The following is a 57671-nucleotide window of genomic DNA, read 5'->3' as shown; positions in this document are numbered from 1 at the left end:
GCGCACCGGCCAACCCGGCGGGCTGGCTGCTGGCCATCGCGAAACGGCGGGCGATCGACAGCTTCCGCCGCCGGGCGGCCCTCGACGAGCGGTACGCGATGATGGCCGGCCAACTCGGCGAGGGCGAGGCGGCCTCGGGCGGTGACGCGCCCCGGAGAGCGCCGGACGACCTGCCCTGGGACCCGGACCAGATCGACGACGACGTGCTCGCGCTGATCTTCATGTCCTGCCATCCGGTCCTCTCCCCCGAGGCGCGGGTGGCCCTGACCCTGCGCGCGGTCGGCGGCCTCACCAGCGAGGAGATCGCCCGCGCGTTCCTGGTGCCGGTGCCGACCGTCCAGGCCCGGATCACCCGGGCCAAGAAGACGATCGCGGCGGCCGGGGTGCCGTTCGAGCTGCCACCGGCCGGCGACCGCAAGCAGCGGCTCGGCGGCGTGCTCAGCGTGCTCTACGTGATCTTCACCGAGGGCTCGACCGCGACCAGCGGCGACGCCCTGCTGCGTACCGACCTGGCGGCCGAGGCGATCCGGCTGTGCCGGATGCTCTCCGCGCTGCTGCCCGCCGAGCCCGAGGTGTACGGCCTGCTCGCGCTCTGCGAGTTGACCGCCGCGCGGTTCCCGGCCCGCACCGGGCCGGACGGCGAGGCGGTGCTGCTGGAGGACCAGGACCGGCGCAAGTGGGACCGGTCGGCGATCCGGCGCGGGCTGGCCGCGATGGGTCAGGCCGGCGCGATCGGGCGCGGGTTCGGGCCGTACGGGCTCCAGGCGGCGATCGCGGCCTGCCACGCCTCGGCCCCCTCGGTGCCGGAGACCGACTGGGAGCGGATCGTGCTGCTGTACGAGGCGCTCGGCCGGGTGGCGCCGTCGCCGGTGGTCGAGCTCAACCGGGCGGTGGCGGTCGCGATGGCGAGCGGGCCGCTGGCGGGGCTGTCGATCGTGGACGAACTGGTCGCCACCGACCGGCTGGCCGGCTCGCACCTGCTGCCGAGCGTGCGTGGCGAGTTGCTGGCCCGGCTCGGCCGCAGCCGCGAGGCCCGGGCCGAACTGGAGCTGGCGGCCCGGCTCTGCGGCAACGTCAAGGAGCGATCGGTGCTGCTGCGGAAGGCGGCCGCGCTTCCGGAGTGACTCCCGGGGCGCGGGCCGCCGCCCGGGCCGCCCACACCGCCATGACCAGCACGATGCAGATCTCGCTGAACAGCAGCACGCGTTCGACCGCGCCCAGCGGGATCAACCGCCACCAGCGCACCCCGGTCCACGGCTGGATCAGGAACGCGCCCACGATCGGCGAGAAGGCCAGGAACGACATCACGCCGAGCAGCGACGTCCAGCGGGCATGCCCGCGCCAACGGTCGTGCCGGCGCCAGGCCCGGGCGGTCAGCAGCGCGGCGAACGGCAGGCTGAGGAACGCGAGCACGCTGGCCCACCGGTGCACGGTGCCGCTGTAGCTCGGGCCGACCGCCCAGTTGTGCTTGGGGAAATAGACGATGGCGGCCAGCGCGACACACCACAGCAACAGCGCGAACACCCCGCCGGACCGGGCCGGTGCCAGGCCGGCGCCGATCAGCGCCACCATGATCGCGACCGAGCCGGCGGCCAGCACCAGGACCGCCACGTTGAACACCGTGCCGTGGTCGGAGTGCGCGTACTCGCTGATGGTGCGCCGGTAGGGGCTGATGGCGGACGACGGCGGGATCACGTGCAGCGCGCCGATCAGCAGGACCGCGGCGGCCACCGCGACCATGCCGGTCAGCGCCAGCAGCCGGGGAATGCTCATCCCGGCCATGCTGCCACCGGAGTCTGGGTAAACCCTTACAACTTGCCATCCTCCCGTACGATCCGGCATGTCAAAGATTTTTGACTCAGATACGTGGTGGTGGTTGATGGGCCCCAAGCCCACTCGGGTGACCAATCAGATCCGGGCCCTGCGCGCGGAGGCCGGCAACATGACCCAGGCCGACCTGGCCCAGCGTCTCGGCGTCACCCGGCAGACGGTGATCGCGATCGAGCAGGGCCGCTACTCCCCCTCGCTGGAGATGGCGTTCCAGATCGCGCGGATCTTCGGACGGCCGCTCGACGACGTCTTCCACTACGACGACAGCCGCATGCAACCGATCCACCGTCCGGGCGCGACTAGCAGTTGACCAGGGCGCCTCAGGGGGAAACGGATGCGGGCGGAGCACGAGCGGGAGTACGTCGAGTACGTGACCGGGCGGCTGTCGCGGCTGCACCGGATGGCGTACCTGCTCTGCTCCAACCGCCACCAGGCCGACGACATCGTGCAGGCCACCCTCACCTCGCTCTACGTGCACTGGCGGCGCGCCTCGGCCGCCGACAACCTGGATGCGTACGTGCACCGGATTTTGATCCGTCGCTATCTCGACGAGAAACGCCGGCGCTGGTCCCGGGTGCTGCTCGGGGACGCGTTACCCGACCTGCCGGCGCCCGCGACCGGCGGCGTCGAGGACCGGGACACCCTGATGGCGGCGTTGCGGGCGCTGCCGAAGGGGCAGCGTGCCGTGATCGTGCTGCGGTTTCTCGAGGACCTGTCGGTGGAGGCGACGGCCGAGGCCCTGGGCTGTTCGGTGGGAAACGTCAAGAGCCAGACCTCGCGTGGGTTGGCCACCCTGCGCGCGGCCTGGGTCACGGAAGGAACGAGGAACGGTTCGTGAACGAGCAGGAACTGCGGGAGCGGTTCGCCACGGCGGAGGTGCCGCCGAGTCGCCTCGGGGTGGACTCGGTGCTCCGGGCCGGACGCCGGCGTGTGGTCCGCCGGCGCTCCGGTCAGGCCGCGGTGGGTGTCGCCCTGGCCGTGACGGTGCTGGTGGGGGTGCCCTCGGTGCTCACCCGGAACCGGGCGCAGCCGCCCGAGAAGCCGGTGCTGCCGGTGGCGCCGGCCACCCCGGTGGCTTGCCAGGCCAGCAAACTCCCGGCGCCTGCCGGGGTGGTGGGTGTCACGGTCGAGGGGGTGGATCCGACCGGCCGGTACGTAGTCGGCAACGGCACCGTGGGGCAGGACTTCCGCCCGATCCGGTGGGCCGACGGCAAGGCCGAGGCCATGCCGGTCGGCGGGTCGGCGTCGCGGCAGGCGACCGCGGTCAACGCCGAGGGCGTGGTGGTCGGGCTGATCTCCGATGGCAAGACGAGCGAAGTTTTCCGGTACGAGAACGGCGGGTACACGGCACTGCAACTCCCCGAGGGCGACATGCACCCGTTCCCGGAACCGGCGGTCAACGCCGGCGGCGACGTGGTCATCAACGTCAAGCCGAAGGGCGGCGGGGACAGTTACGCCGTCGTGTGGGAGAGCGGCTCGCCCTCGTCGACCCGGCTGCCGCTGCCCGAGGGCGCGCAGGTACACGACATCACCGATGACGGCACGGTCGTCGGCGCCATGTACGAGGACGGGCAGGCCGTCGCCGGGTACGCCTGGGACCAGCAGGGCAACGGCCGCAAGCTCGAGGTGCCGGACGGCCAGACCGCGGCCGCCTATGCCGCGCAGGACGACGTCGCCGTCGGCGGCCTCTGGCCGGACGAGGCCGCGACGCGGTGGGACATCCGGACCGGCAGGCTGATCACCCGGGTGGTGGACCGGGAGGCACTCGGTCCGGCCACCGCGACCAACGCGGACGGCTGGATCGTCGGCGAGGGGGCGGTCCACCGGGGCAGTGAGCGGCTCGTCCTGCCGGTGCCGAAGGGTGGCACCGCCAGCGCCCAGGCGGTCTCGGACACCGGGCTGGTGGCCGGTCACGTGACCGGAAAAGACGGAAAAAACCTGGGGCCGTACGTCTGGCAGTGCTGACCGGCGAACCAAGCCGCCTCTCCGGACGTACAGAGGAGTGCCGCCTCGGCACGGGGTCGTCCGGATAATTCCGTTTTCCGTGCCGAACGGTGGTCTCGCGTACCGCAAACGGACAGGCTTCTCCCGGGCAACTCTGAGAAAACGCTCCTACAGTCGAAGGATGCACACTGTGGCGGTCGTGCCGTGATCACGTCGCTCGGTGTGGAGGGTGACCAGGCACCGCCCCCCGCGCCGGACGAGCCGAAACGCCAGTGGTACACGCCTGAACTGCGTCGTCGTGTGCTGATCGGCGCCGTTGCGATCTGGGCCGTGGCGATCACCGCGGTCGTGGTCGTCCGCGACGGGGGCGGCGGGCAGTCACCCAGCGTCACCGCGGCCAAGCCATCACCGTCCGCATCGGACGGTCCGCTGAGCGTTGCCGAGGTCTACCAGACGCTGCTGCCCTCGGTCGTCCTGATCCAGACCAGCGGCGGCGGCTCGGCCAACGGTCGCTCGATGGCCGAGTCGGCGACCGGCACCGGCGTCATCGTGAACGCCGACGGCACCATCCTCACCGCGGCACACGTGGTCAGCGGCGCGAAATCGATCAGGGTGACCTACACCGACGGCACGTCCGCGGCCGCCCAGGTGGCCAGCGCCGACGCCAAACAGGACATCGCCACCCTCACCCCGGCGAAACTGCCCGAGACGCTGGTGCCCGCCACCCTCGGCGGCGGTGCCGGCATCGGCGACGACGTGGTGGCGATCGGCAACCCGCTCGGCCTCACCGCGAGCACCACCAGCGGTGTCGTCTCCGGGCTCAACCGGGTGATGTCCCGCGACGCCGGCGGCGACGTGACCGGGCTGATCCAGTTCGACGCGGCGGTCAACCCGGGCAGTTCCGGCGGGCCGCTGCTCAACGACCGGGCCGAGGTGATCGGCATCGTGATCGCCCTGGCCAACCCGACCGAGGCGGGCACCTTCATCGGCATCGGCTTCGCCGTCCCGATCGGGGCGGCCCTGGGCGCGGGCGAGGGCACCGGCCAGGCTCCCCCGCTGTAGATCATCGACACACCGAAGGACGGCTCATGAACTGGACCGACGCACCGCCCGCCTCCGCCGGCCCGATCGAAAAGGTGCTCTACGAGGTCAAAAAGACCATCGTGGGCCAGGACGTGCTGCTCGAACGCCTGGTGGTGGCGCTGCTCGCCCGGGGCCACATCCTGGTCGAGGGCGTGCCCGGCCTGGCCAAGACGCTCGCGGTGAAGTCGCTGGCCCAGGCCATCGGCGGCGACTTCCACCGGGTCCAGTTCACCCCCGACCTGGTGCCGGCCGACATCGTCGGCACCCGGGTCTACCACCAGCCGACCGGCGAGTTCCAGGTGCAGCTCGGGCCGGTCTTCACCAACCTGCTGCTGGCCGACGAGATCAACCGGGCGCCCGCCAAGGTGCAGAGCGCGCTGCTCGAGGTCATGCAGGAGCGGCAGGTCACCATCGGCCGCGAGACCCATCCGGTGCCCAACCCGTTCCTGGTGATGGCGACCCAGAACCCGATCGAGAACGAGGGCGTCTATCCGCTGCCCGAGGCGCAGGTCGACCGCTTCATGATGAAGGTCGTCATCGGCTACCCGAGCGTCACCGAGGAGTTCGTGGTGGTCGAGCGGGCGCTCGCGCCCGCCGCCGTGATCCAGCGCATCATCGACCCGCACACGCTGGTGGGGCTCCAGCAGGAGGCCGATCGGGTGTATGTCGACCCGTCGCTGATCGAGTTCGCGGTCAACCTGGCGCACGCCAGCCGGGAACCGGCCCGGGTCGGGCTGACCGACCTGGCCCGCTACGTCCAGTTCGGCGCGAGCCCGCGGTCGTCGATCAGCCTGGTGCTGGCCGGTCGCGCGCTCGCCTACCTGCGCGGCCGCGAGTACGTGGTGCCCGACGACCTCACCGACCTGGCCCTCGACGTGCTGCGGCACCGGCTGGTGCTGTCCTACGAGGCGCTCTCCGACGAGGTCACCCCCGACCTGATCCTCGCCAAGATCATGGCGAACCTGTCCATCCCGGAGCCGGCCGGACGGGGCCGCTGACCCATGACGGCTCCCGACCGGCTGCTGCGACGCCTCGAGTGGAAACTCGGGCGGCGCCTCGACGGGCGTCTCCAGGGCGCCTATCGCACGGTGTGGCACGGCACCGGGATCGACTTCACCGACCTGCGGGCGTACGTGCCGGAGGACGACGTCCGGCACATCGACTGGAACGTCACGGCCCGTCTCGACGAGCCGTACATCCGGCAGTACACCGAGGACCGCGAGATGACCGCCTGGCTGGTCGTCGACCGGTCCGCCTCGATGAGATTCGGCCAGGCGGCGGGCAAGGAGTCGACCGCCACCGAGCTCGCGGTCAGCCTGGCCCGGCTGGTCGGGCAGGGCGGCAACCGGGTCGGCGCCATCCTCTACGACAACCACCGCCAGCAGGTGATCCCGCCGCGCACCGGCCGCGACCAGACGCTGCGCATCGCCCGCGAGCTGATGCGTCCGCCGTCCCCCGGCCGCCAGGGCGCCACCACCGACCTGGCCGCCATGCTGCGGCTGGCCGCGGTCACCACGACGCGACGGCGCAGCCTGATCTTCCTCATGTCCGACTTCATCGGCGAAACCGACTGGGACCGCCCGCTGGCCATGCTCACCCACCGGCACGAGGTGGTGGTGATCCGGGTGGTCGACCCGGCCGAGCTCGACCTGCCCGATCTCGGCCTGATCCTGGTCGAGGACGCCGAGACCGGCGAGCAGTTGCTGGTCGACACCAGCGACCCGCTGCTGCGCGACCGGCTGGCCGGCCAGGTGAACGAGCGCGAGGCGGCACTCGCCGGTGCCATGCGCAAGGCCGGCGTCGACGCGCACCGGATCACCACCGACCAGGACCTGCTGTCCGCGCTCGTCGACATGGTCCGCCGCTCCGGACGGAGGCGCCGGTGAGCTTCCTCTACCCGCTCATCCTCGCGGTGGCCGCGCTGATCACGGCGGGCGCGATCGCGTTCTACGTGGCGCTCCAGAAACGGCGCAACGTCGCGCTGCGAGCGGCCGGCTTCGGCACCCTGGCCGGCGGCGGGTCCCGCCGGGCCGCGATCCGCCGCCACCTGCCGTACGCGCTGCTGCTGGCCGCCCTGCCGGTGCTGCTGGTCGGCCTGGCCCGGCCGCACGCCGAGGTGGCCGTGCCCCGGGTGGCCGGCACCGTGGTGCTCGCATTCGACATCTCGAACAGCATGTCGGCCGCCGACGTCACACCCAGCCGGCTGGCCGCCGCGCAGGCCGCCGCCACCGGATTCGTCGAGGAGCAACCCGATTCGGTCGACGTCGGCGTGATCGTCTTCGGTGACCAGGCCCTGATGACCCAGGCACCGACCGACGACCACCCGGCCGCGGTGGCCGCGATCAACCGGGCCAAGCCGGGCGGCGGCACTTCGCTGGGGCAGGCCATCCTGGTGGCCCTCGGCACCATCACCGGCAAGCCGGTCAGCTTGCCCGAGGAAGGTGAGCCGCCGGTCACCGACGAACTCGGGTACTGGCCGTCGGCGACGATCGTGGTCTTCTCGGACGGCGAGGAAACCGGCGGACCGGACGTCACGGCCGCCGCCGAGCTGGCCGCGGCCGCGGGCGTACGCATCCAGACCGTCGGCGTCGGCACGGCCAAGGGCGCCGCGGTCGAGGTCGACGGGTTCCAGCTGAGCACCGCGCTCAACGAGGAACTGCTGACCACGGTCGCGCAGACCACCGGCGGCACCTACCTGCAGGCCGGCGACGCCGCCACGCTCGCCGACACGACGAAGTCCATCGACCTGCGGCTGACCAGCAAGAAGGAGCCGGTCGAGCTGACCGCGCCGTTCGCCGGCGCCGCCCTGCTGCTGCTGGCGCTCGGCGCACTGCTGAGCACCCGCTGGCACGGAAGGATCGTCTGATGTCGCTCAGCTGGCCCTGGGCCCTCACCGCGCTGCTGGTCGTACCGCTGCTGCTGGCCGCACGCTGGTGGCTGAACCGGCGGCGCAAGCGATCGGCGGTCACCGTCTCGAGCGTCGCGCTGATCCGGGCCGCGCTGCCCGGCCGCACGTCCTGGCGCCGGCGCATCCCGGTCGCGCTCTTCCTGGCCGGGCTGGTGGTGCTGGCCGCCGCCCTGGCCCGCCCGCAGGCGACCGTCGCGGTGCCGTCCAACAACACGTCGATCCTGCTCGCCATCGACGTCTCCGGCTCGATGTGCAACACCGATGTGCCGCCGAACCGGCTCGCGGTCGCGGTCGACGCGGCCCGCAACTTCGTCGAGTCGCAGAACGACGGCACCCGGATCGGCCTGGTCGCGTTCTCCGGCATCGCCGGCCTGCTGGTGCCGCCCACCACCGACAAGGACGCCCTGCTCGACGCGATCGCCACCCTCAAGACGGCCCGCGGCACCGCGATCGGGCAGGCCATCCTCACCTCGATCGACGCGATCGCCGAGTCCAACCCGAACGTGGCCGCCACCGGCGTCGACCTCGGTGACGCGCCGCCCGAGGCGGGCGCCGGCTACGAACCGGACACCATCGTGGTGCTCACCGACGGCTCGAACACCACCGGCGTCGACCCGGCCGAGGCTGCCGAGCAGGCCGCGGCCCGCCGGCTGCGGGTGTTCACGATCGGCTTCGGCACCACCGAGCCGGGGCAGATGATTTGCACGCCGGACCAGGTCAGCGGCGACTCGGCGTTCGGCGGCGGCGGTTTCGGACGGCCGGGCGGCGGCCTCCGCGGCGGCGGCGGCAACCGCGAGATCGACGAGGCGGCGCTCAACCAGGTCGCCGACACCACCGGCGGCCGCTACTTCCGGGCCGAAGACGCCGACCAGCTGGCCGACGTGCTCGGCGACCTGCCCAAGGAGATCGGCCTGCACGAGGAGGAGGCCGAGGTCACGGTCTGGTTCGTGCTGGTCGCGGTGCTGCTGGCGTTCAGCGGGGTGGGCCTGAGCCTGTGGTGGAACCGTGGTCCGGCGCCCCGGCAGCGGCCGGCTCGCGGGTGAGAAGCAGCAGCGCCGGCCGGCGCCCGTAAGTCACCCACCGCAACACCCACTCCATCGGCCCGTACCGGAATCGCCGCATCCACAGTGCACTGACCACCAGCTGACCCCCGAACACCACCAGCACGAAGCCGAACAGCCCGAGCGGCGAAAACTCCCCGGCCAGCCCGAACCCGATCCCGGTGAACACGATCAGCCCGATCACCGACTGGCCCAGATAATTGGTTAGCGCCATCCGGCCGGCCGGGGCAAGCGGTTCCCGGACCACCGCCATTCGCAGCAGGGTGGCCACGTACGCGGCCGCCAGCAGCGGTGCCGTCGCGACGCTGGCCGCCACCGCGAGCGTGTTGCCGTTGCCGCCGCTCGCCGCGTACACGATGCCGCCGAGCAGCCCGACCGGAAAGCCGATCGCCTGGATCCGGCGCAGGACCGGCTCGTCGCCGCGCACCCCGGACAGCCATTGGCGGCGCCCGGCGACCATGCCGAGTAGGAACAGGGCCAGCGCGGTCGGGCCCTGCAGGGTCACCGCCTGGAGGATCAGCAGCGGCAGCCCGGCCAGGTGCTCGCCGATGTTCGCACTCCAGCCGCCGAGCAGCGCCTGGGTCGCGGCCGCGCCGTTGGCCAGCGCCTCCGCCTCACTGGGCAGGAACGCCGACCGGTCCACCAGCAGCCCGCTCGCGATCATGCTGAGCAGCACGACCGCGTACAGGGCCAGCGCGATCCGGATGGCGGTGCGGTCCCGCACGTTCCGCAGGAAGAACAGGGCAAGACCGGCGATCGCGTACGTGGTCAGGATGTCGCCGCCGTAGAGAAAGACCGTGTGCAGCGCGCCCAGCGCGAACAGGCCGCCGAGCCGGCGCAGCGTGCGCGCCGGGAAGGCCGCGCCCATCTGAAGCGTGAAGCTGTACCCGAACAGGAACGAGAACAGCACGTAGAACTTCATGTCGATGAGCACCGACGACAGCATGCGCACCGCGTGGTCGACCGCCGAGTCGAAGGCCGGGTCGGTCACCAGGTTGCCCGGATAGCCGGACGCCATGAAGGTCACGTTCACCGCGAAGATCCCGAATAACGCGAACCCGCGTACCGCGTCTACGTTCAGAACTCTCAACAGATCCTCCCCGTAACTATGTATCGCATACACTATACGAGATACAGAGTTTTTTGTAGCAAGGAGATTCCGCCGTGCCGGAAACCCCGTTACCTGCCGTGATAGCCCGCATGTGGGGCCGCGAGGAGCTCCCGAGACGCGGCCCGCGGCCCAGCCTGGACCTGCCCCGCATCGTCGAGGCCGCGATCCGGATCGCCGACCGGGACGGCCTCGACGGGGTGACCATGGCGAGCGTCGCGGCCGAGGTCGGGGTGGCCACCATGTCGCTCTACCGCTACGCCGGCAGCAAGGACGACCTGCTGATCGTCATGGCCGACGCCGCCGCACCGGAACCGCCACCGCTCGACGGGCGCGCCTGGCGCCCGTACCTGACCGACTGGACCACGGCGAACCGCAACTACCTGCTGAGCCGACCCTGGCTACTTTCCCTCGGGCAGCACTCCCCACCGGCCGGCCCACGATCACTGCGCTGGCTCGACCGCGCGCTGGCCGCCCTCGACGACACCGGTCTCGACCCCGGAGAGAAAATCAACATCGTGACAACCCTGACCGGGTACGCAGCCCAGCAGGCGACCCTGGCACACGCGCTGACCACCACCACCGCGTCCACCGGCGACGATCCGATGGCCGGGATGGCGGGCTACAGCGCCGTGCTGACCGAGGTGCTGGACCCGAACGGCTACCCGGCCCTGACCGCCGCGGTGCAAGCCAACGGTTTCGGCCGCAACGACCAGTGGATCGACGACGCCGACTTCACCTTCGGCCTAACCTTGCTGCTGGACGGCGTAGAGGCCCTGATCAGTCGCCAATAAGCCCGTTGCCACGACACCGGGGCCGGCCCACCTTCACCGATCTTGTCGAATTCCGGCAACGAGAGTCTTCTTCTTGGTGTGGTGGGGGCGCGATGTTCGGCGGGCTGCTGCATCACGGGACGACAAGGGCGGGATGGTGGTCCGTGCAAACCCCCGATCCACGCAGAAAGCCTCACGAGCGAGCACCAATCCCCACGATCGCCAACAAGGCTCACGCCGCGGGACAGCAAATCCACAAAGTCGGGACGAGTCGAAGCCGTTCGAGCCGATGCCGGGTGCGGGCATCGTGCAAAGTGGCAACGCGGAGAGTCGAACCCGCTTTTACCGCACGTGGGCGGCCAGCTCGTCGGCGGCCAGCCGCCACTGCGCCGGGTCCTCGCTCGTGATCTTGGCGAACAGGGCCGGGCCGTCGCCGAACCGGCTCATCCCGCCGGCGTATTTGATCAAGGTGGTGGCGGAGTGGTAGCGGACCAGGTAGGCGGTGTCGTTGACCGCCTCGGCCAGCGCGGTGACCAGGGCCGGCGAGGGCGGGAAGTTGGCCAGCGCGATGGCCGCGTCGAGCCGGACGAACTCCGAGTCGCCGTCGCGCAGCACCCGGACGATGTGGCCGGACCAGGACGGGTCGGCGGTCAGCACGTACAGCGCCTCGGCGATGCGGATCAGCAACTCACCGTCCGCCGGCACGGCCGCGCGGCGCAGCAGATCGACGGTGTCGGCCGGCGCCAGGCCCTCCTCGGCCAGCTGGGCGAACGCCTGCGCGGCCAGCGAATCCCCGGCGTCCAGGCCAGCCCGTAGCATCCGGGCCACGTGGGCGGGGTCATACCGGGCGGCCGCCAGCATGGCGGAGAAGTCCGGGCCGTCATGCCAGACCAGGTACGGGTCTCCGAAGATCTCCTGCCGCCACCGGCTCCAATCCGCGTCCACCCATGGATCATGCCGGATACGGAAGATCGGCGGGGACCCCAATTTTCCTGCAAGCGTCCACAGCGGGTCCCCCGTTGGCCGCACCGGACCCACCCCTGTGGACGGCGGCCGCCCCCATGACGACCGCCGCACCGACGATGCTCCGACATCGGGCCGGATCAGGGTTGCCTGCCGGCGCAGACCACTTGTCCGTCGGCGCACGCCGCACCGGTCGCTACCATGGGTTTCGTGGCTCCCCTGGTGCTGGATTCGACCACGGTCGCGCCCGCTGACCGGCTGGACCACACCCGGGAGGCGCTGGCTGCGCTGCCGGTGCCGCTCGAGTTCGAGCTGGCCGGTCCGTCCGCCCGGGTCCGCGCCAACCGGCTCGAGGCGGCCGTCCTCGGCGCGGTGTCGGTTGCGCAGGTCACCCACGTCGTCGACGGTGGCGCGCTGGTCGACCGCACCCCTCGGATGATCAAGCGGTCCGATCCGGAGATCTACCGCATCATGGTGCATCTCACCGGATCCGACCTGATGACCCAGGACGGCCGGGAGGCGGCGCTGGCCCGCCGGGGTCTCGCGGTCTTCGACAGCTCCCGGCCGTTCCGCGTGCACTACCTACCCGGCCGCATTCCCGGCCGCGAGAACGTGCACCGGTACGCGATGCTGACCTTTCCGCGCTCGCTGCTGAGCGTCGACCCGCGCATCATGCGGGCGGCCACCGGTGTGCGGCTGGACGGCACCAGCCCGCTCGGCTCGCTGGTGCACAGTTTCGCGACCCGGCTGGCCCGCGACGCCGAGCGCTACGGTCCGGCCGACGGCGCGCGGCTGGCCACCACCGTCCTCGACCTGCTGGCGGTCTGGCTGACCGGCGAGTTCGACGGTGCCGGGCTGCCGGCCGAGGCGCACGGCCAGGCGCTGCTCGCGCAGAGCCAGGCATTCATCAGCGAACATCTGGCCGACCCGATGCTGTCCCCGCACACCGTGGCCGGGGCGCATCACGTCTCGCTGCGCACCCTGCAGAGCCAGTTCGCCGCGCAGGGCCTCACCGTGACCGGCTGGATCCGGCAGCGCCGCCTCGAGGCCTGCCGCCGCGACCTCGCCAACCCGCGGCTGGCGGAGGTCGCGGTGGCCAGCATCGGCCGCCGGTGGGGTTTCGAGAGCGCGGCGCATTTCAGCCGTCTTTTCCGGCAGGCGTACGGGATGAGCCCGCGCGCCTTCCGAGCCCTCGCCGTCGAGGTCACTCGAAGAACTTGAGGCTGAACCCGGTGTCCGAGGTGGCACCCGGCACGTTGGCCCGGCGGTAGGTGGTGTTGCCCCACCAGCAGAAGGTGCCGGTGTACCAGAACCGGTTCGCCCACGAGTACGGCGTGCCCTTGGCCACCGCGTGGTACATCAGCGGGAACCGCGGCCCGGCCGGCGGACTGGTGGCGATGTCGCCGTGCAGCAGCACGAAGGTGTGGTGCCCCGGCCCGTTCGCGGCCAGCGTCGGATCCCAGCCGGCCATCATGGTCGCCCGGTTCGACCCGAACAGGCACCCGTTCGACTTGTACCAGTCCCAGACGTACGTGGGGTCCCCACCGGCCCGCAGCCGCAGGTCGGCGAGGCAGTACTGGTCGCTCCAACTGCCGTTCGCCGAGTACACGATGTGCAGTTGCCCGTTCGGGTCCCGGATCGGCTCGGGCCCCTCGTTGATGAACGGGTTGCCGACCACCCGCTCCCAGCTCTCCCGGGGCTGCGAGATGACGTAGCGCGGCCCGGTGGGCGTGGTCGGGTTGCTCATCCGCGCGAGGTAGATGTTCTGCTCGACGTTGGTGTCACCGGCCCACCCCGACCAGACGAACCACCGCTGCCCGCCGAACGTGAACAGCGTCCCGTCGATGGCCCACTTGTTGTCCGGAAGCGCCAGTTGCGTCTCGGCTGTGTACCCACTGTCCGCAACGGCCGAACTGATCACGAACATCCGATGCGCCGCCCCCACTCCCGCGGCGAAGTAGATGTAGTAACGCCCATCGTCCATCACAATCTCGGGCGCCCACACCTCTCCGCGCCCCCGGGTGTCCGACCAGACCTGCCGGGCGGCCGCACCCGCGAGCCCATCCGGCGACGAAGCCTGCCGGACGGCAAGCCCACCGTTCATCGACTGCACCGAGACGTAGGTGGCCCCGACCCGCAACACGCTGGGATCGGCGGCCCGCAGGCCGGTCTGTCCCGCGCCGGCCGCACCGGCAAACACGACGCCGAGACCACCGGCGATCACGAGGGCAAGCGCCCCCGCCACAAGGCTGAGCTTCTTCATGGTCACATTCCCACGTCTGCCCCCAACTTCGACGCCGGCGTACGGGGGATGGCGCCCGGCGGGACCACGCCGGAGGCGTCCTGGGGATGCGGCCCGACCGCCTGCCCAGCGTTTCCGCCCGCCAACCCGGGTGTCAATCGACGAACGTCGTTCACCCCACGCCCCTGCGCGATCGGGCAACGACGAGCGCGGGCGTGCGGCGAGCTGGCCGGATGAGGTCAGCCGACCAGCAAACCCAGGGCTGCGGCGTCGGACCGCAGGGAATCGATCAGGGTGGGCATGGTCAGGCGGGGTGGGGTGGGGCGGGTTTCGGCTGCTTCGGCTACCGCTCGGGCGGCCTGGCGGGTGGGTAGCGGCAGCAGCGGGTAGTGGCCGGCGACCACCCGGTCGAGGCGGCCGTTGCGGGCTGCGAAACTCGCCAGCGAGCGCCACTGGCGCAGCGTGGCGTGGACCCCGCCGTCGGTGCCGGGCGGCTCGGGGAGGACCGTCATGTCGTCGAAGGGTTCGCTGCCGGCCAGCCACCACTCGGCGCCGGTGAAGGCTCGCTCGGACGCCGACTCGCACCAGTACGGGATCAGGCGGCGGCGCAGGGAGCCGGACGGATCCAGCAGGCGGCCGCATTCGACCAGGCAGCCCTCGCCGCCGTCCAGGTAGGCGCGGAACGCGTCGGCCAGGCCGGCGCTGAACATCTCGGGGCTTTTGTAGAGGACGCGGTACGTGCGGCAGCCGGTTTGCTCGGCCAGGTCGCGCAGTTGCGGGTCCAGGGCCGGGTCGCCGGCCGTCTCGGCGTACTGGGATGGCGCGTCCCGGAACGAACCGGACCATTGGTCGGCGCCGAGGCCGTCCAGCAGGCGGCGGAACGCCGGGCGGTCCGGACCGTAGTCGTCGGCTGTCCAGCCGGTCGTGGGGCTGCCCACCTGGAAGCCGAAGTCGGGGCCGGCCTCCAGCACCGGCCAGGTGCGCATGTCCCGGAGCAGCAGCGACGTGCCGCCCGGCTGCAACCGGGTGCGCAGGAATTCCGCGTACGCGAAAGGCAGCACACGCCACCGCAAGCGCAAGGTGACGGTGGTCCCGCACAGCGGGCCGCGCCGGACCGGGTCGTGCACCTGGCGCACGCTGACCCCGGGGTTGCCGGCCGCGATCAGGCTCGCCAGCCCGGCGCCCCAGTCCATGGCGGCCGGCCAGTCCCCGGTCGAGCCGCCCGGCCAGCGCAGCGTGACCGGAAAGCCGGTGGGCAACCAGGCCGCACCCAGCGTGGCGGCCAGGTGGGCCGCGCCGCCGTGCGGTGAGCCGAGCACCACCGCGGCGTACTTGTCGTCGGGGTACTGCGCGGTGATCCACCTGGCCACCGCCCCGGCGTCGATCTTGTCGGCCGCCTCGGCCGGCACCGCCTCGGCGGCGGCCTCGTTCGCCAGCACCTGTCCGCGCAGGTAGGGCGGCAACTCACTGCGGCGTCCCAGCACTGGTACCCGGTGGCCGCTGGTGCCGTCACGGTCCGGGGCGGCCACTTCGAGGAAGGACCGGTCGAGGCTGTCCGGGCAGAACACTCGCGCGGCCGGGATCTTGCCCTGCCGCTGTTGCTGGCGGTTGAAGACGCTCATGTCCGCTCCCCCTGGGCTGGCGGACGCCTACCCAGCGGGAGCGCAACCTAATCATTTCCGGACGTCCGCATTTGACATGGCGCCAGATCCGCCAGAAGGGACGCAGACGGTGCGCAGTGGGGGAATGCCGTTGAAGCCGACCGATGAATACGTGGCCGTGTACGCGCCGGCGCCGTGGATCTGGATCACGTCGCCGGACTGGAGCGCCAGCGGCAGCGAGTATCGGGTGTGCTGGTAGAGGATGTCCACGCTGTCGCAGGTGGGTCCGGCCAGGATCACCGGCGCGGCGGGGGCGCCGTCGTGCGGTGTGCTGAGGCGGTATTGGATCGCCTCGTCCTCGGTCTCGGCCAGGCCGCCGAAGCGGCCCACGTCCAGATAGACCCAGCGGTGATCGTCGGCATAGGACTTGCGGGCGACCAGCACCACCTCGGTGTGCAGCACGCCGGCCGGTGCCGCTATGTAGCGGCCCGGCTCGATCATCATTTCCGGCCGGTCGGCGCCGAAGTGCCGGTCGACCGCGGCGTGCACGGCGAACGCGAAGTCTTCGATCGGGCGGGCCGCCACCCGGTAGTCGACCGGGAAGCCGCCACCCACGTTCAGGTACCGCAGCGGCAGGTCACCGGCTCGCCGGAACAGTTCGGCGGCGGTGGCGATGCTCGGTTCCCAGCGGTCCGGGTCGAGTTGCTGCGAGCCGACGTGGAAGCAGACGCCGGCCGGGTCGAGTTGCTGCGAACGGGCGTAGCCGAGCAGGTCGAGGGCCAGATCCGGGGCGCAGCCGAACTTGCGGCTCAACGGCCACCGGGCGCCCGTGCTGGAGGCGAGCAGCCGGCACAGCACCGTTGCTCCGGGCGCGTACCGGGCCAGCTTGTCCACTTCGCCCAGACTGTCAAAGGCAAAAAACCTGACACCACGGGCGTACGCGTACGCGATATCTCCTGCTTTTTTGATGGTGTTGCCGTAGGACAGCTGATCGGGCCTGGCACCGGCCGCCAGGCACAGGTCGATCTCGGCGGTGCTGGCTACGTCGAAGTGCGCGCCGGCTGCCACCAGTGCCCGGAGCAGCGGCGGCTCGGGGTTGGCCTTGACCGCGTAGTAGGCCCGGGTGCCGGCGAAGGCGCGGGCGATCCGTCGGTATTGTGCCGCGGCCACCGCGACGTCGACGACGAGATAGGGGGTCTGGTCCAGGGCATCCGACGGCGCCGGTCGGGGGGCTGCGGCGGCGGTCACTGTCATGGCTCGATGTCCTCGCGTAGTCGGCCGAGCACTCAGCGTACTTCCACCCTCAGTGGAACGGCTCCCCGAATGTCTCCCGGATGCGGTAGAGATCGCGCAGTCGCGGCTCGGTGGTGCCGGCCACCCAGCGGCTCACCGTCTTGGTCGACACGTCCAGCCGGCGGGCCGCGGCCTCCAGGGTGAGTCCCTCCTGGCGCAGCCGCGCCGCGAGCCAGTTCGAGAACGACTGCGGCACGGCCGGGCGGGGTGCGGGCGCCGGGACCGGATCGGCAGCCTTGGCGGCGGTCGCCGGGCGGATCGCCGGAACATCGGGCGCGAACAGCACGTCCACCTCGGCCGAGTCCGGAAAGATCCGCAGTGAGACCTGGATGGTGCCGGCCGCACCGGCGGCGTCCAGCAGCACGTCGGCCACCCGTTCACAGAGGACCCGCACGTCCTCGTCGGACACCGGAGTGCCGGTCAACTGGCGGCGGACGAAGTCGCGGACGTCGGGGAGCGCAGCCGGCCGCGCGGGGAAGGCCTGCGCAACCACCTCGAGCGGCAGGATCTCGATGTTCTCCGGCATGAGGTGAGCTTACGATTACCGACCGCACCCGATCGGGTGACGACCGTGCCAGCCCGCGGCCGATAGCATCGCATCGATCGACACGGCCGAACAAGCCGAGATCGGATGGAGACGACCGGTGAACGTCCCGCCCGCGGACGACGGTGAGCAGGTGCTGCACATCCTCTGGATGAACGGCGGGCTGAGCTGCGACGGTGAGTCGGTAGCACTCACCGCGGCCACCCAGCCGAGCATCGAGGAGATCGTCGCGGGCGCCCTGCCGGGTCTGCCCCCGATCGACCTGCACTGGCCCTACTTCGACTTCAACAGCGGCCCGGACCAGGGCGGGGACAGCTTCATCGAGTGGTGGCACCGGGCCGCCCGGGGCGAGCTCGACCCGTTCATCCTGATCGTCGAGGGCTCGGTGCCGGACGAGACCAACAAGCCGGCGGGCTACTGGAGCGGTTTCGGCAACGACCCCGCGACCGGGCAGCCGATCACCGCGACCGAGTGGCTCGACCGGTTGGCGCCCAAGGCCACCGCGATCATGGCGGTCGGCACCTGTGCGGCGTACGGCGGCGTGCACGCGATGGCCGGCAATCCGACCGGCGCCATGGGCGTACCGGATTATCTGGGGTGGGATTGGAAGTCCAAGGCCGGGCTGCCGATCGTCTGCGTGCCGGGCTGCCCCACCCACCCGGACAATCTGGCCGAGACCATCCTGCACCTGCTCTACCAGGTGTCCGGCCAGGCGCCGGAGATCGCGCTGGACGAGTCGCTACGGCCGCGCTGGCTGTTCGAGACGACCGTGCACTCCGGCTGCGACCGGGCCTCCTTCTATGACCAGAGCGACTTCGCGACCGGCTACGGCTCGACGAACTGCCTGGTCAAGGTGGGCTGCTGGGGCCAGGTGGTGCGCTGCAACGTGGCCAAGCGCGGCTGGATCAACGGGGTCGGCGGCTGTCCCAACGTGGGCGGCATCTGCATCGCGTGCACCATGCCCGGCTTCCCGGACAAGTTCATGCCGTTCATGGAGGAGCCGGCCGGGGCCGCGCCGGCCGACGCCGGGTACGCGCCGCTGATCCGCACCCTGCGCGGCTTCACGCTGCGGGTGACCTCCGAGTCGGCGCGATGACCAGCGCCGAGGAGACCGGCCGGCACATCGAGCGGCTGCTGACCGAGTTGCACGACAGCCCCGACCCGCGCGCCGCGGCGGCCGGCGAGGAACTCACCCGGCACCTGGTGCAGCTGTACGGGGACGGCCTGGCCCGGATCGCCGGGCTGCTCGGCACCGAACGGCTCACCGAGTTGTGCGCCGACCCGCTGGTGTCGAGCCTGCTGCTGGTGCACGACCTGCATCCGGTGCCGGCCGCCGACCGGATCCGCGCGGTGCTGGCCGGCACCGGGGTCGACCTGCTCGGCGTCGACGATGCCGGCCGGGTGCGGCTGCGCGCGACGGGTTCGCGGTGCGCGGTGCGCGACGTCGAGAGCCGGGTCCGCGCGGCCGCGCCCGAGGTGTCCAGCGTGGACGTGGCGACCGCGCCGCCGCTGCTGCGCATCTCGCTGCGTCCCGGGCTCGGTCACTCCGCCAGTTGACTGGTGCCCGTCGCCCGCAAGCTCTACCGAATCGCCCACGCACCGGACAGTTGTGTCCACTCACCCCCGCTGAACAGCACGTTTGCCACCCGCTCCAGGCTTTCCCGCCGACCACATGTGTGCGGACAGGCTTGGGGTCTGGTGCCGTCCGGAAGCCGTCATGCAGCCTGAGGTCCCCGGTCCCCACAACTCATCGAGGTGAACGGCCTTGCTCTGGCAACGATTCACAGCGCGGCGGACACTCACGGCCGAACCCATGGATAACCGATGGGGCGCCTCCGGTCGGCGCCACGTACCGCTGATCATCCGTGAGCCCGAGGCGAGTTGGTGGGCCGAGCAGGCGCGGACGACCGTGACGGTGGCCGCGATCCGCGAGGGCGACGCCGGCTGGCACCCCGAGCGGGTGGTGTCCCGCCTGGCCGCGGAGGCCGCCGACGACGAGTTGCTGGTGGTCTTCGGCTCGCACGGCCAGGCGCGGCAACACCCGCTGATGGCCGAACTGCGGCGCTGCCTGCCCGGGTGCGAAGTGGTCCCGGTGCCGGTCCGCCATCGCCACGGCCGGCTGCTGCGGGACGCCGCCACGGTGGAGCACCTGCTCGACGACGGTCACCTGCCGGTGGTGGTGACCCCGGCCAACGCGCTGCACGACGTCACCGCGGAGATCGCCAGTTACCTGCGGGCCGACCGGGTGCTGCGGGTGTTGCAGACCAGCGATGGCGCCGAACTGCACCAGGTGTGGCAGCGCGCACCAGAACCCAGCGTCAGCTGATGGCCAGCCAGTCGTACCAGGAGCCGAGGTTGTCCCCCCGGGTGGCGGAGACCGCCACCACCTCGGCCTTCGGGTTGACCGAGGCGACGTGCTCGCGGCAGGCGTCGAGGTCGAAATCGACGTACGGCAACAGATCCAGCTTGTTCACCACGATCAGATCGGCAGCAGCGAACATGTACGGGTATTTCAACGGCTTGTCGGTGCCCTCGGTGACCGAAAAGATCACCGCTTTGGCATCCTCCCCCAGGTCGAACAACGCCGGGCAGACCAGGTTCCCCACGTTTTCGACGAACAGCAGGCAGCCGTCGGCCGGGTCGAGCCGATCCAGCGCGGTCCGCAACATGGCCGCGTCCAAGTGGCAGCCGGCCCCCGTGTTGACCTGCACCACCGGGCAGCCGGTGCGGCGGATGCGCTCGGCGTCCAACCGGGTCTCCTGATCGCCCTCGACCACCGCGACCGGCCGGGCGTCACCGGCGTCGCGGATGGTGCGTTCGAGCAGTGTGGTCTTGCCCGCACCGGGCGAGCTCATCAGATTGACCGTACGAATCCTGCGCTCGGCGAGCCAGGCGCGGTTGGCCGCGGCCAGGTCGTCGTTCTTGGCGAGCACCTTCTGTTCGAGGGTGACCACCTCGTGATCATGGCCGCAGCCGCACGTACCGCACATTTGGTCAACCCACCTCCATCGAGACGATTTGGAGTTCGCGACCGGCGGTGACGGCCAGGTCGGCGCTGCCGCACGGGCACAGCAGGATGAGGTCGACCAGCGTGACCTCGGCCCCGCAGTCGCGGCAGCGCGCCCGGCCGGGCCGCTGCTCGATCGCCAGCGCGGCGCCGTCTGCCACCGTGCCCTCGACGGCCAGCTCGAAACAGAAATGCATGGCCTCGGGAACCACCGCGGTCAACGCTCCTATGCGGACGGTCACCCGGTGCACGGTGCGTCCCGCGGCCCGTTCGCAGACCGCGTCCACGATGCTCTCCGCGATCGCCAACTCGTGCATATCGGCCCCGTTCCGAGGGCGCAAGGCATGGTCGCCCGGTCAGGTAGGCATTAACCGAACGGATTGACATTGTTACACGCCGCAGGTCTAGTCTGTTACCTGCCTCACACGTACGGGCCGTACGTCGACCCCCTCCAGATGGGTCCGTCCATGCCGACAGAGACGTCAGAGCCGCTCATCCATGTGTTATGGATCAATGCCGGACTGAGCTGCGACGGTGACTCCGTCGCCCTCACCGCGGCCACCCAGCCGAGCGTCGAGGAAATCGCGCTCGGCGCCCTGCCCGGCCTGCCGCGGATCGCCATGCACTGGCCGCTGATCGACTTCGAGTGCGGGCCCACCGGCGGCGCGGACGACTTCCTGGAGTGGTTCTGGAAGGCCGACCGCGGCGAGCTGGAGCCGTTCGTGCTGGTCGTCGAGGGGTCGATCCCGAACGAGCTGCTGCACGACGGCGGGTACTGGTGCGGCTTCGGCAACAACCCGGCCACCGGGCAGCCGATGACCACCAGCGAGTGGCTGGACCGGCTGACCCCCAAGGCGACGGCCGTGGTCGCGGTCGGCACCTGCGCGACGTACGGCGGCATCCACGCGATGGCCGGCAACCCGACCGGTGCCATGGGCGTCCCGGACTACCTGGGCTGGGAGTGGACCTCGAAGGCCGGCATCCCGATCGTGTGCGTGCCGGGCTGCCCGATCCAGCCGGACAACCTCTCCGAGACGCTGACCTACCTGCTCTACCAAGCCACCGACCAGGCGCCGATGATCCCGCTGGACGACAAGCTGCGGCCCACCTGGCTGTTCGGCACGACCGTGCACGAGGGCTGTGACCGGGCCGGCTACTACGAGCAGGCCGACTTCGCGACCGCGTACGGCACCCCCGAATGCATCGTGAAACTGGGCTGCTGGGGTCCGGTGGTCAAGTGCAACGTGCCGAAACGCGGCTGGATCAACGGCGTAGGCGGCTGCCCCAACGTGGGCGGCATCTGCATCGGCTGCACCATGCCCGGCTTCCCGGACAAGTTCATGCCGTTCATGGACGAGCCGCCCGGCGGCCACCTGTCCACCACCGCGATCGGCTGGTACGGCAAGACCATCAAACGCCTGCGCGCCATCACCACGCACACCCTCGACCAGGAGCCCAAGTGGCGCCGGCCGGCGAAGGAGCTGTTGAGCCGATGACCACCGAACTCGTGGAGATGGCCTGGGACCCGATCACCCGGATCGTCGGGAGCCTCGGCATCTACACCAAGATTGACTTTGCCAACAAGACGGTGGCCGAGTGCCACAGCACCAGCTCGATCTTCCGCGGGTACTCGATCTTCATGAAGGGCAAGGACCCGCGGGACGCGCACTTCATCACGAGCCGGATCTGCGGCATCTGCGGCGACAACCACGCCACCTGTTCCTGTTACGCGCAGAACATGGCGTACGGGGTCAAGCCGCCGCACCTGGGCGAGTGGATCGTCAACCTCGGCGAGGCCGCCGAGTACATGTTCGACCACAACATCTTCCAGGAGAACCTGGTCGGGGTGGACTACTGCGAAAAGATGGTCGGCGAGACCAACCCCGGGGTGCTGGAGCAGGCCAACCGCACCGAGGCACCGCAGGCCGGTGCGCACGGTTACCGCACCATCGGCGACATCATGCGCTCGCTCAACCCGTTCACCGGCGAGTTCTACCGCGAGGCGCTGCAGGTCAGCCGGATGACCCGGGAGATGTTCTGCCTCATGGAGGGGCGCCACGTGCACCCGTCCACGCTCTATCCGGGCGGGGTCGGCACCGTCGCCACCATCCAGCTGATGACCGACTACCTGACCCGGCTGATGCGCTACGTGGAGTTCATGAAGAAGGTCGTGCCGATGCACGACGACCTGTTCGACTTCTTCTATCAGGCGCTTCCCGGCTACGAGCAGGTCGGCAACCGGCGCGTCCTGCTCGGCTGCTGGGGCTCCTTCCAGGACCCGGAGCACTGCAATTTCAAGTACGCGGACATGACCGACTGGGGCCGCCGGATGTATGTGACCCCGGGCATCGTGGTGGACGGCAAGCTGATCACCACCGACCTCGTCGAGATCAACCTCGGTATCCGCATCCTGCTCGGCTCGTCCTACTACGAGGACTGGACCGACCAGGAGATGTTCGTGACGCACGACCCGCTCGGCAACCCGGTCGACCGCCGGCACCCGTGGAACCAGCACACCAACCCGCGGCCGCAGAAGCGCGACCTGGACGGCCGGTACAGCTGGGTGATGTCGCCGCGCTGGTACGACGGCAAGGACTACCTGGCGCTGGACACCGGCGGCGGGCCGCTGGCCCGGCTCTGGTCGACCGCGCTGGCCGGCCTGGTCGACATCGGCTACGTGCAGTCCACCGGCAGCTCAGTCAAGATCAATCTGCCGAAGACCGCGCTCAAGGGCCCGGTCGAGCTGGAGTGGAAGATCCCGCGCTGGAGCAACACCATCGAGCGGAACCGGGCGCGCACCTACTTCCAGGCGTACGCCGCCGGTTGTGCTCTGCATTTCGCCGAGAAAGCACTGGCCGAGATCCGGGCCGGGCGCACCAAGACCTGGGAGCCGTTCGAGGTGCCGGACGAGGGCATCGGCTGCGGCTTCACCGAGGCGGTCCGCGGCGTCCTGTCGCACCACATGGTGATCCGGGACGGGAAGATCGCGAACTACCACCCGTACCCGCCGACGCCGTGGAACGCGAATCCCCGGGACAGCTACGGCACCCCGGGTCCGTATGAGGACGCCGTCCAGGGTCAGCCCATCTTCGAGGAGAACGACCGGGAGCACTTCAAAGGCATCGACATCATGCGTACGGTGCGCAGCTTCGACCCGTGCCTGCCGTGTGGCGTGCACATGTACCTGGGTGGCGGCAAGAAGCTTCAGTTGCTGCACTCCCCCACCCAGTCCGCCGGTGGCGAGTGATCCGTGGGCGACGACTGGCGGGCCGCGGGCGCCCGCATCGACGCGCTGATCGCCGCCGACCCGGCCGGCCGGGAGGATCTCGTCCGCGAGGTCACCGACCTGTACGGCGCCGGCCTGGAACGGCTGCTCGACGTGCTGCACGAGGCCGGCGCGCTCACCGACGAGGTGCTGGCCGCGGTGGCCGCCGACGAGCTGGTGTCGGCGTTGCTACTGGTGCACGGCCTGCACCCGGACGACGCCGGCACCCGGATAGCCGCGGCCCTGGCCCGCACCGGGGTCGAACTGGTCGAGGTGACCGACCGGGGCGTGTGCCGGCTGCGGGTCGCGCACGGGCAGCCGCCGGCCGGCCTCGAAGACCTCGTCACGGCGGCCGCACCCGAGATCACCGCGGTCGAGGTGTCCACCCGGCCGGCGCTGATCCCGGTGTCGGCCCTGTTCAGCCGGGTGGCCGAGCCGACATGACCGACTCGCCCCTGTCCACACTCCGACGGATCGCCCGCAGCCGCCCCGAGCCGCCGGCCGAGCGCTGCGACATGTGCGCCACGCCGCTGGCCTCGGGGGGATCGGACGGCGGCCACTCGCACCTGGTCGACCTCGAGACCCGGCGGCTGATGTGCGCCTGCCGGCCCTGCTACCTGTTGTTCACCGACGACGGCGCCCATCTGCGGTACCGAGCGGTCCCGGACCGGTACGTGGCCCTCACCGAGCCGGTGCTCGACGACCTCCCGATCCCGGTGGGTCTGGCGTTCCTGTTCCGCAACTCGGCGCTGGACCGGATCGTTGCCTGCTATCCCGGCCCGGCCGGGGCCACCGAGTCCGAACTGGACCTGCCCACGGCGGCCCACCCGGCGCTGGCCACGCTGCGCCCCGACGTCGAGGCGCTGCTCATCCGGCGCGGCGCACCGAGCTACCTGGTGCCGATCGACGTCTGCTACGAACTGGTCGGCCGGCTGCGCACGGTGTGGCGCGGCTTCGACGGCGGCCGCGAGGCGCACGAGGTGATCGACGCCTTCTTCGACCGGCTCCGGGAGCGCACGTCATGACCGCCTGCACCGAGCGGCACCCAGCCGCGCTTGCGGACGGCCTCGCAGGCGAGGGCCAGAAGGGCATGACTAAGGAGGCTCAGTCATGACCTCGTACGCCTTCTCCGTCCTTGATGTTGTCGCCGAGCCCTACGCGGTGGCCCCGCAGCTGACCGCGCGACTGCGGATCAAGGAGACCACCGGCCGCCGGGTGCACGCCATCGCGCTGCGCTGCCAGGTGCGGATCGAACCGCAGCGGCGCCGCTACGACGCCGGCGAGGAGGACGGGCTGCGCGGCCTGTTCGGCGAGCGGGCCCGCTGGGGCGACACGCTCAAGCCGTTCCAGTGGATGCAGGCCAACACGACCGTGCAGGGTTTCACCGGGGAAACCGAGACCGATCTCGCGCTGCCGTGCACGTACGACCTCGATGTGATCGGCACCCGCTATCTGCACGCGTTGGACGCCGGCGAAGTGCCGCTCGACTTCCTGTTCTCCGGCACCATCTTCACCCGCGGGACCAGCGGATTCGAGGTGGAACAGGTGCCGTGGGCCTGCGAGGCGCGACACCGGCTGCCGGTCACCGTGTGGCGCGAGATGATCGCCGCCTACTTCCCGAACTCCGGCTGGTTGCGGATCGGCTCGGACGTGCTGGCCGACCTGGCCGCGTTCCGGGCCCGGCACGACCTGATCAGCTGGGACGAGACGATGCAGCGGCTGCTGGCCGCCGCGGACCGGCCGCCGTCGTGAGCCTGGAGGCGGCCCGGCAGGTGGCCGACGCGGTGCTCTACGAGGGATACCTGCTGTATCCCTACCGGGCGAGCGCGGCCAAAAACCGGTCCCGCTGGCAGTTCGGCGTGCTGGGCCCGCCGGTGGCCGGCGAGGGCGCCTTCGCCGAGCCGCCCGACCTCTCGATGCAGTGCCTCGTGGCGCCCGGCACCAGCGCGGCGGTGACCGTTCACCTCCGATTTCTCCAGTTGCAGGCGCGCACCTCGGCGCTTTCCTGGGACGAGGCGGTGGAACACGAGATCACGGTTCCGCTGGTGCCGCTGACCGGTACGGCCGACTTCCCGGTCTCGGTGCCGGGCGGAGTCTCATCAGACATTTTCGATATTTCCAGCGGTGACGCGCAAATAGTGCGGCGGCGCTGGCCGCTCACCGCCGTCCTGCACACCGCGGCCGAGGCCGACGCTGACCTGGTGCGGCTCACCGTGGCGGTGACCAACGAGCACGCCGGGCCGGTGGCCAGCAAGGAGGAGGCGGTCCGGCACTCATTGCTCGGCGCGCACCTGCTGCTGGAGGCGCACGACGCCACCTTCGTCTCGGTGCAGGATCCGCCGGACCACGCCGTCGCCGCCGCCGCGCGGTGCCGGCAGCGCCGGTGCTGGCCGGTGCTGGCCGGGTCGGACACCGTGCTGCTCGGCGCGCCGATCATCCTGTACGACCACCCGCAGGTGGCAGCGGAGAGCCCCGGCGCGCTGTTCGACTCCACCGAGATCGACGAGATCCTGACGCTGCGCGTGATGACCATGACCGACGACGAGAAGGCCGAGGCCCGGGCCACCGATCCGCGCGCCGCCACGATCGTCGACCGCTGCGACAACCTCACGCCGGCCGACCTGGAGAGCCTGCACGGCACCTGGCGCGAGCCCGGCACCGAGCCCAGCACGGAGCCCGGCGCCGAGTCCGTGCTGATCAACGGGGTCCGGGTGGCCAAGGGCAGCCTGGTCCGCGTGCAGCCGACCCGGCGGGCCGACGCGCAGGACATCTTCTATGCCGGCCAGATCGCCCGGGTCACCGCGGTGCTGTCCGATCTGGACGGCGCCACCCACGTGGCCGTGGTCCTGGTCGACGACCCCGCCGCCGACCTGCACGACTGGTACGGCCGATACCTCTATTTCGCCCCCGAGGAGCTCGACCCATGCTGAAACTCATCGGTGCCGCCACCACCATCGCCGTTGCCGCCGCCACGGCCTACGCCGCCGCCCTGCTGATCGAGTCGATCCCGGACATCCAGCGCTACCTGAAGATCCGAGCAATGTGAACAAGACCCTGGTGGCCGGCATCGGCAACCTCTTCCTCGGCGACGACGGCTTCGGGCCGGAGGTGGTCCGGCACCTGGTGGCCGGGCCGGTGCCGCCCGGTGTTCGGGTGGTCGACTACGGGATCCGCGGCATGCACCTGGCCTACGACCTGCTCGACGGCTACGACCGCCTGATCCTGGTGGACGCCCTGCCCGGCGGCGAGGCGCCGGGCGAGATCGTGGTGCTCGAGATCGGACCGGACGACCTCGGTCCCGGCGAGTTCGACGCGCACGGCATGAACCCGGCCGCGGTCCTCGGCGGCCTTTCCCGCCTCGGCGGGACGCTGCCGCCGACCTACCTCGTGGGCTGCCGCGTCGCCACCGTCGCCGAAGGAATCGGGCTGAGCCCGCCGGTGGCCGCCGCCGTCCCTGCCGCGGTGGACGAGGTTCGCACGCTACTGATCACCGGGAGGTCCTGACCATGTGTCTCGGCATTCCCGGGCAGGTCGTGGAGATCGTCGACGGCTTTGCGGGGCAGCTTGCGCTCGTCGACGTCGAGGGAGCCCGGCGCCGGGTCAACGTCGGCATGCTGGACGCGCCGCCCGCGCCCGGTGCCTGGGTGCTCATTCACCTCGGGTTCGCCGTCGAGGTCATCGACGCGGTGCAGGCCGGGCGTGCCATGGAAGGTCTCGAGCTCGTCGGCCGGGCCCGCCGGCTGCGCCGCCGGTTCACCGTGTCGGGGCTGGTGCAGGGGGTCGGCTTTCGCCCGTTCGCGTACGCGACGGCGGCCGATCTCGCCCTGGCCGGGTCGGTGGCCAACACCGCGCGCGGGGTGACCATCGAGGTCGAGGGCGAGCCGGACGCGGTGCACGAGTACGGTCGGCGGCTGCGCGCCGACGCACCGCCGCTGGCCATGATCGCTGACGTCGGCGAGGAGGAGATCCCGGTCCAGGGCGGCACCGGCTTCACCATCGAGGCGTCCCGGGACGACGTCCCCGGCCGTACCCTCGCCTCCCCGGACGTGGCCAGCTGCGCCGACTGCCTGCGCGAGTTGCGCGACCCGGGCGACCGCCGCTACGGGCACCCGTTCGTCACCTGCACCAACTGCGGCCCGCGCTTCACCATCATCACGGCATTGCCGTACGACCGGGACGCCACCACGATGGCCGGCTTCCCGATGTGCGCGGCCTGCCGCCGCGAGTACGAGGACCCAGCCGACCGCCGCTTCCACGCCCAGCCGATCGCCTGCCCGGACTGCGGACCGCGGCTCGAACTCGTCGACGCCACCGGTACCCCGATCGGCGCCGACGATCCGATGCGGGCCTGCCGCCGGCTGCTCGCGGCCGGCGAGATCGTCGCGATCAAGGGCCTCGGCGGCTATCACCTGGCCTGCGACGCCCGCAACCCGGCAGCCGTGGCCGAACTACGCCGCCGCAAGCAGCGCGGCGGTAAGCCGTTCGCGATCATGGTGGCCGACCTCGACGTGGCCCGGCGCCTGGTCACCCTCACCGAAGGTGAGGAACGGCTGCTGGCCGGCACCCGCCGGCCCATCGTGCTGCTGCCCCGCCGGGACGACGCCCGCCTGGCACCCGAGGTGGCGCCGGACAATCCCGACCTCGGGCTGATGCTGCCCTACACCCCGCTGCACGTGCTGCTGTTCGGCCTGCCCGGCGACCCGGCCGGACCGGACGCGCTGGTACTGACCTCGGGCAACCTGGCCGGCGAACCGATCGTCACCGACGACGCCGAGGCACTCACCCGGCTCGGGCCGCTGGCCGGCGCGTGGCTGCGGCACGACCGGCCGATCCGGGTGCCCGCCGACGACTCGGTGAGCCGGTACGTGGCCGGCGCCGAACTGCCGGTGCGGCGCTCCCGCGGGTACGCGCCGCTGCCGGTCGCGCTGCCCTTCGAGGTGGGCCCGATGCTGGCGGCCGGCGCCGACCTCAAGAACACGTGCGCGGTGGCCGACGGCCGGTACGCGTGGCTGAGCCAGCACATCGGCGACATGGACGACCTGGCCACCATCGACGCGCTCACCGCCACCGAGCGCCACCTCGAGGAACTGACCGGGGTGCGGCCCGCGGTCGTGGTGGCCGACCTGCACCCCGAGTACCGGTCCGGCCAGTGGGCCCGGCGGCACGCGGCGGGCCGGCCGGTGCGTCTGGTGCAGCACCACCACGCGCACGTGGCCGCGGTGATGGCCGAGCACGGTCTCGGCCCGGACGAGCAGGTCATCGGGTTCGCGTTCGACGGCACCGGGTACGGCCCGGACGGCGCGGTGTGGGGCGGCGAGGTGCTGATCGCCGACTACAAGAGCTACCGGCGCGCCGCCCGGCTCGGCTATGTGCCGCTGGCCGGTGGCGACGCGAGCGTGCGCCGCCCGTACCGGATGGCTCTGGCCCACCTCGCCGCCGCCTGCGTGCCCTGGCACCCGGATCTCCCGGCCGTGCGTGCCTGTCCGCCGGCCGAGCGCGACCTGCTCGCCCGGCAGTTCGGGACGGGTGCCGGCTGCGTGCCGACGTCGAGCATGGGCCGGCTGTTCGATGCGGTGTCGTCACTGGCCGGGGTGCGACACATGATCGAGTACGAGGCGGAGGCCGCGATCGTCCTCGAAGGACTCGCGCGCGGTGCACCGGCCGGCCGGGATCACCCGTACGGCTTCGAGGTGTGTCCCAGCCCCGACGGACCGGACGTCGCCGACGCCGGCCCGATGATCCGCCAGATCGCGAAGGACGTGCTCGGCGGCGTGCCGCCAGCCGTGGTGGCGGCGCGGTTCCACGCCGCGGTGACCACGCTGATCGCCGACCTCGCCGAGCACTGCCGCAGCCAGACCGGGCTCGACGTGGTGGCGCTGGCCGGCGGGGTTTTCCAGAACGCGCTGCTGGTCGCCGCGGCCGAGCGGCTGCTGACCGACCGCGGGTTCACCGTGCTGCGCCCACGCCTGCTGCCACCCAACGACGGCGGCATCGCGCTGGGTCAACTGGTGATCGGGGCCAGCATTTAGGAGGTACGGACGACATGTGTCTCGCGGTTCCCGGGCGCATTGTGCGCATCGCCGAGGTGGACGGCGTGCCGATGGCCGAGGTCGACTTCGGTGGCGTGCGCAAAAGCGTCTGCCTGCAATATCTGCCCGACGCCGAGGCCGGCGAATACGTGGTGGTGCACGTCGGGTTCGCCATTCAGCGGCTCGACGAGGAATCGGCCCGGCAGACATTGGCCAACTTCGAACGAATGGGCATTCTCGAGGAGGAGTTCGGTGAAGTACCTCGATGAGTTCAGCAATCCCGACCTGGCGCTGCGGCTGGTCGACCAGATCCACGAGGTGACCACCCGGCCCTGGGCCATGATGGAGGTCTGTGGCGGGCAGACCCACTCGATCATCCGGCACGGCATCGACCAGCTGCTGCCGTCCGGCGTCGAGATGATTCACGGGCCGGGCTGCCCGGTGTGCGTCACGCCGTTGGAGACCATTGACAAGGCGCTGGCTATCGCGGCCGAGCCCGGGGTCATCTTCTGCTCGTTCGGCGACATGCTGCGCGTACCGGGAAGCAGTAAGGATCTTTTCGCGGTCAAAAGCGCGGGCGCCGACGTGCGGGTGGTGTATTCGCCGCTGGACGCGCTGACCATCGCCCGGGAAAACCCGGACCGTCAGGTGGTGTTCTTCGGCATCGGCTTCGAGACCACGGCTCCCGCCAATGCGATGACCGTCTATCAGGCCGAGCGGCTCGGCGTCCGGAACTTCTCGCTGCTCGTTTCGCACGTGCTGGTACCGCCCGCGATCGCGGCCATCATGGAATCGCCGCGCTGCCGGGTGCAGGCATTCCTGGCGGCCGGGCATGTGTGCAGCGTGATGGGCACGGGCGAGTACCCTCCGCTGGCCGCGAAATACGGCGTGCCGATCGTGGTCACCGGTTTCGAACCGCTGGACATCCTGGAGGGCATCCGGCAGACCGTCGTGCAGTTGGAACAGGGCCGGCACGAATTGCAGAACGCGTATCCGCGGGCGGTCCGGGCCGAGGGCAATCCGGCGGCGCTGGCCATGCTGCGCGACGTCTTCGAGGTGACCGACCGCACCTGGCGGGGCATCGGCATGATTCCGGACAGCGGGTGGCGGCTGGCGGCCCGGTTCCGGGAATTCGATGCGGAGGCGCGCTTCGATGTCGGCGGCGTGCACACCGAGGAATCCTCGTTGTGCCGGTCCGGCGAGGTGTTGCAGGGACTGCTGAAACCGCACGAGTGCGCGGCATTCGGCAAGCAGTGCACGCCGCGGAATCCGTTGGGGGCGACGATGGTGTCGTCCGAGGGGGCGTGTGCGGCCTATTACGCGTACCGCCGGCTCGATCTGGTGCAGATCTCATGACCGACCTGGATTTCGAGAACTGGACCTGCCCGGTGCCGCTGCGCGACACCCCCGCCGTGGTGATGGGGCACGGCGGCGGCGGGGCGATGTCCGGCGAGTTGGTCCAGCACCTTTTTCTGCCCGCGTACGGGCCGATCGAGTTGACGGACAGCGCGGTGCTCCCGGTCGGGGCCGGCAGAATCGCGTTCTCGACCGACTCGTACGTGGTCAAGCCGATGTTTTTCCCGGGCGGCTCGATCGGTGACCTGGCGGTGAACGGAACGGTCAACGACTTGGCGATGTCCGGCGCGACGCCGCTGTATCTGTCGGTGGCATTCATCTTGGAGGAGGGGACGCTGCTCACCGAGGTGGGCCGGATAGCCAAGGCACTGGGCGCGGCGGCAGCGGCGGCCGGCGTTCGCCTGGTGACCGGCGACACCAAGGTGGTCGACAACGGCAGCGGCGACGGCGTCTACCTGAACACGTCCGGCATCGGCACGGTCCCCGACGGCGTGACGATCGCCCCGACCCGGGCCGCGGCTGGCGACGCGATCCTGATCAGCGGCGACATCGGCGTGCACGGGGTGGCGGTGCTGTCGGTCCGCCAGGGCTTGGAGTTCGAGACCACGGTCAGGAGCGACACGGCGCCGCTGGCCGGCCTGGTGTCGGCGATGCTGGCCACCGGCGCCGACGTCCACGTCCTGCGCGATCCGACCCGAGGCGGGGTGGCGGCGTCGCTGAACGAGATAGCCAGGACGGCGCAGGTGGGCATCGAGGTGACCGAACGAAGCCTGCCCATCCCGGCGGAGGTGGCCGACGCGTGCAGCCTGCTGGGCCTGGACCCGCTGCAGGTGGCGAACGAGGGCAAATTGCTGGCGTTCGTCCCCGCCGCCCAGGCCGACGAGGTCCTGGCCGCGATGCGAGCCCATCCAGCGGGCGCCGGAGCCCACCGGATAGGCACATGCGTCCCTGCCCACCCCGGGATGGTGGTGGCGCGGACGGCGTTGGGCGGCACCCGGGTCATAAACATGCCGATAGGCGAACAACTCCCCCGAATCTGCTGAGCCCCATGCTTCCGAGCCTCTTCTCCGCGGCCCGACCTCACTTCCGCCACCGGCCGGGCGGGACGGCCCAGCCTCCGGCGCCGCCCCTCTGCCACCGCCGGCCGGGCGGCGCGGTCCAGCCTCCGGCGCCGCCCCTCTGCCACCGCCAGCGCCGCCCGGCCCCGCCTCCCTCGCCGGGTGAGCGGCGCAAAACCGTAAGGTCGGGTTTGTGAGTGCGGCGGGGGCCCTCCTGTTTGCGCGGTATGCGTATCCGCCCAATGAGCTTGGGTACTGCGGGCCGGCGGGGGCGGGGGTTCTGCTGGACGGGTCCGAAGGGGAGATCGCCAGGCGGGCTCGGGGGTTTGAGGGGGCCTGGGCGTACCTGGAATTTCTTGCGGGGGTCGCGGGGACGGCCGATCCGTTGGATGAGGAGGTCGTGGAGGCGTACTGGATCGGGAATGCTCTCCTCGACCAGGCCGAGCCGGCGGAATTGACCGGATTTATCCGGCAGCGGTTTGCGGGGCAGGTGGGGGGCACCTGGGTTGACGCCGATTCGCGCGCGGTGGCGCACCACAGTTTTCATGTGTTCGAGGTGTATCCGTGGGCGGTGCTGCTGCATCGGACCGGCAACCCGGCGGCGGTGTCGGTGCTGGATCGGTGCCGGATACGGACCGGGGTGGTCCGGGAGGTGGGCGAGTCGACGGCGACGGTCACCGCGCGGCCTCTGGTCTGGCGGGAGGGGCGGCTCGCAGCCGGACCTTCGGCGGTCGAGCGGGTGACGTGGTCGGTCGGCGGGCGGTCGCTGCTGGCGGGGCTACATGTGGGCGATCAGGTTGCGCTGCACTGGGACTGGGTCTGCGACGTGCTGACGGCTGATCAGGTGCGCAAAATCATCGCGTACGAGGAAAGGCAGTTGACCTTGATCGCCGAAAAAATGTCGTAGCCCCGGTCTAACGTCTCCGCCATGACCACACTCACCGACCGCCCGAACGCGGCTCTCATAGTCATCGACGTGCAAAACAACATCGTTGCCGAGGCACACGACCGTGACCAGGTCGTCGCCAACATCGCCACGCTGGTCGACCGGGCGCGCGAGTCCGGTGTGCCGGTCGTCTGGGTGCAGCACAGCAGCGACGAGCATCTGCCCCGCGGCACCGAGGGCTGGCAGTTCGTCAAGGAGCTGGTGCAGCGCACCGCCGAGCCGGTCGTGCACAAGCGCTGGGCCGACTCGTTCGAGGAGACCGACCTCGAGCGGGTCCTGGCCGACCGCGGCATCGGCCACCTGTGGGTGACCGGCGCCCAGACCGACGAGTGCATCCGCAGCACGCTGCACGGAGCGATCGCCCGCGGCTACGACGCCACCCTGGTCTCCGACGCGCACACCACCGAAGACACCTCGGAATACGGCGCACCGACCCCCGACAAGGTGATCGCGCACACCAATCTGTACTGGCAATACCACCGAGCCCCCGGCCGCACAGCAGGCACGCAGCCCACCGCCGAGGTCAACTTCAAAATCGCCGGCTGACCGCGCATCGCCGACGTGCGGCCCGCCCGGGCGGCTCAAGGCGAGCCGGTGCGGGCCGCGCATTCGCCGCGGTCAGGATGGCCTGGCCGTGCCCGGCTGGGTGGCCGCGCCCGGATTGCCGAAGGCGCAGCCCGGGTCGGGTGCGTCCACGGCCAGCGGGCTGCCGGACGGCTGTGCGTACAGCACCTCGAGCACGAGCTCGCCGGACCCGAGGTTGCGGCCGATGTGCACGTTGTTCGAACCCCACTGCTCCAGCAGCGTGCCCCCCGCGGCATAGACCCCATCCGACTTGCACGAGGAGTCGAAGTGGCTGAGCGTGCCCTTGACGACCTTCGCCGCGACCGGCCCGCGGTGGTAGTGCCACCCCGTGCTGGTCCCGGCGGGCATCCGGATCCGCCGCAGCGTCAGGTCATTGCCCCAGACCTTCTTCTTCCAGACCAGCGTGCTGACAACCCCGGGATCCGGCGGCGTCGCCTGAGCCGAGGCCACGCCCGGCCCCACCACCAGCGCACCCGCCACTACCCCGGCACCACAGAGGCGCCCCAAAGACTTCCATGAAACCGACATGCTCCTTTTGTACGTTATAGCCCTAGTCTTCGGACCCGGAGCGCCCGAGGACGCTCCGATCAGGGGGCTCCCCGAGGGCGCCCACTTGCCGGTCATGCGGTCACTCTGCGTGCACGGCGGGAATTTAGAATTGGCATGATCCAAACTAAAGGAGTTCGCATTGGGGCGGGAAAATTGATACATGCGACAGCTGCAGTTGTTCCCCAGCGCCGAACTGTATAAAAGTGCGCGACCGCACTGCAGCACGCAACTATTCTCCCGAGCGCGACAAATTCCGCCGCGACCACGAGCGCCACCGCACCTGGGGCTCAAGCAGCGCCGCGCCGAACGCCAACGCCAGGTGCGCGACAAACGCGACGAGTGGCTACGGCCGACCATCCCCGCCGCCACCACTCGCCGCACCGACCGCATCGCGAGGGCGAGCGCGCCGGCCACCGCCGGAGGCCCCGGATCCTCGGCAGCGACAACGCCCAACCCAGCACCGCCGCCGCCGGACCCAGCATCACGACGTCGCCCAGCACCGCCGTCGCCGGCCCCAGCCCCAGCATCACGACGTCGCCCAGCACCGCGGGCCGCGCCATCCACACGGCCCGCGCCATCCACACGGCCCGCGCCATCCACACGGCCCGAGCCGACAGCCGCGCCGCCCCCAGCCCGCCCGCCAGCACCATCCCCACCACGACGGGTGCCGTCGGCAGCCTCGACCTCCCGCCAACGCTGCACACGCGGCCGGGGCTGGGCCTTTCCCCGCACTCGGCCGCACCGCGGGGTCCAGCGCCAGCGCCACACTCACCGCCAGGGGAGGCACTCGCGCCAAGATTGAGCTCACCGCCGCCTGGGCAAGCGTCATCAGGGAGGCCGACACGCTTCCCGCGCGTGGCCCCACCGCCAGCACCACCCACACCGAGAAGGCCAACGCACTTCCCGCGCGTGGCCCCACCGCCAGCACCATCCACACCGAGAAGGCCGACGCGCTTCTCCCGCATGGCCGCGCCGCCAGCGCTATCCACACCGCACTTTCCGGGCGTGGGCTCACCGCTGTCCGCACCGAGCAGGCGGGAATCCTCCAGACGCCTGCAAGGGCCAGTGTCCTCGCCGGGCGCGGCGTCGCTACCAGGGCGATCCGCGCCACGCGTTCCGGTGGGAGGCGTTGGCCGCCGGGCGGCCGGGACTGTGCCTCGAAGTCCGAGGTTGTTGCCGTCGCGGGCGCCGCCTTGCGTTGGGAATGCTACGCGCCGACATCTGGCAGCGGGGCGCCGCCGCGGGTGGCTCCGGCCGCGGGCTGCGTCTCGTCTGCTGGTTTGAAGCACTCGACAGCCGAGGAGCGATACAGCCGAGAAAAATCAGACCCGGCAGTCTGCGGTCGGTGACCGGCGCCTGCCAACAATTCGCGCCCGCGATATCGGCCGGGAATTTCTTGGGCGCCTTTCCTTCGATTTCTGCGTTCGATTTCTGCGCAGAAAGAGAGCCTGGGCTATGCGCACCATTCTGCGATGTGACGAGGGCGGTGCAGTGTGGTCTGGCACCACTGTGCGTGAGCGAACTGTGGCTCAGGGGGTCAACAGCTGGTGGATCGCTTGTAGTAGCTGGTCGTTTTGGAAAGGCTTGTGCAGCAGGGGGGCGTCGGGGGGCAACTCCTGGCCGCCGGGGGCCGGGCCGCTTGTGTAGCCGGACATGAACAGCACCGGCAGGCCGGGGCGGCCTCGGCGCAGCTCGGCCACCATTTGGGTGCCTGACATGCCGGGCATGATTACGTCGCTTACCAGGGCGTCTACGTGTAAGTCCGGGTCCAGGCACAGCTTCAGTGCAGAGTGAGGGTCGCCTGCTGCTCGTACCTCGTAGCCCGCCTTGGAGAGGATGCGACAGACTATGTCGCGTACGCCGTCTTCGTCCTCCACGACCAGGATGCACTGGCCGGTTCCGGCTGCTGAGGCTGGGCGGACCGCGGGGGCCGGAGCCGACGAGGCCTCGTGGCTGGCGGGTAGCCGGACCAGCACCGTGGTGCCCTGGCCGAGCTGGGACTCCAGAGCTATCGTGCCGCCGGCGTCCGTCACCACCCCGTACGCCGTGGCCAGTCCCAGGCCGGTGCCCTTGCCGCGGCCCTTCGTGGTGAAGAACGGCTCGAAGGCCCGTTTGATCACCTCGGGGGGCATGCCGCAGCCGGTGTCGGTGATGGTCAGGTGGACGAAGTCGGCTGCGAGGTCGGCTGCCGTGGCTATTGTCAGGCGGCCTCCGGAGGGCATTGCCGCTCGCGCGTTCATCACCGCGTTCATCAGCACCTGTTCGAGCTTGCTGCGGTCCATCGTGATCGGCGGCAGGTGGGGAGTCAGCACCGTGCTGAGCTCGATGTCCTCGCCCAGGGTCCGGCCCAGCAGGCGCTGCATGTCGGCGGCCACCACGTTCAGGTCGAGGGTTTCCGGGCGGGAGGGTTCCAGGCGGCTGAAGATCAGCAGTTGGCGGGTGAGGCCGCTGCCCCGGGCCGCCGCCTGCTCGATGGCCTGCACGTCGGGGCGGCACGAGTGGTCCTCCAGTTCGGCGCTCAGGAGCTCGGCGTAGCCGGAGATCACCGCCAGGATGTTGTTGAAGTCGTGGGCTATGCCGCCGGCCAGTTGACCCAGCGAGTCGAGGCGCTCGGACTGCCGCAGCCGCTGTTCCAGCTGTTCGGCCTGCACCCGCTCGGAGACGTCGCGCAGGATGCCCTCGACCGCCACGGTGCCGCCGTCCAGGCCGGTGATCGCGCTGGCCCGCTGCTCGATCCAGGCCGTTCCCCCGCCCCGGCGCCGGAAGCGGACCGTCAGCGTGCCCGGGTCCGACGACCGCCAGCAGCGGTCCAGCACCTCGCGGTCGTCGTCCTCGGCCACCCGGAAGATCAGGTCGGGCTCGGCGTAAAACTGGTCGGGGCGGTAGCCGGTTATCTCCTCGACCGCGGGGCTCAGGTATTCCATCCCGGCCGTGGGCCGCAGCCGGTACCGGAAGATGATGTCCCGGGCGTGCTCGGCGAGCAGCCGGAACCTTTCCTCGCTCGCCAGCAGCGCCGCCTCGGCCCGGCGCCGCTGCCGGCGTTCGGCCGCCTCGTGCAGTTCCCGCTGCACCGCGGGCGCCAGCCGGGTCAGCCGGTCCTTCAGCACGAAGTCGCGGGCGCCGGCCCGCATCATGGCGGCCGCGGTCTCCTCGCCCACCTGGCCACTGACCAGCAGCACCGGCACGTCGGCGTCGTACGCCCGCACCTGTTCGAGGGCCTCCTCGGCGCGGAACACCGGCATGTTGTAGTCGCAGATCACCACGTCCGGCAGCCGCTTGTCGAGGGCCGCCGCCACCCCAGCCGCGGTGTCCGCCCGCACGTGGTCGACCCGCAGCCCGGCGCGGGTGAGCTGCCGCGCGATCAGGATGGCGTCGTCGTCGTTGTCGTCCACCACCAGGACGTGCACGAAGTCGCTCATCAGCTCTCCCAACCCGCGGGAGCCGGCGCCAGGCTGAACACGAAGTCGCTCATCAGATCTCCCAACCCGCGGGAGCCGGCGCCAGGCTGAACCGGAACGTGGCGCCCTGACCGGGTGCGCCCTCGGCCCGGATCCGGCCGCCGTGCCGGGTGACGATCCGGTGCACGATGGCCAGGCCGATGCCGGTGCCCTCGAACTCGCCGGACGAGTGCAGCCGCTGGAACGGGTCGAACATCTTGCTCGCGTACCGCATGTCGAAGCCTGCCCCGTTGTCGTGCACCGCGAAGACGTCGATGCCCTGCTGCCGTCGGACGCTCATCCGGATCAGCGGGTCGGCGGTGTACGCGGTGAACTTCCACGCGTTGCCGAGCAGGTTGACCAGGGCCAGCCGGATCAGCTGCGGGTCGCCGCGGGCCACCAGGCCGTCCGGGATGGCCAGCAGGATCCGCCGGCCCGGGTCGGCGGCGGCCAGTTCGGCCAGCACGTCCCGGGCCAGCGCGCTGATGTCGGTGCGTTCCGTCCGCAGCTGGGAGCGGGTGGCCCGGGACAGGTGCAGCAGGTCGTCGATCATCTGCGCCATCCGGCCCACGTTCACCCGGATCCGGCGCAGGTACTGCTGGGCCTCCTCGGCCAGGTCGCCGCTGTAGTCCTCGAGCAGCGCCTGGCTGAAACCTTCCAGCGAGCGCAGCGGAGCACGCAGGTCATGCGAGATCGAGTACGCGAAGGCGTCCAGCTCCCGGGTCGACGCCTCGAGTTCGGCGGTGCGCTGCCGGACCCGCAGCTCCAACTCGTCGTTGAGCCGGCGCACCTCCTCCTCGGCCCGCTTGCGCTCGGTGATGTCGGTGGAGATACCGCAGACCGCGTACGCCGCTCCGGCCGCGTCGGTGAGCGGGAACTTCACCGTGACGTACGTGTGCAGGCCGTCGTCGGCCGGCGCCTGCTCCTCGAACTGCACCGGCACCCCGCGCGCGATGGCCTGCAGGTCGTTGGCCCGGAAGTCGTCGGCGATCGGGCGCGGGAACAGGTCGTGGTCGGTGAGCCCCACGATGTCCGCCCGGTGCAGGTCGAACAGCCGCTCGTACTCCCGGTTGACCAGCAGGTAGCGCCCGGCGACGTCGCGCATGTAGATGACCGCCGACGTGTGATCGAGCAGCGCCATGAGCTGCTCCTGGCCGATCGCCACGGTGTTCACGCAACGTCACCCCACCCGTGCGATCGAGACCGTTGCGGCCGACCGTACCCCTCTCACCTGCTCATTTTCCGCCGATTCGGGAGTAAAGACGGCGTTTCGCAACGGTGCCAGCGGGTGTTCCTGCCGGGCACGGGTGATCCGTTCCAGGAAAGTCTCGTTCATCCCGGTGGTGCCGGCCCGGTTCGACACCAGGTGCTGGTCGCCCTCGCCGCTGAGATCGCGCCGCCGCTGCGGCTTGAACAGGTACTTCTTGCTCAGCATGAGATGTGCGCCGGAGGCCCGGGCATGCGCGCTGAGCAGCCGGTACCAGTCCATCAGCGCCGGGTGATGCCCGACCAGCCGGCGCAGTTCGGTCCCGGCGCTGGCCCGCAGGCCGTCCGGGTCGAGGCCGAGCCCGGCCAGCAACTGCTCCGGCAGGGCCGGGCGGCCCATCAGCCGGTCGATCACCTCGCGCTCGCCGTCCAGCAGGGCCGGAAACAGCCGCCGTACGTGCTGGTCGTAGCCGGACAGGCCGATGCCGAGCAGGAAGTCGCGCTTGAGCGCCTCCGGGTCGAGCGCCCCGCTGGGCGGGATGTCGCCGGCCGTCCAGTGCACCGCGAACTGCCGGAACACGTCCATGAAGTGCTCGGCCGGCAGGGCCCGTTCGGGCGGCAGGGCGGCGAAGTCGAGGAACAGCCGGCGCATCGCCTCGATCAGCTCGGTGGCCAGCCGGACCCGCTCGACCGCGTCCGCCGAGAGCAGCCCGGCCTCCTCCCGGCTCAGCGGCTCGAGCAGCTCGTTGGCCGCCAGTTCGACCGCCTCGCTGCGCTTGACTAGCAGGAAGAACTCCTCCTCGCCGGCCGTGCCGGTGTAGCTGCGGATGCGGCCGTCGTCGAAGACCCCGGGCAGGGTGGTCATCACCTCCGGGCCGCGGCGCACCTCCAGCGTGCCGACGTTCCAGCGCACCAGGGAGGCGTACGTGTCCCGGCCGTAATGTCCCTGCCCGGTCCGGTCGGCGAGCGCACCGAAGTAGTCCAGGAAGGGCACGTCGCCCACCGTGAGACCGTCGAACGCGCGTTCCGGATCGGCCTTGGCATTGGGGTGCCACTCCTGGAAGTGGCGGGCCACCGAGGCGCCGGCGAACCCGAGCCGCACCACCAGGCGCTGCGCCTGCTCGACATCGAGCCGGTGTACTTCGGGCAGGTGCGGCAGCAGCATCTCGCGAACCTGCTCGGCGAGCCGGCCGGGCGGCACGTCGCCCCGCAGGATCGCTCGGTTGAGCCGGGGAAGCTCCTCATCGACCCAGGCGCCCAACTGTCGGAACACCATACTTGTCCGTTCGGCCAGTCCGACGTATCCCTTAACGCGTGGAGCTCAAGGGGCTGCGGGACCGCGTCGCCGATCTGGTCGACGACCTGCGCGACCAGGCGGCCACGGCAGCCGGCCTGCGGGCCGGGTACGCCGCGGAGCCGACGGCCGCCACCTTCGAGACCTGGCTGGACGAGGTGCTCGACCAGGCCGCGGTGGCCTGGGTGCTGGGCTGCGTCTTCGTCCGGTTCTGCGGCGACAACGGCTGGATACCGGCGCGTCTGCCGGTCGAGGCGGGCACCGACCGTGACCGGCTGCTCGCGCTGTTCGGCCACCTGGCCCGGCTGCCGGCCACCGCGCGCCTGTTCGACGAGCACAACCCGGTGTGGCGCTTCACCATCTCGGAGCGGGCCGCCGCGCGCCTGGTCGCGCACTTCCACCGCGAGCGGGAGCGGCTCGGCCCGGGCACCCGGTTCCTGGGCGACCTCTATCAGGGTCTCTCGGCGCACGCCCGGCGCACCTACGGGCTGGTGCAAACCCCCGACTTCGTCGAAAACTTCATTCTTGACCGTACGCTCGAGCCCGCTCGCCGTGAGTTCGGCCTGCCCGGCGTCCGGGTCGTCGATCCCGCCTGCGGTGCCGGCCACTTCCTGGTCGGCGCGTTCGACCGGCTGCTGCGTGGCTGGCGCGCCGCCGAGCCGGGCACCGCCGTACGGGTGCTGGTCGAGCGGGCGCTGCGCCAGGTGACCGGGATGGACCTCGACCCGTTCGCGGTGGCGATCGCGCACTTCCGGCTCTCGGTGGCGGCGATGTCCGCGTGCGGCGTCACGACCCTGGACGGCGGGGCCGCGTTCGAGCCTCGCCTGCTGGTCGGCGACGCGCTGCTGGCCGGCGACGACCAGTTGCCGGCCGGCGCCTTCACCGTGGTGGTCGGCAACCCGCCGTACCAGACCGTGAAGGACCGGGACCGCGACCGCGAGTACCGCCGGCGCTATCCGGCCTGCTCCCGCAAGTACGCGCTGACCGTGCCGTTCACCCAGCTGTTCTTCCGGCTGGCCCGCCCGGCCGCACCGGACGGCACCGGCGCCGGGGTGGTCGGCCAGATCACCGCGAACTCGTTCATGCGCCGCGAGTTCGGCCGCAAGCTGGTCACCGCGTTCCTGGCCACCGAGGTCGAGCTCACCGAGGTGATCGACACGTCCGGCGCGTACCTGCCCGGCTACGGCACGCCCACGGTCATCCTGATCGGCCGGAACCGGCCGGTCGACCAGCGCTGGAGCGGCCCGATCCGCACCGTGCTGGGCGTGCGCGGCGAACCGGGCCAGCCACCCGACCCGGCCCGCGGACACGTCTGGTCGGCGATCGCCGGGCAGATCGACCGGCCGGGTTCGAGTTCCGCGTGGGTCTCCGTGGTGGATGCCGACCGCGATCGGCTGGCCCGGCACCCGTGGAGCCTGTCCGGCGGCGGCGCCGACCTGCTCACGGCCGAGCTCGAGGCGCATCCGCTGCGGTTGCGCGACCGGACCGCGCGGATCGGCGTCTTCGGCATGACCAACGCCGACGACGTGCTGCTCGCCGACCGCCGCACCTGGTTGCGCCGGGTCGGCACGCTGGCCATGAACCGCCGGGTGGTGGTGGGTGACGAGCTGCGGGATTGGTCCTGCGAGGACGGGGTCTGGGCATTTTTCCCGTACGACGAGAGCCTGCACCTGCGCGAGCTGACCGACCCGGCCTATCAGCGCTGGTTGTGGCCGGTCCGGACGGTGCTCGGCAACCGCGCGACGTTCCGCGGGCGCACCTACTTCGCCGAGGGCCGCCCGTGGTACGGCTGGCACCAGGTCACCGCCGACCCGGACGCGCATCCGTGGTGGATCGCGTACGCGTTCATGGCCACCCACAACCACTTCGTGCTGGACCGCGGCGGCCGGGTCTTCAAGCAGTCGGCCCCGGTCCTCAAGCTGCCGGCCACCGCCACCGAGGACGACCACCTGGGCCTGCTCGGCCTGCTGAACAGCTCGATCGCGTGCTTCTGGCTCAAGCAGGTCAGCCACAACAAGGGCAGTACGGTCGACCGGCGCGGCGCCCGGCAGACCACGGTGGCCTGGGAGAACTTCTACGAGTTCACCGCCACCAAGCTCCAGCAGTTGCCGCTGCCGCCCCGGTTGCCGGTCCGCGCCGCCCGATACCTGGACGACCTGGGCCGCCGCGCGGCCGCCACCACCCCCCAGGCGGTGGCCGCGACCGGGGTGCCGGACGCGCAGCGGCTCGCCGCGGCCCGGGCCGAGTGGACCACCCTGCGGTATTCGATGATCGGCGTGCAGGAGGAACTGGACTGGGCCTTCTACCGCGCCTTCGGCCTGATCGACGAGGACCTGGTCGCCGGCGGCGGACCGGCGCCCCGGCTGCGGCTGGGCGAGCGGGCCTTCGAGATCGCGCTGGCCCGGCGCGGCGAGACCCAGTGGTTCGAACGGCACGGCTCGGTCCCGGTCACCACGCTGCCCCGCGACTGGCCGCCGGCCTACCGCGCACTGGTCGAGCGCCGGCTGGCCGCGATCGCCGGCCACCCGGCCCTGAGCCTGGTCGAACGCCCGGAGTACAAACGCCGCTGGGCCGGCAAGGACTGGCCCGCGATGCAGGACGAGGCCCTCCGCGACTGGCTCCTCGACCGCCTCGAGTCGGCCCCGGTGTGGACGCCGGCCGCCGCCGCGCAGCCGCGCCCGGCAGACGGTGGCGCTCCCGGAGCGCTTCCGGCACCGCTGTCCATTGCGCAGCTCGCCGCGCGGGTCGCGCCGGATGCCGAGTTCCGGGTGGTGCTGGCACTGTGGAGCGGGGCGGATGCCGCCGACCTGACCCGGTCGGTGGCGGCGCTGCTGGCCGGCGAGTCGGTGCCGTTCCTGGCGGCGCACCGCTTCACCCGCTCCGGGCTTCGTAAATACGCCCAGTGGGAGCGCACCTGGGCACTCCAGCGGCGGGTGGACGCCGGCGAGACGGTGGAGATCCCGGTGCCGCCGCGGTACCGGGCCGCGGACTTTCGCCGGGTCAGCTACTGGCGGCACCGCGGGGCGCTGGATGTGCCGCGCGAGCGCTTCATCGCGTACCCGGGCGGTGTTCTGGGTCTTGCGGCCTGGAACCATGCCGCCCGGGCGCAAGCACTCGCCTCGCTCTATCGCGAGCGGGAGCGGCGTCGCGACCGGCCGGTCGCGACGCTGCTGCCGCTGCTCGCCGGGCTGGCCGAGCTGGAGCCGTGGCTCGCGCAGTGGCACCGCGCCACCGAGGTGACCGCGCTGATCGACGCCGAGCTGGCCCGGCTGGGTGCGGACCGGTCGGTGCTGACCGCGATCCGGGGCCTGACCTAGGGAAAACCCTCTCGATGTCCCGGTTTATTGACACTTGTCAATCTCGATGCGAGGGTACGGACGCGGAGAAACACCAGCGGAGGGAACCATCTCATGCGTCTACGACGGCTCTTGGCATCCGGCATCGCAGCGGTCGCGGCCGCCACCGGCATCATTGCCGCATCCGCGCCCGCACAGGCCGTCGCCGCACCCACGCTGGCCTCGACGATCGCGCTGAACAACTGCTCCGGCTCGCTGGTCCGCTTCCCCACCTCGGCGATCACCGACCGGGCCCTGCTGCTGACCAACGGGCACTGCTTCGAGGGCGGCTTCCTGCGGGCCGGACAGGTGCTGCTCAACCAGGCCAGCAGCCGCACCGGCAACCTGCTGGACAGCACCGGCGCCACGGTCGGCACGGTCCAGGCGGATCGCCTGCTGTACGCCACCATGACCGGCACCGACGTGGCCCTCTACCGGCTCACCTCGAGCTACGCGAGCCTGCGCCGCAAGTACGGCGCCACCGCGCTGACCATCGCGAAGCGCCGCCCGGCGCCCGGCGCCTCGATCGCGATCCCGTCCAGCTACTGGAAAGAGGTCTGGACCTGCAAGGTCGACAGCTTCGTGCGCACGCTGCGCGAGGACGTCTGGACCTGGCGCGACTCGATCCGGTACGACGTCAACTGCGACACCATCCACGGCACCTCGGGCTCACCGGTCGTCGACGCCACCACCGGCCAGATCGTCGGCATCAACAACACCGGCAACGACAACGGCGCGATGTGCACGTTGAACAACCCGTGCGAGGTGGCACCGGACGGCACCACCTCCGCCTACCTCGGGCAGACCTACGGCCAGCAGACGTACTGGTTCAACACCTGCCTGACCTGGCGCCGGACGATCAGTTTGTCCAAGCCGGGCTGTCTTCTGACCAAACCGACAACCTGACTCGTCCATTCGGAGGAATCACCGCAGGTCCGGCGGGCATTTCCCGCCGGACCTTTGTCATGTGAATCGAAATATGGCACATGCGTATTCACCTAATCGTGTTTGCGTTTCCGGCCGGACAAATGCCGCGAATTTCCTATGATCATCACATCGGCAATATCCGGACACGAAGAGGTGAATCGATGAATAAAGTAACCCGCTTCATTGCTATGACGGGATTGGCGTTCGCCGCCAGCACCACCATCGGAATCGGTGCCGCGTCGGCCGCCAACGCCGCGCCCGCCACGCCGTCGGCCGAGAGCAAGACCGCGGCCGCGTCGAAGGACCGGTTCGGCCGGGACCGGGTGATCGGCGTCTACCGCAGCCGGATCACCTGCCACCGGATCGGCAACGCCGGTGAGTGGCGTAACCGCTGGGACGACTACCGCTGCGTCCCGGTCCGGGTCGGCTTCCACCGCACCGCATGGAAGCTGATCGCGGAGTACAACCGTGGCCACCACGGCTTCCCGGGGAACTGGGGACCGAACCACCACCAGGGCCACGGCGGCTTCCCGGGCGGCGGCCCGCACTGGAACCAGAAGAAGCGCTGATCCTCCCGTCACCACAGGCGAGGGCCGCACCCCATCACGGGTGCGGCCCTCGTCGCATTTCTTGGCAAATGGGAATACTCACAGCATACTCCCAGGAAGTTTCTTGAATACTTTGCGGTATTGACACTCATCTCCACGGCACTCAATATGGGAGCGCTCCCAAATCCCCATTTCCTTTGTGCTCCGCCGAAAGCCGCTGGAGAACCATGCAAACCGCGATTCCCCGTCGCGTCGCGCTGGGCGCTGCCCTGCTCGCCGCCGCCACCGCCCTGGCCGGCTCGCCGATGCCTAGCGCATTCGCCGCCCCCGCGCCGGTGTCCGTCATCGTCAACACCCGCGCCGGACTGGCCACCGTCCCCACCACCGCCCTCGGCGTCAACCACGCCATCTGGGACACCACGCTCGGCTCCGACGCCGTCTCCGACCTGCTGTCCGGCGCCGGGGTCCGGATGATGCGCTACCCGGGCGGCTCGTACGCGGACATCTACCACTGGGAGACGCACACCGCGCCCGGCGGCTACGTCGCCCCGAACACCGACTTCGACACGTTCATGTCCGGGGTCAAGCGGGCCGGCGGCGAGCCGATGATCATCGCGAACTACGGCACCGGCACCGCCGAGGAGGCGGCCGGCTGGGTCAAGTACGCCAACATCACCAAGAAGTACGGCGCGAAGTACTGGACCATCGGCAACGAGAACTACGGCAACGGGCACTACGGTTCGGCGTGGGAGGCGGACAACCGGGACGACAAGTCGCCGGCCGGGTACGCCAACGAGGTGATCGCGTACAGCACCGCGATGAAGGCGATCGACCCGACGATCAAGGTGGGCGCCGTGCTCACCATGCCGGGCAACTGGCCGGACGGCATCGTCGGCACCGGCGACACCGCGTCCTGGAACCAGACGGTGCTGAGCATCGCGGGCCCGCACATCGACTTCGCCGACGTGCACTGGTACCCCGGCGGTGGCAACGCTGCCGAGGGCCTGACCAGGACCGAGCACATCGGCGACGCCGTCTACCTCCTGCAGAAGCAGATTGACACGTACGCGGGCGCCAACGCCGGCCGGATCAAGATCAGCATGACCGAGACGAACGTGGAGCACGGCCGCAACACGCAGCCGGGCGCGCTGTTCCTGGCCGACGCGTACAGCGGGTTGCTGGCCAACGGCGTCTTCACGGTGCAGTGGTGGAACGTCCACAACGGCATGGGCCCGGTGACCGAGGTGGCCGGCCAGACCGACTACCACGACTACGGCCTGCTCTCCAGCGGCAACTGCAACGAGGACAACACGGTCTGCCAGCCGCCGCTGAACACGCCGTTCGCCCCGTACCACGCCCTGAAGTTGTTGTCGTCGTTTGTGCAGCCCGGTGACCAGATGGTCCGGGCCGGCACGAACAACGCGCTGGTGGCGGCGCACGCGGCCCGCCGGCCCAACGGCGATCTCACGGTCCTGCTGCTCAACAAGGACCCGGAGAATGCCCAGGAGGTCGACATCGACTACCGCGGCTACACGCCGTCGTCCGCCGCGCCGACCGTGCTGACCTACGCGAACGGCGGCACCGCGATCTCCACCGCCGGATCGGCCAGCACGCTTCCGCCGTACTCCCTCACGCTCTTGACCTTGAAGCCGGCGGCCGCGGCCAGCACCGCGCCCAAGGCACCGGGCCAGCCGACGGTGAGCGAGGTGACCGACCGGAGCGCCACGATCTCCTGGCCGGCGGCGTCGGGTGCGGCGAAGTACGAGGTCTACCGCGCGAACGGTGCGGTCAGCGAGCAGCTGGGCGAAACCGGCGGCACGTCGTTCACGGTCCGCAACCTGCAGCCCGGCCGCCGCTACACGGTGAACGTGCTGGCCCGCGACGCGTCCGGTAACCAGTCGTGGTCGTCGGTCCCGCTGACCTTCACGACGGGCGCCCCCGCCACCAGTTCCTGCAAGGTGAAGTTCGCGAACACCAACGACTGGGGCAACGGCTACGTGGCCGCGGTCGACATCACCAACACGAGCGCCAACCCGATCAACAACTGGACGCTCGACTTCACCTGGCCCACCACGTGGCAGAGCGTGAGCGGCGGCTGGAGCGCAACCTGGACCCAGACCGGAACGGCCGTGAAGGTGACGGGCGACGGCCCGATCGCCGCAAACGGCGGAACGGCGTCAATCGGGTTCGTCGGTTCCTACAGCGGCCCTAACGTGCCGCCCACGACGTTCACCCTGAACGGATCGGTCTGCGCCGCCGGCTGACCACCGTTCACCAGCGCCTGCGGCGCGTTGCCCTCGGGACCAGGGCGGCGCGCCGCAGGCCTTCAGCCCTCTGGACACCGCGTCAGAGAGTCAGCCTGCGGCGTAGCCACCGCTCGGCGGGGCGCTCCACGGCCGCAAACAGCAGGCTGGCCACCACGACGGAAACGGCCAGGACGCCGACCGCGATCACCAGCCACCGGCCCGGAGATACCGGTCCGCCGCCGAGCCCTGCCGCGAGCAGCTCGATGACCGAGGCGTGCACCAGGTACAGCGCGAATGAACGCTCGCCGAGCCACACGAGCCAGCGGCTGCGCAGCAACGACCGGCGCTGTTCCGCATCGGAGCCCGCGGCGACGGCGATGACAGCCAGGAACGCCGGCAGTAGCGCCGAGTCGGCCAGCACCCGCGGGATCTGCCCCTCGCTGTCGCGCGGCTCGAGCCAGGCGACGGCGGCGTACACCACCACGACGGCGGCAACCGGCACGGCGATCGGGCAGCGCAGCCGCCACCCGCGTCCCATCGCCAACGCCAGCCCCATGCCCAGGATGAACTCGCCGATGCGGTAGGCGGGGTTGAGGTACAGCAGGAAGCCCCATGCGGTGTCGGGCACGACGAGGACGACGGCGAGAGCACCGAAAACCAGCGATGCCACGACTACCGCGGCGGCACGCCTCAGCCGGGCGGCCGGCCACGTCGCGGCCCCGATCAGGAACGGGAACAGCGCGTAGAAGAACGCCTCAGTGGACAGCGACCAGGACGGCCCGTTGAACGCGTAATGCCAGCTCGGCGGCGGAGCCCAGACATGCACCAACAGCAGCACCAACGGCATGGCGACCCACACCGGACGGTCACCGACGAGATACGCCACCGGGATGGTGGCGAAGGTGACTACCGCATGTGCCGGCCAGATCCGGGCGAACCGCCGCGCGTAGAAGTCCCGCGGGGCATCGCCGGGGCGAGCCGACCAGGTCAGCACAAAGCCGGAGAGCGCGAAGAAGAACGACACGCCGGTGTACCCCAGTTCGGCCCCGCGGTGGACCGCGCCCACCGTCGGGAACGTCCCCACGACGTGCACGCACACGACACCGACCGCGGCGAAGAACCGCAAGCTGGTCAGCGAGTCGAGCCGCGGCCGGTCGCCTGCCGGGGGCCGCGGCTGGTCCCGTTCACCGCTGACGGACAGCATCGAAGCACTCCCGCCTCGGCCGCTTGACCGGGGCAATCAGGTTGCGTGTGTACGGCACACGGGATGAGCCCGCGTGACCATACGCCCTATTAGTTCCTTATCAGGAGTATAATAGAATATTTCTAATTAATTGCTCGGTGATCGCGCGATGCCAGTGGCGTTTCCAGCCGGTGACCGGCAGACGGGCGGATCGCGGCAAGGAGGAAGAAGATCCACATCAGGCGGGAGTCGTAGTAGTCGCCGGAGAAGAGCCCTGCGCAACCGATGACAATGCCGCAGTGAACGGCAGTCCTCGCCTCCAGGGAACGCTGCGGGTAGGGGACCCGGGCATACTCACGGCGCAGAGCGGCGAAGGCGGCCACCAGGAGGATCAAACCCACCACCCCGCCCTCAGCGGCTACCGCCAAGGGGAGGTTGTGTACGTAAACTCCGGCGGTGCCGACGTCGGCGACGACCGAGAAACCGTGTACGCCCACGCCGAAAACGGGATGCTCGACGAAGACGATCAGGCCCTCCTCGTACAGGACGTCCCGGCCCGAGGTGTAGCGCTGCTCCAGGGTGGCGACCGCGAAGCGGTTCTGGGTCAGAGCCACCACGGTCTCGCCGACGAAGTACCAGAAGACGGCCCCCATGCCGACGAAGAGGAGCAGCGCGCGGACGAAGCGGCGAGACCAGAGGACCGGCCAGAGCCTGGGCAGGGCTATGACAATGGTGATGCCCAGGGCGATCAGGCCGCCCCGCGAGCCGGAGGCCAGAGCGCCCACCAGGAACGGGGGCACGCCGATGAGCCAGAACAGGCGATCGCCGCTGCGGCAGTAGAGGTACACGGCGGCCAGCATGCCGAGGATCATCACGCGAACGAAGACGTTCGGACCGCCGCCGAAGGCTGCCCAACGACCGCTCGCGGTGTGGCCTCTGCCGGACGCGGCATACAGGAAGTAGAGCCAGGCCGCGCCGTACAGGCAGGTCAGGGTGATGCGGACCACCCGGTCGCTGTCCCATTCGGCGAGCGCGGCATAGACGCACACCAGGACCGTCGCGGCCACCAGATCGGTCAGGACGTCGTTGAGGACGGCGCCGGGCGGGGCCCACCACGCCGACAGCATCTGGTATCCGAACAGGAGCAGGACCGGATGCAGACTGCGCCGGGTGCCCAGGGCGGTGCCCAGTCTTGTCAAACGTGAGCCGGGGCGGCGGGCGGCGGCGGTAGCCTCCAGGGCAAATGCCATCAGCAGCGCGGAGAACAGCAGCACCCGTGAGTCGTTGAGCACCGGGATCGTCAGGCCGAGCCGGTCGAGCGTGAAGTGGCCGGCCAACGTCGCCACGAATGCGAGGCCGATGACCACGATGGTCGGCTTGGGCTGGTCAGCGGCACCGGACAGACGCAGCCCCATTCCGACGAGCGTAACGACGTCGGTACCTCGGCGACGATGACATTGAGATGTGCGAGTAGAAGGCCGGTGCTGGTGGTGAATGCAGCGGGGCCGGCCGGAGTGTGCGTCTCCGGCCGGCCCACCCCCTCTCAGCGAAGCTTTACATGCTGATGCTGGCCTGCGGTCCGGTGTAGGTCTTGACCAGGCTGGGCACGTTGGCCGCCGGGTCGAGCGTGTAGCTGTAGAAGCTGCTCGGCGTGAAGGTCGAGCCGCCCGTCTCCTGCTGACCGGACGAGCTGACCACGATGCTGCCGGTCTGCTTGAGGCCGCCGGTGTCGTAGTAGAAGGGGTCCTTGACCTTCTCGAAGTAGCTGTTCTCGATCACCATCTTCGTGCCGCCGCGGGCGTAGTTGCCGTACGACGTGCAGTTCTGCAGGTAGTTGTTGTAGAGGTGCGCGTACTGCAGGTTGTCCGCGCTGGGGTTGCGCTGGTTGGAGTTGTAGATCCAGTTGTGGTGGATCGTCATCCGGGCCGTGACGTTGGTGGTCCAGCCGATGCCGAACGTCTTGTTGTGGTCGCCCATCTTGTTCCAGGACACCGTGATGTTCGTGCTGTCCTTGCGGCTGTCGATGTAGCCGTCGTTGATGTTGGTGAACGTGTTGTGGTCGATCCAGACGTTCGAGACGGTGTCCATCTGGATGCCGTCGTAGTCGAAGTCCTTGTCGTCGGGGTCGTCGGAGGCCATGGCGGTGTCGCCGATGGTCAGGTTCCGGATGATGACGTTGCGGACGCCGGTGTTGAGGAAGAAGCCGCCGTTCCTGATCCGGCCGGTGGTGCCGACGCCGACGATGGTCTTGTTGGAGGTGACCCGCATTTCGTCGCCGTAGGTCGGATAGGTGATCGTCCCGGAAACCCGGATCACGTACGCGGCCGACGCCGTCGCGTACTTGAGCAGGTCGGCGTAGTTGCTCACCGTCACGGTCGTGCCGCCCGCGCCGCCCGTGGTGCCCTGGGCGAAACCGTCCGCAGTGTTGGACCACGTACGGCCGCCGTTGCTCGGCGGGGTCGTGGTGGGACCGGCCGTCGGACCGGTGGTCGGACCGGACACGTAGTTGAACGAGAACTGCATCCGCGAGATGTCCGAGCAGGTCTCCTCGACGATCGGGTTGTTACCCGCCGTCGAGCCGTCCTTGTTGCTGATGCACAGGCCGGTCGCCACGCTCTTGACCAGGTACTTTCCGGACGCCGCGGTGGACGGCGAGAACGTCCACAGCTGGTTCACCTTGGTGCCGTCGCCACAGCCGTACTGCTGCAGCTGGTTGCCCGAGACGGTCGACGAGCTGGGCACGTCGACGCACCGGCCGCCGTTGCCGTTGACCAGGTTGAACTGGCCCGAGCCCTGCACCTTCCACTGCTGGTTGGTGGCGCCGCTCGCACACGCGGTCTGCACCAGCAGCGCGCTGTTGGCCGTCGACTTGCCGGCCACGTCCACGCACTTGCCGCTGGAGCCGGACGCCAGCGTGTAGATCCCGTTCGCGACCGGGGCGGTGGCCGCCGCGGACGGCATCATCGTCACCGCGATCACCGCGCCGGGCACCGCGACCGCGATGGCGGCCGCACCGATCAGCTTCGTCTTCAGTTTCACAGCGGGTTCCATCCGTCCGAGCCGGCCAGGTACTTCTGCGGCGTGTAGTTGGCAGCCTGCGAGTCCGAGAGCTGCGGCCGGTTGCTGTTGGTGCCGGCGCCCGAGCCGGTGTTCTTGTATTCGAGGAACCGCGCGTTCTTCCACACGTTGCCGGACATGTCCGTCCACGGCTGCGCGGTCTTGATCGTGGCGCTCAGGTTCGACTCGCGGTACAGCACCTGCGCGGCCTGGCCCCACGGGCGGCCGAGCTGGGTGGTGTTGTTGGTCGCGCCGGTGATCGTGCACTTGTAGAACAGGAAGCCGTACGTGTTCGCCGCGTCGGTCTTGGCCGCGGTGATCGGTCCGCCGGTGGAGCGCTTCTCGTAGATCTGCGAGGCGTTGAACACGCCGGTGCCGCCGCCGAAGATGAAGTCGACGGTGCCTTCGATGTACGAGTTCACGTAGTACGACCGGTAGTTGTTGAGCAGCAGGGTGTCCTGCGCGCCGAGGAACCGGACGTTCCGGAACACGGCCCGGTCGCCGTTCACGTTGACCGCCACGGCCTGGCTGCCCTCGCCGTAGTCGTTCGACATCGTCAGGTTGGTGGCGACGAAGTCCTTGCCGTTGACGAAGACCGTCGCGCTGCCCGAGGTGCCGTAGCCGCCGGCCGAGCTGTGGTTGTTGACGATCACCGTCTGGTTCGCGGTCGAGCCGAGGCCCTGGAGCGTGACGAACGGCTTGTTCGCCGGAATGGTCACGATCTCCCGGTAGGTGCCGGCCTTGATGGTGATGGTCCGCCGGGTGGTGTTGTTGGCCGGCACCGCGTCGATCGCGGCCTGCACGGTCGAGTACTGCCCGGTCCCGTCCTTGGCCACGGTCGGCGCGCCGGACGGCGGGTTCGTGGTCGGTGCGGCGGTCGGCGGCGTGGTCGGACCCGCGACGTAGTTGAACGAGAACTGCATCCGCGAGATGTCCGAGCAGGTCTCCTGCACGATCGGGTTGTTACCCGCGGTCGAGCCGTCCTTGTTGCTGACGCACAGGCCGGTCGCGACGCTCTTGACCAGGAACTTCCCGGCCGCGGCGGACGAGGCCGCAAACGTCCACAGCTGGTTGGTCTTGGTGCCGTCGCCGCAGCCGTACTGCTGCAACTGGGTGCCCGAGACGACCGAGGCGCTCGGCACGTCGACGCACCGGCCGCCGTTGCCGTTGACCAGGTTGAACGAGCTCGAGCCCTGCACCTTCCACTGCTGGTTGGTGGCACCGCTCGCACACGCGGTCTGCACCAGCAGGGCACTGTTGGCGGTCGACTTGCCGGCCACGTCGACACACTTGCCGCTGGACCCGGATGCCAGGGTGTAGATCCCGTTCGGGACGGGGGTGGTGGCCGCGGCGGACGGCAGCACCGAGTACACGATGGCGGCAGTCGCGGGGACGACGACCGCCAGAGCAGACACCAAAAGACGTCTAGCCTTCAACTTCCCGATCCTCTCGCACGAGACGTGACGCTGGGTTCGGGAGCGCTCCCAATTTCGTCACGCTGAGTGAAACCGCCTCGGGGACAGGCGGTACTCTGGTAGACGCCCCAGCGATGGACCGACAACAGAAACCTCAGAAATTAATTCGGAGGCGCTTGCTTTACAGCCTCGGGAGAGGCGTGTCACGATACGGCTCGGCTTCCGTTGTCGCAGTTCATGCCACTCCCCTCACACGTCATGGGAGCAATGGGTGAGCGACAGTCGCCTATGTCCCGGTCCGCGGGCCGGTCTCGGCAGCGCGACCACGTGAGGGAGGGCGTGCGGTGACACAGAGTCAGATCACGACGGACGTCGCCCGGCTCGTCCGGGACGCCCAGGCAGGCAGTTCGGGCGCCCTCGACGAGCTGGTCGCCGAACATCTGTCGTTGATTTACAACATCATCGGCCGGGCTCTCGGCGGTCACCCGGACGTCGACGACGTCGTGCAGGAAACCATGCTGCGCGCCATCCGCGGCCTGCCGGCGCTGCGTGAACCGGACCGCTTCCGATCCTGGCTGATCGCCATCGCGTACCGCCAGATCCAGCTCTACCTGCGCTCCAAGAAGGTCACCCGGCTGCGCAGTGTGGCCGACCCGGTCGAGGTGCCCGACCCGCGCGGCGACTTCGCCGACCACACCGCGGCCGAACTGGTCGTCGCCGACCAGCGACGCGAGCTGGTCGAGGCGGCCCGCTGGCTGGACGACGCCGACCGCCGCTTGCTGGGGCTGTGGTGGCAGGAGGCCAGCGGTGAGCTGACCCGCTCCGAGCTGGCCGCCGCCCTCGAGGTGCAGCCCAAGCACGCCGCGGTCCGGGTGCAGCGGATGAAGGCCCAGCTGGACGCGGCCCGCGGCATCGTCCGGGCGCTGCGCGCCAGGCCCCGCTGCCCGGTGCTGACCGACCAGTTGCGCCGCTGGAACGGGGCCACCGATCCACTGTGGCGCAAGCGTCTGGTGCGGCACGTCCGCGAGTGCCCGCAATGCGAACCGCGCCGGGAGGGCCTGGTCGCACCCGAGGAGCTGCTGCTCGGCATGGCCGCTCTGCCGGTGCCGGTGGGCATGGTGGCGGCGCTGCACGCGGCCGGTCCGGCGACGAAGGCCGGCCTGCTCAGCCTCGTGCAGCAGAAGACGCTGGCCGCGGCGGCTGCCACCACTGTCGCGGTCGGCGGCGGGGTCGCGTACGCGGTCTATTATGAGACGCTCCCACCCGGCGGCGAGACGGTCGTGGTCGCACCCACCCTCACCCGATCGGCCGCGCCGGGCACGGCGCGCCGGGTCCAGGGCGGCGGCACCGCATCGGCCAGCCCGAGCGCGAGCCCCACCCCGACCAGCCGTGAGGTGGCCGGCCTCGGCGTGCAGAACGCGAACATCTTCGTGGCGCCGAACGGTTCGGACTCCGGCGACGGCACGTCCCGCAAGCCGTACGCCACCCTCGGTAAAGCGGTCTCGGTGGTGAAGCCCGGACAGACCATCGCGCTGCGTGGCGGCACCTACCGACCCACCGAGGGCATCGAGATCACCACCAACGGCACCGCGGACAAGCCCATCGTGCTCAGCAACTACCGCAACGAGCGGGTGATCATCGACGCGTCGGGCGTTCCCGCCGAGGAGTGGGCGATCGTGCAGCGGACCACCAACTGGACCGTGCAGGGGCTCGAGGTGACCAAATCCAAGAGTCACCCGTACGTGTGCCGCGCGTGCCGGGACAACGTCTTCCGCCGCCTGTCGATGCACGGCAACGCGCGTTCCGGCCTGCTGCTGCGCGACCCCGGCACCAGCGGCAACCAGGTGCTGGACAGCGACTTCTTCGGCAACGGCATCGGGCTCGGCGTCATGTTCGGCGACGGCACCGGCAACCTCGTCCGGGGCAACCGCGCGTACGACAACGGGCCGGCCGGCTTCGACACCGGTGAGTTCGCCGGCGGGATCTCGTTCGAGTACAACTGGGCGTTCGGCAACGCCAAGAACGGCTTCGTGCTCGGCGGCGGCGACCCGGTGATCGCCGGTGCGCACCGGCTGCGGCACAACGCGGCCTGGGACAACGTCGGCGAGGGCTTCAGCGACGAGGGCGGCAACGCGGCACTCGAGTTGACCAACAACACCGCTTTCCGTAACGGCGGCGACGGCTTCCGGCTACGCTCCGAGATCGCGGTGTTGCGCTCCAACGCCTCCATCGACAACGGCCGCGGCACGATCTCACTCTCCGCAACGTCGTCGCAGAGCCGCAACAGCTGGCAACTGGACGGCTGGAGCGCCGACACCTTCCGCTCCACCGACCCGGCCGAGGCGATCGGCCCGCGCCAAGCCGATGGGCGGTACCCCCGGACCGCGTTCCTGGTCACCGGCAACGGCGTGGGCGCATCGATGGCCGGCCCCGGCTGATCGCGGCGGCACCGCCGGTGGCTACGTCGGCGACTGCGGCCGGATCAGCTCCAGCCATCGCGCGGCCTCGTCCGCCGGCAACGCCCGGTCGACGTTGATCTCCGGGGACATCAACGGAAAGACCCGACCCACATTCCACGTACGCCGTACCGCCGGGCGGTCCAGCACGACCACCCGGCGCTCGGCCACCGGCGGAAGGTCGGCGGGACGGCCCTGGCTCACGTCGGTACCGGCCGCGTCGACCAGCTGGAACTGACCGGTGATACCGCCGGGCGGTGCCATCTCGCCGGTGGCCGCGGCCGCCACCCACTCCGGCGGCGGTGACTCGCCCGGCAGGTAGCCGTCGTCCGGGTCGCCGACCAGCACCGCGGCCAGCAGCGTGTGCAGCTGGAAGTTGTCGCCGACGCCGGCGATGGTCACCTCGTACGCCCGGCCGGTCTCCCGGTGCACCACGACGATCTGCTCGTCGTCGAGCACGAGCAGCAGGCCGAGCAGCCAGGCCGCGTCCTCGATCGGGCCGACCACCGCGGCCGTCGCGCTGGTCAGCCGGTCCCGCTGCGGCAGGGCCAGCCGGGCTCGTTTCTGTTGCAGCGGCACCAGCAGCCCCGGCAGCCAGCCGTTGATCGTGAACCGGGCCTGGGTGAGCGCCTCGACCTCGTCGTTGTCCAGCCCTTCGCCGGCCATCTCGGCCAGCGCCTCGTACACGGCGGCCTGCTCCAAGCCGTCCGCCACCCGGGCGACCAGGGCCGGCAGCACCGGCCGCGGATCGGCGCCCGCCTCGATCAGACCAGCGACCAGTCCGGCCAGCAGGCCACCGTTGCCGATGGCGACGCCTTCGAGCGCCGGCACCAGCCCGGCCACGCCCGCGGTGAGCTCCGCCTCGTCGGCCTGCGTGACCCGCTCCACCACGGCGGCGAAGCACTCGGTGGAGGCCCGCTCGTCGAGCCGCAGCACGGCTGCCGACAGATCGGCGCAGAGTTCGGGCAGTTGCCGCCCGCTAGGTCCAAGCACCAGGGCAGGTTAGTGGATCACACGGCTGGCGCCCACCTCACCTACAGCAAAGGCCCGGTCACTTGACCGGACCTTGCCTCGTGCAGGTGGGGTGATCGACGGGACTTGAACCCGCGACACCCGGGACCACAACCCGGTGCTCTACCAGCTGAGCTACGACCACCATGCGCGCACAGGAAACTCTCCCCGTGGTGCCGGGCAATCATAGCCGGAACCCCCGCAGGGTCGTCGAGCGGGTTGCCGACCCGGACGGGTGACCTACAACTCGGCGGCGATGGCCTTGGCCGCCTCGACGTCCGGGCCGGGCAGCGGGACGAAGACCGTGCGCCGGTAATACTCCAGCTCACGGATGCTTTCCCGGATGTCGGCGAGGGCCCGGTGGGCGAGGCCCTTGGGCGGCTGGCCGAAGTACACCCGGGGGTACCAGCGCCGGCACAACTCCTTGATCGAGGACACGTCGATCATCCGGTAGTGGAGGTGCGAGTCGAGGGCGGGCATGTCGCGCGCCAGGAACCCGCGGTCGGTGGCGATCGAGTTGCCACACAGCGGCGCGGTGCGGGGATTGGGGACGTGCTCCCGCACGTACGCCAGAATTTGCTCTTCGGCCTCGGACATCGTGATCGTCGAGCGCCGGACCTCATCGGTCAGGCCCGACTTGGCGTGCATGTCCCGGACCACCGGGGGCATCGCGTCGAGCGCCGCGTCATCGGCATGGATGACCAGGTCAATGCCCTCGCCCAACACGTTGAGCTCGGGGTCGGTGACCAGCGCCGCGACCTCGATCAGCTTGTCCTTGCCGAGATCCAGACCGGTCATCTCACAGTCGATCCACACCAGAAGATCAGCCACGCCGACAGCCTACGCCCGAGTACCCGACATCGCTTCGCTGTCCCGCCCCGCCACCCATCCGGGCCCGATCGCCGCTTTGTCCGCTTTCGAGCCGGGACTTCCAGTTTGGTGGTTCGAGGGCTAAACTGGTCTTAACGGACGAAGCCCCCCTTCGGTTACTCCGTTCCCCCGGTAAAGGGCCCTCCACGTCGGCAGCGTGGAGGGCCCTTTCGGTTGCTTCTTCAACAGTTGTGTGTTCTTCCTCAGTCCAGCTCCGACATGCCCGGCGCGGGCCGGCGGCGCCGTGCCGGCGCGGTGGACGGTGCCTCCTCGATCTCCACGATCGGTCCAGGATCGGCGATCGCACGGCGGCGGCGCCGCTGAGCGGAGGCCGCGAACAACTCGGCCGCCTCCCGCCGGTAGCTGGACAGGCCGCCGTCGGGTGGGGTGGCTTTCGCCATGGTGGGGGTCGTCTTTGCTGGGGTCGCCTTCGCCTTTGCCGGGGTCGCCTTCGCCTTCGCCGGGGTCGCCTTCGCCGGGGTCGCCTTCGCCGGGGTCGCCTTCGCCGGGGTCGCCTTCGCCGGGGTCGCCTTCGCCGGGG

At 70.5% G+C, this 57671-nt stretch carries 53 protein-coding genes and 1 tRNA gene (1 of these 54 running past the window's edge); 33 read left to right on the top strand and 21 right to left on the bottom strand.

The window, feature by feature from the left end; genetic code table 11:
• On the top strand, positions 1-1124 hold the 3' portion of the coding sequence (locus tag Ari01nite_RS40275; protein WP_239163430.1) for an RNA polymerase sigma factor. 184 nt of this gene lie to the left of the window's left edge; only the last 1124 of its 1308 coding nucleotides appear in the window; the start codon falls outside the window, past its left edge; its stop codon occupies positions 1122-1124.
• Here the strand turns inward: Ari01nite_RS40275 and Ari01nite_RS40270 are convergent.
• Positions 1075-1773: a DUF998 domain-containing protein gene (locus Ari01nite_RS40270; protein ID WP_203788609.1), complete on the bottom strand. Its 699-nt coding sequence runs from the start codon at positions 1771-1773 to the stop codon at positions 1075-1077. The genes Ari01nite_RS40275 and Ari01nite_RS40270 overlap by 50 nt on opposite strands.
• 127 nt (positions 1774-1900) lie before the next feature.
• On the opposite strand from Ari01nite_RS40270, the gene Ari01nite_RS40265 reads away from it, so the two are divergent.
• The 8 genes from Ari01nite_RS40265 (at position 1901) to Ari01nite_RS40230 (ending at position 8808) form a co-directional block, all read left to right on the top strand.
• A complete protein-coding gene (locus tag Ari01nite_RS40265) occupies positions 1901-2140 on the top strand; it encodes a helix-turn-helix transcriptional regulator (protein WP_438872280.1) in 240 nt (79 codons plus the stop codon).
• 24 nt (positions 2141-2164) lie between these two features.
• The gene (locus Ari01nite_RS40260; protein ID WP_203788605.1) at positions 2165-2668 is read left to right on the top strand and encodes a SigE family RNA polymerase sigma factor; all 504 of its coding nucleotides are present in this window, start codon (positions 2165-2167) and stop codon (positions 2666-2668) included.
• Positions 2665-3795: a hypothetical protein gene (locus tag Ari01nite_RS40255; RefSeq protein ID WP_203788603.1), complete on the top strand. Its 1131-nt coding sequence runs from the start codon at positions 2665-2667 to the stop codon at positions 3793-3795. Before Ari01nite_RS40260 ends, Ari01nite_RS40255 begins: the two co-directional genes overlap by 4 nt.
• A gap of 183 nt (positions 3796-3978) precedes the next feature.
• Positions 3979-4836: a S1C family serine protease gene (locus Ari01nite_RS40250; protein WP_203788601.1), complete on the top strand. Its 858-nt coding sequence runs from the start codon at positions 3979-3981 to the stop codon at positions 4834-4836.
• Between the two features lie 26 nt (positions 4837-4862).
• Entirely contained in the window at positions 4863-5855 is a 993-nt protein-coding gene (locus tag Ari01nite_RS40245) for an AAA family ATPase (RefSeq protein WP_203788599.1), read from the top strand.
• A 3-nt stretch (positions 5856-5858) separates the two neighbouring features.
• On the top strand, positions 5859-6743 hold the full coding sequence (locus Ari01nite_RS40240; protein ID WP_203788598.1) for a DUF58 domain-containing protein: 885 nt from the start codon (positions 5859-5861) through the stop codon (positions 6741-6743).
• Positions 6740-7723 (top strand): VWA domain-containing protein, encoded by a 984-nt coding sequence (locus Ari01nite_RS40235; protein ID WP_203788596.1) that lies wholly within the window; start codon positions 6740-6742, stop codon positions 7721-7723. Before Ari01nite_RS40240 ends, Ari01nite_RS40235 begins: the two co-directional genes overlap by 4 nt.
• Positions 7723-8808 carry a VWA domain-containing protein gene (locus tag Ari01nite_RS40230; RefSeq protein ID WP_203788594.1) on the top strand — a complete coding sequence of 362 codons (1086 nt, stop codon included), beginning with the start codon at positions 7723-7725 and terminating at the stop codon, positions 8806-8808. Before Ari01nite_RS40235 ends, Ari01nite_RS40230 begins: the two co-directional genes overlap by 1 nt.
• On the opposite strand, the gene Ari01nite_RS40225 is transcribed toward Ari01nite_RS40230, so the two are convergent.
• Positions 8738-9916 (bottom strand): DUF418 domain-containing protein, encoded by a 1179-nt coding sequence (locus Ari01nite_RS40225; RefSeq protein WP_239163429.1) that lies wholly within the window; start codon positions 9914-9916, stop codon positions 8738-8740. The two genes, Ari01nite_RS40230 and Ari01nite_RS40225, sit on opposite strands and share 71 nt — an antisense overlap.
• 74 nt (positions 9917-9990) lie before the next feature.
• Here Ari01nite_RS40225 and Ari01nite_RS40220 point away from each other — a divergent pair, with 74 nt between their 5' ends.
• Positions 9991-10728: a TetR/AcrR family transcriptional regulator gene (locus Ari01nite_RS40220; protein WP_203788592.1), complete on the top strand. Its 738-nt coding sequence runs from the start codon at positions 9991-9993 to the stop codon at positions 10726-10728.
• 321 nt (positions 10729-11049) lie between these two features.
• Here the strand turns inward: Ari01nite_RS40220 and Ari01nite_RS40215 are convergent, their stop codons facing one another.
• Complete coding sequence (locus Ari01nite_RS40215) at positions 11050-11652, bottom strand: hypothetical protein (RefSeq protein ID WP_203788590.1); 603 nt, start codon at positions 11650-11652, stop codon at positions 11050-11052.
• A 228-nt stretch (positions 11653-11880) separates the two neighbouring features.
• Here Ari01nite_RS40215 and Ari01nite_RS40210 point away from each other — a divergent pair, with 228 nt between their 5' ends.
• The gene (locus Ari01nite_RS40210) at positions 11881-12891 is read left to right on the top strand and encodes a helix-turn-helix domain-containing protein (protein WP_203788588.1); all 1011 of its coding nucleotides are present in this window, start codon (positions 11881-11883) and stop codon (positions 12889-12891) included.
• Here the strand turns inward: Ari01nite_RS40210 and Ari01nite_RS40205 are convergent.
• The 4 genes from Ari01nite_RS40205 to Ari01nite_RS40190 all read right to left on the bottom strand — a co-directional run bounded on the left by Ari01nite_RS40205 (position 12875) and on the right by Ari01nite_RS40190 (position 17332).
• Entirely contained in the window at positions 12875-13933 is a 1059-nt protein-coding gene (locus tag Ari01nite_RS40205; protein ID WP_203788586.1) for a glycoside hydrolase family 43 protein, read from the bottom strand. The two genes, Ari01nite_RS40210 and Ari01nite_RS40205, sit on opposite strands and share 17 nt — an antisense overlap.
• 218 nt (positions 13934-14151) lie before the next feature.
• Positions 14152-15534, bottom strand: a complete 1383-nt coding sequence (locus Ari01nite_RS40200; RefSeq protein ID WP_203788584.1) for a hypothetical protein — start codon at positions 15532-15534, stop codon at positions 14152-14154.
• Between the two features lie 51 nt (positions 15535-15585).
• A complete protein-coding gene (locus Ari01nite_RS40195) occupies positions 15586-16767 on the bottom strand; it encodes a type III PLP-dependent enzyme (protein WP_203788582.1) in 1182 nt (393 codons plus the stop codon).
• Between the two features lie 49 nt (positions 16768-16816).
• Entirely contained in the window at positions 16817-17332 is a 516-nt protein-coding gene (locus Ari01nite_RS40190; protein ID WP_203788580.1) for a helix-turn-helix domain-containing protein, read from the bottom strand.
• A gap of 118 nt (positions 17333-17450) precedes the next feature.
• On the opposite strand from Ari01nite_RS40190, the gene Ari01nite_RS40185 reads away from it, so the two are divergent.
• The 3 genes from Ari01nite_RS40185 to Ari01nite_RS40175 all read left to right on the top strand — a co-directional run bounded on the left by Ari01nite_RS40185 (position 17451) and on the right by Ari01nite_RS40175 (position 19676).
• Positions 17451-18446, top strand: coding sequence for an NADH-quinone oxidoreductase subunit B family protein (locus tag Ari01nite_RS40185; RefSeq protein WP_203788578.1), 996 nt, complete (start codon positions 17451-17453; stop codon positions 18444-18446).
• Positions 18443-18907: a NifU-related iron-sulfur-binding protein gene (locus tag Ari01nite_RS40180; RefSeq protein WP_203788576.1), complete on the top strand. Its 465-nt coding sequence runs from the start codon at positions 18443-18445 to the stop codon at positions 18905-18907. The genes Ari01nite_RS40185 and Ari01nite_RS40180 overlap by 4 nt, the downstream gene beginning before the upstream one ends.
• A 256-nt stretch (positions 18908-19163) precedes the next feature.
• Positions 19164-19676, top strand: a complete 513-nt coding sequence (locus Ari01nite_RS40175; RefSeq protein ID WP_203788574.1) for a hypothetical protein — start codon at positions 19164-19166, stop codon at positions 19674-19676.
• Here the strand turns inward: Ari01nite_RS40175 and hypB are convergent.
• Entirely contained in the window at positions 19669-20304 is a 636-nt protein-coding gene (hypB, locus tag Ari01nite_RS40170) for a hydrogenase nickel incorporation protein HypB (protein WP_239163428.1), read from the bottom strand. The genes Ari01nite_RS40175 and hypB overlap by 8 nt on opposite strands.
• Positions 20305-20344: 40 nt before the next feature.
• Positions 20345-20674 (bottom strand): hydrogenase maturation nickel metallochaperone HypA, encoded by a 330-nt coding sequence (hypA, locus tag Ari01nite_RS40165; protein WP_203788570.1) that lies wholly within the window; start codon positions 20672-20674, stop codon positions 20345-20347.
• Between the two features lie 183 nt (positions 20675-20857).
• Here hypA and Ari01nite_RS40160 point away from each other — a divergent pair, with 183 nt between their 5' ends.
• The 14 genes from Ari01nite_RS40160 to Ari01nite_RS40100 all read left to right on the top strand — a co-directional run bounded on the left by Ari01nite_RS40160 (position 20858) and on the right by Ari01nite_RS40100 (position 33557).
• Positions 20858-21853, top strand: a complete 996-nt coding sequence (locus Ari01nite_RS40160; protein ID WP_239163427.1) for an NADH-quinone oxidoreductase subunit B family protein — start codon at positions 20858-20860, stop codon at positions 21851-21853.
• Positions 21850-23604, top strand: a complete 1755-nt coding sequence (locus Ari01nite_RS40155) for a nickel-dependent hydrogenase large subunit (RefSeq protein ID WP_203788566.1) — start codon at positions 21850-21852, stop codon at positions 23602-23604. The genes Ari01nite_RS40160 and Ari01nite_RS40155 overlap by 4 nt, the downstream gene beginning before the upstream one ends.
• 3 nt (positions 23605-23607) lie before the next feature.
• A complete protein-coding gene (locus Ari01nite_RS40150) occupies positions 23608-24066 on the top strand; it encodes a NifU-related iron-sulfur-binding protein (RefSeq protein ID WP_203788564.1) in 459 nt (152 codons plus the stop codon).
• Complete coding sequence (locus tag Ari01nite_RS40145) at positions 24063-24647, top strand: DUF5947 family protein (protein WP_203788562.1); 585 nt, start codon at positions 24063-24065, stop codon at positions 24645-24647. The genes Ari01nite_RS40150 and Ari01nite_RS40145 overlap by 4 nt, the downstream gene beginning before the upstream one ends.
• Before the next feature lie 85 nt (positions 24648-24732).
• On the top strand, positions 24733-25374 hold the full coding sequence (locus Ari01nite_RS40140; protein ID WP_203788560.1) for a DUF6084 family protein: 642 nt from the start codon (positions 24733-24735) through the stop codon (positions 25372-25374).
• Positions 25371-26552, top strand: coding sequence for a hypothetical protein (locus Ari01nite_RS40135; RefSeq protein ID WP_203788558.1), 1182 nt, complete (start codon positions 25371-25373; stop codon positions 26550-26552). The genes Ari01nite_RS40140 and Ari01nite_RS40135 overlap by 4 nt, the downstream gene beginning before the upstream one ends.
• Entirely contained in the window at positions 26546-26668 is a 123-nt protein-coding gene (locus Ari01nite_RS51120) for a DUF6893 family small protein (protein WP_275410919.1), read from the top strand. The genes Ari01nite_RS40135 and Ari01nite_RS51120 overlap by 7 nt, the downstream gene beginning before the upstream one ends.
• A complete protein-coding gene (locus Ari01nite_RS40130; RefSeq protein WP_203788556.1) occupies positions 26665-27126 on the top strand; it encodes a hydrogenase maturation protease in 462 nt (153 codons plus the stop codon). The genes Ari01nite_RS51120 and Ari01nite_RS40130 overlap by 4 nt, the downstream gene beginning before the upstream one ends.
• A gap of 2 nt (positions 27127-27128) precedes the next feature.
• Positions 27129-29651: a carbamoyltransferase HypF gene (hypF, locus tag Ari01nite_RS40125; RefSeq protein ID WP_203788554.1), complete on the top strand. Its 2523-nt coding sequence runs from the start codon at positions 27129-27131 to the stop codon at positions 29649-29651.
• A 14-nt stretch (positions 29652-29665) separates the two neighbouring features.
• A complete protein-coding gene (locus Ari01nite_RS40120) occupies positions 29666-29920 on the top strand; it encodes a HypC/HybG/HupF family hydrogenase formation chaperone (protein ID WP_203788552.1) in 255 nt (84 codons plus the stop codon).
• Positions 29904-31007, top strand: a complete 1104-nt coding sequence (gene hypD, locus Ari01nite_RS40115; protein WP_203788550.1) for a hydrogenase formation protein HypD — start codon at positions 29904-29906, stop codon at positions 31005-31007. Before Ari01nite_RS40120 ends, hypD begins: the two co-directional genes overlap by 17 nt.
• Positions 31004-32050 (top strand): hydrogenase expression/formation protein HypE, encoded by a 1047-nt coding sequence (gene hypE / locus Ari01nite_RS40110; protein WP_203788548.1) that lies wholly within the window; start codon positions 31004-31006, stop codon positions 32048-32050. Before hypD ends, hypE begins: the two co-directional genes overlap by 4 nt.
• 208 nt (positions 32051-32258) lie before the next feature.
• Positions 32259-32972, top strand: a complete 714-nt coding sequence (locus Ari01nite_RS40105) for a DUF6390 family protein (protein WP_239163425.1) — start codon at positions 32259-32261, stop codon at positions 32970-32972.
• Between the two features lie 21 nt (positions 32973-32993).
• Entirely contained in the window at positions 32994-33557 is a 564-nt protein-coding gene (locus Ari01nite_RS40100; protein ID WP_203788544.1) for a cysteine hydrolase family protein, read from the top strand.
• Between the two features lie 72 nt (positions 33558-33629).
• Here Ari01nite_RS40100 and Ari01nite_RS40095 read toward each other — a convergent pair whose 3' ends face one another.
• The 4 genes from Ari01nite_RS40095 to Ari01nite_RS40080 form a co-directional block, all read right to left on the bottom strand.
• Positions 33630-34076, bottom strand: coding sequence for a cupin domain-containing protein (locus Ari01nite_RS40095; protein WP_239163424.1), 447 nt, complete (start codon positions 34074-34076; stop codon positions 33630-33632).
• A 1598-nt stretch (positions 34077-35674) separates the two neighbouring features.
• Positions 35675-37564 (bottom strand): response regulator, encoded by a 1890-nt coding sequence (locus Ari01nite_RS40090; RefSeq protein WP_203788542.1) that lies wholly within the window; start codon positions 37562-37564, stop codon positions 35675-35677.
• Positions 37565-37616: 52 nt separating this feature from the next.
• Positions 37617-38756 carry a sensor histidine kinase gene (locus Ari01nite_RS40085; protein ID WP_203788540.1) on the bottom strand — a complete coding sequence of 380 codons (1140 nt, stop codon included), beginning with the start codon at positions 38754-38756 and terminating at the stop codon, positions 37617-37619.
• A gap of 6 nt (positions 38757-38762) precedes the next feature.
• The gene (locus Ari01nite_RS40080) at positions 38763-40064 is read right to left on the bottom strand and encodes a hypothetical protein (RefSeq protein WP_203788538.1); all 1302 of its coding nucleotides are present in this window, start codon (positions 40062-40064) and stop codon (positions 38763-38765) included.
• A 38-nt stretch (positions 40065-40102) separates the two neighbouring features.
• Here Ari01nite_RS40080 and pglX point away from each other — a divergent pair, with 38 nt between their 5' ends.
• The 4 genes from pglX to Ari01nite_RS40060 all read left to right on the top strand — a co-directional run bounded on the left by pglX (position 40103) and on the right by Ari01nite_RS40060 (position 47156).
• Positions 40103-43399 carry a BREX-2 system adenine-specific DNA-methyltransferase PglX gene (gene pglX / locus Ari01nite_RS40075; protein WP_203788536.1) on the top strand — a complete coding sequence of 1099 codons (3297 nt, stop codon included), beginning with the start codon at positions 40103-40105 and terminating at the stop codon, positions 43397-43399.
• A 93-nt stretch (positions 43400-43492) separates the two neighbouring features.
• Positions 43493-44323, top strand: coding sequence for a S1 family peptidase (locus Ari01nite_RS40070; RefSeq protein ID WP_203788534.1), 831 nt, complete (start codon positions 43493-43495; stop codon positions 44321-44323).
• A gap of 182 nt (positions 44324-44505) precedes the next feature.
• Entirely contained in the window at positions 44506-44913 is a 408-nt protein-coding gene (locus Ari01nite_RS40065; protein ID WP_203788532.1) for a hypothetical protein, read from the top strand.
• A 206-nt stretch (positions 44914-45119) separates the two neighbouring features.
• On the top strand, positions 45120-47156 hold the full coding sequence (locus tag Ari01nite_RS40060) for a cellulose binding domain-containing protein (protein ID WP_203788530.1): 2037 nt from the start codon (positions 45120-45122) through the stop codon (positions 47154-47156).
• 82 nt (positions 47157-47238) lie between these two features.
• Here the strand turns inward: Ari01nite_RS40060 and Ari01nite_RS40055 are convergent, their stop codons facing one another.
• From Ari01nite_RS40055 to Ari01nite_RS40040, 4 genes are all read right to left on the bottom strand, one after another.
• A complete protein-coding gene (locus Ari01nite_RS40055; protein ID WP_203788528.1) occupies positions 47239-48342 on the bottom strand; it encodes an acyltransferase family protein in 1104 nt (367 codons plus the stop codon).
• 122 nt (positions 48343-48464) lie between these two features.
• The gene (locus tag Ari01nite_RS40050; RefSeq protein WP_203788526.1) at positions 48465-49736 is read right to left on the bottom strand and encodes an O-antigen ligase family protein; all 1272 of its coding nucleotides are present in this window, start codon (positions 49734-49736) and stop codon (positions 48465-48467) included.
• A 139-nt stretch (positions 49737-49875) separates the two neighbouring features.
• Positions 49876-51360, bottom strand: a complete 1485-nt coding sequence (locus tag Ari01nite_RS40045; RefSeq protein ID WP_239163423.1) for an RICIN domain-containing protein — start codon at positions 51358-51360, stop codon at positions 49876-49878.
• Positions 51357-52793 (bottom strand): pectinesterase family protein, encoded by a 1437-nt coding sequence (locus Ari01nite_RS40040; protein WP_239163422.1) that lies wholly within the window; start codon positions 52791-52793, stop codon positions 51357-51359. The genes Ari01nite_RS40045 and Ari01nite_RS40040 overlap by 4 nt, the downstream gene beginning before the upstream one ends.
• Positions 52794-53137: 344 nt before the next feature.
• Between Ari01nite_RS40040 and Ari01nite_RS40035 the strand changes: the two genes are divergently transcribed.
• Positions 53138-55231, top strand: a complete 2094-nt coding sequence (locus Ari01nite_RS40035; RefSeq protein ID WP_239163421.1) for a sigma-70 family RNA polymerase sigma factor — start codon at positions 53138-53140, stop codon at positions 55229-55231.
• A gap of 21 nt (positions 55232-55252) precedes the next feature.
• Here Ari01nite_RS40035 and Ari01nite_RS40030 read toward each other — a convergent pair whose 3' ends face one another.
• From Ari01nite_RS40030 to Ari01nite_RS40015, 4 genes are all read right to left on the bottom strand, one after another.
• A complete protein-coding gene (locus tag Ari01nite_RS40030) occupies positions 55253-56242 on the bottom strand; it encodes a hypothetical protein (RefSeq protein ID WP_203788522.1) in 990 nt (329 codons plus the stop codon).
• Positions 56243-56329: 87 nt separating this feature from the next.
• Positions 56330-56405 (bottom strand) — tRNA-His (locus Ari01nite_RS40025).
• 95 nt (positions 56406-56500) lie between these two features.
• Positions 56501-57091: an oligoribonuclease gene (gene orn / locus Ari01nite_RS40020; RefSeq protein WP_203788519.1), complete on the bottom strand. Its 591-nt coding sequence runs from the start codon at positions 57089-57091 to the stop codon at positions 56501-56503.
• Between the two features lie 242 nt (positions 57092-57333).
• Positions 57334-57531: a hypothetical protein gene (locus Ari01nite_RS40015; protein ID WP_203788517.1), complete on the bottom strand. Its 198-nt coding sequence runs from the start codon at positions 57529-57531 to the stop codon at positions 57334-57336.
• Between the last annotated feature and the right edge of the window lie 140 nt (positions 57532-57671).

Source organism: Paractinoplanes rishiriensis (assembly GCF_016862375.1).
GTDB classification, from domain to species: domain Bacteria; phylum Actinomycetota; class Actinomycetes; order Mycobacteriales; family Micromonosporaceae; genus Actinoplanes; species Actinoplanes rishiriensis.
The sequence above is the reverse complement of the archived record's forward strand: the minus strand, read 5'-3'. Positions and strand labels throughout refer to the sequence as shown.

What these genes read in the sequence shown, in the direction of transcription:
- Ari01nite_RS40270 (WP_203788609.1), bottom strand. Translation starts at nt 1,773, where the DNA reads ATGAGCATTCCCCGGCTGCTGGCGCTGACCGGCATGGTCGCGGTGGCC.
- Ari01nite_RS40260 (WP_203788605.1), top strand. Translation starts at nt 2,165, where the DNA reads ATGCGGGCGGAGCACGAGCGGGAGTACGTCGAGTACGTGACCGGGCGG.
- Ari01nite_RS40245 (WP_203788599.1), top strand. Translation starts at nt 4,863, where the DNA reads ATGAACTGGACCGACGCACCGCCCGCCTCCGCCGGCCCGATCGAAAAG.
- Ari01nite_RS40240 (WP_203788598.1), top strand. Translation starts at nt 5,859, where the DNA reads ATGACGGCTCCCGACCGGCTGCTGCGACGCCTCGAGTGGAAACTCGGG.
- Ari01nite_RS40230 (WP_203788594.1), top strand. Translation starts at nt 7,723, where the DNA reads ATGTCGCTCAGCTGGCCCTGGGCCCTCACCGCGCTGCTGGTCGTACCG.
- Ari01nite_RS40205 (WP_203788586.1), bottom strand. Translation starts at nt 13,933, where the DNA reads ATGAAGAAGCTCAGCCTTGTGGCGGGGGCGCTTGCCCTCGTGATCGCC.
- Ari01nite_RS40200 (WP_203788584.1), bottom strand. Translation starts at nt 15,534, where the DNA reads ATGAGCGTCTTCAACCGCCAGCAACAGCGGCAGGGCAAGATCCCGGCC.
- Ari01nite_RS40195 (WP_203788582.1), bottom strand. Translation starts at nt 16,767, where the DNA reads ATGACAGTGACCGCCGCCGCAGCCCCCCGACCGGCGCCGTCGGATGCC.
- Ari01nite_RS40190 (WP_203788580.1), bottom strand. Translation starts at nt 17,332, where the DNA reads ATGCCGGAGAACATCGAGATCCTGCCGCTCGAGGTGGTTGCGCAGGCC.
- Ari01nite_RS40180 (WP_203788576.1), top strand. Translation starts at nt 18,443, where the DNA reads ATGACCAGCGCCGAGGAGACCGGCCGGCACATCGAGCGGCTGCTGACC.
- Ari01nite_RS40175 (WP_203788574.1), top strand. Translation starts at nt 19,164, where the DNA reads ATGGATAACCGATGGGGCGCCTCCGGTCGGCGCCACGTACCGCTGATC.
- hypA (WP_203788570.1), bottom strand. Translation starts at nt 20,674, where the DNA reads ATGCACGAGTTGGCGATCGCGGAGAGCATCGTGGACGCGGTCTGCGAA.
- Ari01nite_RS40155 (WP_203788566.1), top strand. Translation starts at nt 21,850, where the DNA reads ATGACCACCGAACTCGTGGAGATGGCCTGGGACCCGATCACCCGGATC.
- Ari01nite_RS40145 (WP_203788562.1), top strand. Translation starts at nt 24,063, where the DNA reads ATGACCGACTCGCCCCTGTCCACACTCCGACGGATCGCCCGCAGCCGC.
- Ari01nite_RS40140 (WP_203788560.1), top strand. Translation starts at nt 24,733, where the DNA reads ATGACCTCGTACGCCTTCTCCGTCCTTGATGTTGTCGCCGAGCCCTAC.
- Ari01nite_RS51120 (WP_275410919.1), top strand. Translation starts at nt 26,546, where the DNA reads ATGCTGAAACTCATCGGTGCCGCCACCACCATCGCCGTTGCCGCCGCC.
- hypF (WP_203788554.1), top strand. Translation starts at nt 27,129, where the DNA reads ATGTGTCTCGGCATTCCCGGGCAGGTCGTGGAGATCGTCGACGGCTTT.
- Ari01nite_RS40120 (WP_203788552.1), top strand. Translation starts at nt 29,666, where the DNA reads ATGTGTCTCGCGGTTCCCGGGCGCATTGTGCGCATCGCCGAGGTGGAC.
- hypE (WP_203788548.1), top strand. Translation starts at nt 31,004, where the DNA reads ATGACCGACCTGGATTTCGAGAACTGGACCTGCCCGGTGCCGCTGCGC.
- Ari01nite_RS40100 (WP_203788544.1), top strand. Translation starts at nt 32,994, where the DNA reads ATGACCACACTCACCGACCGCCCGAACGCGGCTCTCATAGTCATCGAC.
- Ari01nite_RS40090 (WP_203788542.1), bottom strand. Translation starts at nt 37,564, where the DNA reads ATGAGCGACTTCGTGCACGTCCTGGTGGTGGACGACAACGACGACGAC.
- Ari01nite_RS40080 (WP_203788538.1), bottom strand. Translation starts at nt 40,064, where the DNA reads ATGGTGTTCCGACAGTTGGGCGCCTGGGTCGATGAGGAGCTTCCCCGG.
- Ari01nite_RS40070 (WP_203788534.1), top strand. Translation starts at nt 43,493, where the DNA reads ATGCGTCTACGACGGCTCTTGGCATCCGGCATCGCAGCGGTCGCGGCC.
- Ari01nite_RS40065 (WP_203788532.1), top strand. Translation starts at nt 44,506, where the DNA reads ATGAATAAAGTAACCCGCTTCATTGCTATGACGGGATTGGCGTTCGCC.
- Ari01nite_RS40060 (WP_203788530.1), top strand. Translation starts at nt 45,120, where the DNA reads ATGCAAACCGCGATTCCCCGTCGCGTCGCGCTGGGCGCTGCCCTGCTC.
- Ari01nite_RS40055 (WP_203788528.1), bottom strand. Translation starts at nt 48,342, where the DNA reads ATGCTGTCCGTCAGCGGTGAACGGGACCAGCCGCGGCCCCCGGCAGGC.
- Ari01nite_RS40050 (WP_203788526.1), bottom strand. Translation starts at nt 49,736, where the DNA reads ATGGGGCTGCGTCTGTCCGGTGCCGCTGACCAGCCCAAGCCGACCATC.
- Ari01nite_RS40015 (WP_203788517.1), bottom strand. Translation starts at nt 57,531, where the DNA reads ATGGCGAAAGCCACCCCACCCGACGGCGGCCTGTCCAGCTACCGGCGG.